Below are 55,662 nucleotides of genomic sequence, written 5' to 3'. Positions count from 1 at the left end.
ACACTAAAACAATTTTTTTTTTTTTTTGTTGTTTTTTTTGTTGGCTTGGGGGGGGGTGGGGGGGTTGGGCTTTTGGGCTTAACACCCCCCCCCCCCCCCCCACGACCCCATCGAAAACCGGTCATGCGAGCATCAAACGGACATTCGGTCGCCGACAACAGTCCCCTGTGGACGCACAAGGTGCGGCAATGCGCCGTCGGTGCCCGTGCCTCGCGCCGAAGGCCTCCTTGCTCGCGGTTTCACCATGACACGGTTGACTTTCGGCTCACGTTTGCTTCACTCCTCAAATAGAACCGTCCTTACCACTCACGAGGCGACTCACGAGGTCAGGCGGCAGCGCCCCGCACCGCTAGTTTCTGCACGTCCATGTACAGGCACCCGGCCGTCGTCGGCTGCGGCGAACAGGCCTTGTCCGGATGGAACGACAGCTGGTTGGACGAGACGGTCAGCCGCACGAACCGCACGCCGGTCGCGCTTCCCGGAGCGAGCTGGAGCGCGGTGAGCTTGTTCAGGTCGGCGGGTTTGAAGTCGCCGGTGCCCGCCTTCACCCACGTCGTGCCGTCCACCGAGGTCTCGACGCTGACGTCCTTGGCCGCGGCGGGCGGGTCGTCGCCGCAGACATTGGACGGGTCGATCTCGATGGCGCTGACGTTGATCGGCTTGCCCAGCTTGATCGTGACGAACCGCGTCTCGATCTTGCCGTCGGGGCCGACGACCTTGTCGGTCGACCAGCCGCCACCGCCGAGCACCGACGAGGCCACGAGATCGCCGGGGCCGCAGCCGTACGGGGTGAAGTCCTCACCGTTGAACGCGGTGACGCCGGCCCCCGCGTCGCCGGAAGCCCAGTTGAACCGCAGCGCCCAGTCGACCTTGGTGGTTCCCGATCGCACTGAGACCGCGCGGGTCTCGCTGTCCGCGCCGCCTCCGGAGGCGTAGACCTTCGGATAGGTACCCGGAAGCACGCCGGGGATGGTATAGGCGCCGGCCGCGTCGGTGACCGCGGACAGCGACCCGGCGAATCCGGAGTCGTGCCCGCTGAACCGGACCGCGACGCCCGCGATCGGGGTTCCGCTGTCCCGGTTGGTGACCTTGCCGGTCACCGTCCCGGTCGGGGTGCCCGCGGGCGGCGGGGTGGAGAAGTCCTCGGCTGGCGCGGTGTCGGCGCCGGTGATCGAGGCGGCGAAGTAGCCCATGCCGCGGGCGGCGAAGGCCTTCCACAGTTTGGCGTGCGCGCGGCCGCCGTTGATCACCGTGTCGGCCTGCAGGATCGCGTTCCGCATGTCCAGGAAGGACGGTGACGCGGGCGAAAGCTCCATCGCGCGGGTGACCAGCGCCCGCGTCAGCTGCACACCGAGCGCCGCGCGGACGTCCCACAGCGTGCTCGCCCAGATCTCGCCGTCGGCGTGCACCTCCGGGAAGCCGATGATCCGGCCTAGGTCGCCGTAGGTGTAGCCACCGGGACCGGCCCCGGGCGTGCCGGGGCATTGCGGCGCGCCGGCGCCGACCGGGCAGTCCAGCGGCTGGGTGCGGGCGAGGGGGACGCCGTTGCTGACGTAGTCGCCGCCGAGGAGTTCACCGGGGGCCGAGGTGTCCTTGATCGCGTTGCGCCCGACGAGGTAGTCGAAGGCGTACCAGTCGCTCCAGGCCTCGCCCATCGCGCCGGATTGGAAGGAGTTCAGTGTGGAGTTGCCCTGCGGGTCGACGACGAGCCGGTTGGACAGGCCGTGGGTGTACTCGTGGTGGATGATCGTCGCGTCGTCGGCGGAGTTGGCCGCGAGGAACGGGTCGCTCGGATCCCGGGGGTCGTGGAACAGGAACATCCCCATCGTCGGCGCGTGGCCGTCCGGCGGGGTGCCCATGAACGCGTTGTCGTAGTAGCCCGGTGTTTGCGCGCCGAGCAGGGTGTGGACCTGGACGGCGTCGCCGTCGACCTTCTCGAAGTTGCCCGCCTCGCGGGTGAAGCCGATCGGGAAGGAGGCGAGGTGGTCGTGGAAACTCCCGACGTAGGCCAGCGCCTGCACGGCGTTCTGTTCCCGGTTCTTCGCCCACGAACCCGGTGTCTTCGGGTCCCAGGAGCACGGGCGCGCCGTCGAGCACGGCGGTCCGATAGCGGCGTTGAAGTCGGTGAACGGGTACCGGAAGGTGCCGTCGGTGTTCCGGCCGATCTCTTCCTGCGGCTGGAACTTCTGGTCGCCGTTGACGTCGGCGGCGACATGCGCGACGTTGCCGTCCAGGGTCTTGGCGTCGGCGGGCAGCCAGCCCTTTTGGCTCAGGTTGACCTGTTTCTGCGGGCCTGGCTGGGCTTCCCAGGCGAGACCCTTGGCGCCATCAGCGTCGTTGGCGTGGTTCACCAGGTTCTTGCGGTAGAGCAGTTTGCCGGTGCCGGCGTCGGTCACCTCCTGGAACATCTGGTCCACGGCGGGTTTGGCCAGTGTGTACCAGGCGGGACGGATCCCGTCGCCGGTCAGGAACGCGACCTGCTTCGACTCGGGGCCGGGGGCGGCGAGCGTGGCGGCGCCCAGCGACGCGGGAAGGTCGCGCACGGGCGAGCCGTCCAGCTGGATCAGCCTGCCGTCCTTGGTGACGTGCGCCTTCAATCCGTTGCCGAACACGGGAATCCCGCCGACCGACTGGGTGAAGGACAGATGGTGCGTGCCCTCGACGTCGACATAGTCCTTGCGCAGGTTCAGTTTCGCGGTGTCACCGGCGCTGAGGCCGACGAGACCTTCCTTGTCCCGCAGGTAGTTCAGCACGATGTCGCGGGGCGACCGGCCGCTCGGTCCGGTGAGGAAACCGTCGGTGCGGGCCAGGATCCGGGGCGTTCCGGTCAGCTCGTCGAAGTCGAGCAGGGCCTGGTTGCCCAGTTCCGCCCGCGCGGTCGCGACGGAGTTCGCCCGCGCGGCTAGGACGCGCGGACCGGTTCTCGCCGTGTCACGGACATCGATGTCCTTCCCGGATCTGTCCGGTGTGGTGTGCACGGCGCCCGGTGCCGGTGCCGCGCCGGCTTGGGGCGCTGTGACCAGCGCTAATACTGTGATTGCGGTCGCGGCGCACAACGAGGCACGCGAGCGCGACGAACGTGACGTCACTCCAGACCCCTCTCTTGGTGGTGACGCAGACGTTCCATTCGTACCGATACAGTCACAGTGGACGTCAGCGCCGATCAGGTACGGAAATCCCGGTGAGCGGTACCCTCGTCGCACTGGCGTCCACAGTGGATTCAAGAGGGATTCGTAGGGGAAGATGGACAGCGCCACGGAATTCGAGCGGCTGAGGCCCGCCATGTTCGGGCTCGCATACCGGCTGCTCGGTTCGGCGGCGGAGGCCGAAGACGCCGTTCAGGACGCCTATCCGAAGTGGGCGGGCGCCGAACACGGGTCGATCGGATCGCCGCGGGCGTGGCTGGCGAAGGTGGTCACCAATCTCTGCCTGAACCGGCTGAACTCGGCGAGGGCTCAGCGCGAGCGGTATGTCGGGCCGTGGCTGCCCGAACCGGTCCTGACCTCCGACGACGTGCTCGGCCCGCTGGAGACCGCGGAGCAGCGGGAGTCAGTGTCGCTGGCGATGCTGGTGCTGCTGGAGCAGCTCAGCCCGATCGAGCGGGCGGTGTTCGTGCTGAAGGAGGCCTTCGCGTACAGCCATCGCGAGATCGCCGGGATCCTCGACGTCTCCGAGGTCAATTCGCGTCAGCTGCACAGCCGCGCGCGACGGGCGCTGGACCGATCGGAGGAACGACGGGCCTCGAACCCGCGGCATCACGAGAAGCTGGTCGAGAGCTTCCTGTCCGCGGCACGGGACGGCGATCTGCCCGCTTTGGAGAGTTTGCTCACCGCCGATGTGACGGCGTGGTCGGACGGTGGCGGCAAGGTCACCGCGGCCCGGCGGCCGGTGCACGGCGCGGCCAAGGTCGCGCGGCTGTACGCCGGGATGTTCGCCGGTGCCGACCAGGTGTCGATCGAGATCCTCGAGGTCAACGGTGGTCCGGCGGTGGTCGCGACGGTCGGAGACGTCCTGTTCGGCATCCTCGGGTTCGAGGTGGTGGACGGCCGGATCCGTGGGCTGCGCGCGGTCGCGAATCCGGACAAGCTCGCGTACCTCGCGGGGCAGCTGTCACATTCCGGATGGCTCGCCGGTTCTTGAGGGTGGAAGCTCTCAGGAACGGAGGATCAAGGTGGCGAACCCGATTTTGGTGACCGGCGGTACCGGCGACCTCGGCCGCGAGGTGGTGCGGCGGCTGGCGGCCGAAGACCGGCGGGTCCGCGTCATGAGCAGGCGGCCGCGTCCCGCGGACGAGCGGCACGAGTGGGCGCGGTGCGATCTGAAGACCGGTGATGGTCTCGCCGAGGCGGTCGACGGTGTCTCGGCGATCGTCCATTGCGCGTCGACGCTGGGCCGCGGGGACGCGCAGCTGACGCGAAACCTGGTCGAGGCGGCAAAGCGGGCGGGCAGCCCGCACGTGGTGTACATCTCGATCGTCGGCATCGACGTGATCCGGTTCTTCTATTACGACGAGAAGCTGGCCTCGGAGAAGGTGATCGAGGAGTCCGGTCTGCCGTGGACGGTGCTGCGCGCGACGCAGTTCCACGAGCTCGTCGCACGGGTGTCGTCGGCGCAGCGGCGGCTGCCGGTGACGATCATGCCGTCGGGATTCCGGTTCCAGCCGGTCAGCACCGCCGACGTCGCGGACAGGCTGGTCGCGTTGGCGACCGGTGAGCCGTCGGGGCGGGTGCCGGACATGGGCGGCCCCGAGGTGCGGAGTGCGCGTGACCTGGCGGAGGCGTACCAGCGGTCGGTGGGCCGCCGCAAGCCGATCGTGTCGCTGTGGGTGCCGGGCAAGGCGGCCAGGGCGTTCCGGGCGGGCGGCAACCTGACGCCGGAGAACGCGACCGGTGTGGGCACTTTCGAGGAGTTCCTCTCCTCACGCGTTTAGTCCTCTGGATGCGGCACACCGAGCCGGGCTCACGCGCGCGAGTTACGGTGACCGGGTGACGATCACCGGGTTCTTCTCCTCCTTCGAAACGGGTGATCCGCAGCCGCTGGATCCGGCCTTGCGCGTCGGCACCGGACCTCGTTCGTCGCCGACCGCGAAGGCCGGCGTCGGGTTCACCGGCGCGCACGCCCTCCGCTACGAGAACACGCTGCGCGCGAGGGTGTTCGAAGTGGACATCGAGGTCACCGGCCACACAGAACTGTCCTATGTGGTCTTCCCCGAAGAGGGGGCCGGCTATCGCAGTACGTTCGTGGCGCTGGACGTCGAGTTCGCCGACGGGACGTCCGCCGGGTTCAGCGCCACGAAGCAGGGCCTGGACAAGACGCTGTACGTGGACCAGTGGAACCTGGTGCGCCACCGGCTGGGCGAGTTCACCGGACGGCGGATCACCCGGATCGTGCTGGTCAGCGAACCGCCGGACGGCGAGAGCGCGGGCTGGGTGGACGACGTCCGGATCACCGAGCGTGTGGTCGAGATCCGTGAGCCGGTCGAGTGCGTCCGCACCACCCGCGGCACGCATTCCAGCGACAAGTTCTCGCGGGGCAACAACTTCCCCGCGACCGCGATCCCGCACGGCTTCAACTTCTGGACCCCGGTCACCGACGCGGGCGCGACCAACTGGATCTACAGCTACCACCGGCACAACGACGCCGCGAACCGTCCGGCGCTGCAGGCGTTCGCGCTGTCGCACCAGCCGAGTCCGTGGATGGGCGACCGGCACACCTTCCAGGTGATGCCGGGGACCGGCCCGGTGGAGACCGACCGGTCCCGCCGCGCGCTCGCCTTCTCCCACGACGACGAGATCGACCGGCCGCATCACTACGGTGTCCGGTTCGCCAAGGGCATCACCACCGACATCGCCCCGGCGGATCACGCGGCGCTGTTCCGGTTCACCTTCCCGGGGGCTCGCGGCTGGCTGCTGTTCGACAACGCCCGTAACCGCGGTGGTCTGCGGCTCGACGCGGCGAACGGCGTGGTCACCGGCCACACCTGGGTGCGCAGCAGGTTGTCGGCCGGGGCGCGGCGGATGTTCGTGTACGCCGAGTTCGACGTCCCGGCCGAACGCGGCGGGAGGATCCGGCGTCCGGTATGGCGCACGGTGACCGGGTTCCTGGAGTTCGCCGCGGGCGAGGTGACGATGCGGATCGCGACGTCGCTGATCAGCCTCGCGCAGGCGAAACGGAACCTCGACCAGGAGATCCCCGCCGGCACGAGCTTCGACCAGGTCCGCGACCAGGCCCGTGCTCGGTGGGCCGAGGTGCTGGACCGGGTGGAGATCGAGGGCGCGTCCGAGGACCAGCGCACCACGTTCTACTCCAACCTCTACCGGCTGTTCCTGTATCCGAACTCCGCGCACGAGGACACGCCGAAGGGCGTCCGTCACGCGAGCCCGGTGATCCGCCGCCCCTGGCCCAGCACGCGGACCAGGACCGGCGCGAAGGTCGTGGACGGCGAGATGTACGTCAACAACGGCTTCTGGGACACCTACCGCACCACCTGGCCCGCGTACGCCCTGCTCACCCCCGGCCGGTGCGGGCGGATGATCGACGGATTCGTCCAGCAGTACCGGGAAGGCGGCTGGATCTCGCGCTGGTCCTCCCCCGGCTACGCCAACCTCATGACCGGCACCAGTTCCGACGTGGCGTTCGCCGACGCGTACCTCAAGGGCGTGCGCGGCTTCGACGTCGAGGCCGCCTACGAAGCGGCGCTGAAGAACGCGACCGTGACACCGAGCGGGCAGAGCGTCGGCCGGAAAGGCCTGCACGAGTCGATCTTCCTCGGGTTCACGCCGACGTCGGTCCACGAAGGACTCTCGTGGGCGCTGGAGGGTTGCGTCAACGACTTCGGCCTCGCGAATTTCGCCGAAGCGCTCGGCCATCACGACGACGCCGCGTACCTCCGGCAGCGCTCGCGGCAGTACGCGAACCATTTCGACCCGCTGATCGGGTTCTTCCAGGGCCGCAACCGGGACGGGAGCCGTCATTTCCGCGCCGAGGGTTACGACCCGGAGGCGTGGGGCGGCGATTTCACCGAGACGAACTCCTGGAACACCGCGTTCTCCGTTCCTCACCACGGCGCGGGGCTCGCCGCGCTGCACGGTGGCGCCGAGGCGCTGGAGTCCAAACTGGACACTTTCTTCGCGACCCCGGAAACCGGCCGCAAACCGGGTTCCTACGGCGGGCTGATCCACGAGATGACCGAGGCCCGCGACGTCCGGATGGGACAGTACGGGCATTCCAACCAGCCGTCCCACCACATCCCGTGGATCTATCATTTCGCGGGCGTGCCTTCGAAGGCGCAGCGGATCGTGCGGGAGGTCCTGCGGCGGCTCTACGTCGGGAGCGATCTCGGCCAGGGGTATCCGGGCGACGAGGACAACGGCGAGATGTCCGCTTGGTACGTCTTCGCCGCGCTCGGGTTCTACCCGCTGGCGATGGGCAGCCCCGAGTACGTGATCGGCTCGCCGCTGTTCACTAAGGCGACCGTCCATTTGGAGAACGGGAAAGACCTGGTCATCGAGGCACCCGGCAACACCGGCGACACCGTGTACGTCCAGGGGCTGACGATCGACGGGCGTCCGCACGACAGCGGCACGCTCGCGCATTCCGTGCTGGCCGAGGGCGCCGTGCTGAAGTTCACGATGGGTGAGGAGCCGTCGGAGTGGGGCCGCTCCCCCGCCGAGCCCGCCGCCCCGCGTCCGCTCACCGACATCACGGTGGCCGACGGTCCCCTGTTCGACGACACCACCAGGACCGAGGTCACCTTCCCCGGGCGCGAACCCGTCATCGAGTTCCCCGTCGAGGACAGGTCGCGCGAGGTGGTGATGTACACGTTGACCTCGGGAAGCCGCCGGGGTGATCCGCGGTCGTGGGTGCTGGAGGGCTCCGACGACGGCGAGCGGTGGACACTGCTGGACCAGCGGGAAGGTGAGAAGTTCCGCTGGCGTCGTCAGACGCGGCCGTTCGCCCTCGCCGGGCCGGCGAGGTACGCCCGATACCGTCTTCGCGTCACCTCGTCCACCGCCCGGCGGGTCACCCTCGCCCAAGGAGAGCTGCTCGCCCGATGATCTCCCGCATCACCCAGGCCACGACCGACCGTCTGGTCGCCTCCGATCCCGGCCTGGTCCGGCTCCGGCTCGGTTTCTCGGCCGTGCTCAGCATCGTGGTCGCGGTGCTGGCCATCCTGCCGTTCCATCAGCCGCTCACGGTCATCCTCGTCGCCGCGATCGCCGCGATGACCTCAGCCTTCACGGTCAACGACGAGACCCCGGGGAAGCAGGCGGTGACGCTGATACTGGGGCTGGTGCTCGGCGCGGCGTCGCTCACCGCGGCGAGCGTGGGTTCGGCGGTGCCGCCGCTGGACAGCGTCGTGTTCGTGCTGCTGATCTTCGTCGCGGTCTACGCCCAGCGATTCGGTTCACGCGGGATCGCGCTGGGCTCGCTGTCGTTCTTCCTGTTCTTCTTCGCCATGTTCCTGCAGACACATTTGAAGCAGGTCCCGGTACTGCTGCTGGCGCTGACCATCGGGATCGCGGCCAACGCGGTGGTCCGGTTCGTCCTGTTGCGCAGGCATACCGACGCGGAGTTCCTCCGGATCCGGAGGGCGTTCCGGGCGCGGCTCGCCGCGGTGGTGCGCGCGGCCGAGGACCACCTCGCGGTGGGCGGCAGCGAGCGCACCCGCAAGCGGCTCCGCACGACGAACGCCCGCATGCACGAGTCCGTGCTGCTCATCGAGGACACCGCGCCGGAGGTGACGGGCGCGGACTCGGTGAACCGGCTGCGCCGCCGGGCGATCGAGGTCGAGCTGGCGGTGCAGTGGCTGACGATCACGGTGCAGCGCACCTGCGCCGAAGACCTCGACGAGGACGTGCGTGACGACCTGATCGCGCGGATGCGGCGCTTCCGGTCGCTGATCGAGCGCGACCCGCGGGAGCTGCCGCTGATCAGCGAGACCGAAGAGTTCAGCAAGATGCTGGTGGAAGGCAGCCGGATCGACGAGCACGCCGCGCCCGGTGACGGCGTGCGTCGCGCGCTCGCCGAACTCGCGCTGGCCGACGTCCGGGCGCAGCGGGTCGCCGAGCACGACGTCTCCGATGCCGCTGACGATCCCGAAGACCCCGATGAGGAGAAGTCGTCGGCGTTCGCCTACGACAACCAGACACGCAGCGCCATCCAGGCCGTCGTGGGCGGCGGGCTCGCCGTGCTCGGCGGCGAGCTGGTGTCAAGCCAGCGGTGGTACTGGGCGGTGCTGACCGTGTTCGTGGTGTTCATCGGCTCGTCGACCGCCGGAGCGACGTTCGTCAAGGGGGTCCGGCGGATCGGCGGCACGCTGATCGGGATCGTGGGCGGGCTGGTGCTGACGCTGCTCGTGTCGGGCAGTGTGCCGGCGACGCTGGCGCTGATCCTGGTGTGCGTGTTCGGCATGGTCTACATGGCGCGGGTGTCGCAGGTGATCATGGCGTTCTTCATCACCAGCATGCTCGGGCTGCTGTACAGCCTGCTGGGCACGTTCAGCCTCGAAGTGCTGTGGATCCGGGTCGCGGAGACCGCCGTGGGCGCGGCGGCCGGGGTGCTGGCGGCGGTGGTGATCGTGCCGGTGCGCACGCGCGCGGTGATGCTCGACGACGTCTCGGCGTTGCTGGAGGAGCTGGACGAGTTCGTGGAGAAGGCCGCGGGTCTGTTGTCCGGCGCGGAGAACGTGAGTGTCATCGAGAAGTCGCGTGATCTGGACCGGGCGGTGGACAAGGTCCGCACCACCATCGAACCGCTGACCCATCCGGTGAACCTCAGCAGCCGTCGTGACTACGGCTGGCATGTGCTCACGACGGTGGAGACGATCGCCTTCCGCGCCCGGCATGTCGCGGCGCGGTCGCAGCCGGGCCTGTTGCTCAACGAGGCGGACCGGCTTCTGCTGTACACCGGGCGGATCCGTGAGAACACGGCCGTGCTGCGGAAGGCGATCGGTGATCCCGGCGGTTCGGGCCACGGGACGCTGATCCGGGACGACGGTACGCCGGTGGCGGACCGGATCGACGATCCGCGGGCGCGTTCGGTGCTCACCAGTCTCGGGCATCTCGACGAGACGGTGATCGCGCTGGGACGGGTGTTCGACGTGGAGGCCACTGATCCTGAGCCGTCCGGGAAGCCTTGACGTCTTCCGGCTACGGTTCTTCGGTCCGTGAAGGCCTCCTTGAGGGACTCTGGGTCCCTCAAGGAGGCCTTCACGGACTAGGGGTCAGCTCTTCGGTTTGGGACAGGTCTTCCAGGAGAAGTGGTACGTGGTCTTGATGGCGCCGTCGGTCGAGTCCATGGTGACGAAGCTGGTGGTCTTCTTCGGATCGGAAGCGCCGACCGCGGCCCGCAGTTCCGTGTTGATGTTGAAGTTCCGGTCCTCACCACAGGGTTTGTAGACGATGGCCCCGACCTCGATCTCGTCGGTGAACTGCCAGTTGTCCTCGAACGGGCCCTTCAGGTTGTGCGCCACGTACGACGTCGGCGAATTGCCCTGGAAGTAGTAGTTGGCCCGTTCCAGTCCGGTGGCTCCCGCGGCCAAGGAGGCGAATCCGCGGTAATCGGTGCCCGCGATGCCGTAGGTGAATCCCTGCGGTACGTGGACATAGAGGTTGAGCTGGCAGTTCTTGCGCAGATCGGTCGGTTTCGCGCCGACGCCGACCTGCGCGGTGTATTCGCTGTAGGTGACGGTGAACGCGGTGTTGTCCGGCGAAACGGAAACGGCCGCCGTACCCGGTCTGCATCCGGTTCCGTTGACCGTCACGACGTCGATGACTATCTTGTCGGACGGCAACGGGGGCGGCACCCAGGCGTTCGGGGTGACGACCGAGGAGAACAGCGTTACGGCGGCAACCAGCACGTTGAGCATGGGATTCCTTCCCAAACGGTTTCGGTCACCGGACACAGGGGTGACCGCCGAAAATGGGGTCGTCGAGAAGACTCGTCGCCGCCGGGCAGGGCGGCGACGAGCGGTGAAGTCCTCGTTCAGAGCGGCCAAGGCCCTGAGCGGGCATGGGTGGGACGGCCTTCTTCCGGACCGGGAAGCAGGCCGTCACCCGGGAGGAGATGTCAGGAGGCCGGACAGGTCTTCCACGAGAAGTGGTAAGTGGTCCTGAACGCGCCGTCGGTCGAATCCATCGTGATGAAACTGGTGGTCTTCTTCGGATCCGATGAACCCGCGCCGACCCTCAGTTCCGTGTTCACGTTGAGATTCCGGTCTTCGCCGCACGGCTTGTAGATGATGACGCCGCCTTCGGCCTCGTCACGGAATTGCCAGTTGTCCGACAACGGCCCGTTGACCGGATGGCTCACCTGCGCGGTCGGGGAATTTCCCTGGAAGTAGTAATTGGCCCGCTGCAGTGCCTTGGCGCCGGATTCGAGCGAGGCGAAACCGCGGTAATCGGCGCTGGCGATACCGTAGGTGAATCCCTGCGGCACGTGGATGTTGAGGTTCAGCTGACAGTTCTTCCTGAAGTCGGTGGGCTTCGAGCCGACGCCGACCTGCGCGGTGTATTCGCTGTAGGTGACCGTGAAGGCGCTGTTGTCCCTGGCGACGGCCACTGCGGAGGAACCAGGAGGACAGCCGGAACCGTTGACGGTGACGACGTCGATGACGACCCGGTCGGGCGGCGGTCCCGGCGGCGGAGACATACTGTTCGGCGTTATTATCGAGGAGAAAAGGGATACGGCGGCGACCATTGCATTGAGCATGAGGTCCTTCCCAAAACTTCCACACGGTGGGGGCGGGAACTGGGCGGACTCATGTTAGCGAAATGATCATCACGACGCCGCCCGCCGATCGGACGAAGTCATCCCGGCAATCGGTTCATGAAAGAACATTATGGTCTGTAACCGTTTTCCGGAGCGAATGGGAACACCATCCGCCCCGGAAAACACCATTCGATTCGCACGATATGAAAAAAGCTTTCGCGGCTTCGCCGTTGACGATTCCGCGAAGACAGGCAGGCTCAGGCGGCGACCAGGCTCGCGGCTTCGCCGAGCACGGCGACCGCGCCGGGTTCCCAGGGGCCCGCGGTGATCACCACGACGTGGTCCAGGCCCCAGGACGCGAACTCGCCGCACCGGCGGGCGAAGTCCGCCGAAGACTCGCCCGGCGCGAGCCGGGTCGCGATGGTCTTCTCGATCTCCTCGACGGGCCGTCCGACGTCGGCGCAGTGCCGGGCGAGGACGTCCAGCTGCCCGCGGACCGTCTTGCCGCCGTCGGGGACGTCGAAGAGGTTGCACGCGTCGGCGTACTCGGCGACCAGTCGCAGAGTCCGCTTCGGGCCGGTGCCGCCGATGAGCACCTTCGGCCGCCGTACCGGCAAGGGATTGTTCACCGGCCGCTCCAGCCGGTAGTGCCGGCCCACGAACTCCGAGGTGTCGCCGTCCCACATCCGGCGGGCGATCCGGAGCGTCTCCTCCAGGCGTTCGAAGCGTTCGGGGACCGGCGGGAGCGACAGCCCCATCGCGCGTGCTTCGTCCTCCTGGTAGCCCGCACCGATCCCCAGCCACGCGCGGCCCCGTGAAAGGACGTCGAGCGTGGTGACCGCTTTCACCAGCAACGCGGGTGCACGGAACGTCGCGGCGCTGACCATGGTGCCGAGTCCGATCCGGGACGTCACCGAGGCGAGGAAGCCGAGGGTCGTGTACGCCTCCAGCATCTCCGAGTCCGGCGTGCTGCCCGGCGCCGCCTGCAGGAGATGGTCCGCGACCCACAGGGTGTCGAGGCCGGCCACGTCGGCGGTCCGGGCGACCTCGAGGAGGTTGTCGACCAGGCCGGCTTGCCCGCCCGGCCAGGAGAAGTCGGTGATACTGACGCTGATTCGCATGGTCTTCCTCATCTTCCGGAGGATTCGGGTCGCGCGAAGGGCGGCGGTCCGCCGATCGGGCTCAGGTGGATGCCGGCGATGAGCCAGCGGTCGTCGTCGCGGACGAACACATGGGTGACACGGAACCGGCCGTCGACCCGGTTCCCCTGGTGCGTGCCCTCCTGAGCGTGCACGCCGACGGATATGGCGGCCGTGCCGTGGTCGCGGACATCGACCTCGGTCCAGTCCAGTTTCTCGGCGACCAGGTCGCCGCCGCGGTAGCGCTGGAGCCACTGCGGTTTCCCGAGCACGAACCCCAGGGGCCCGACCAGGGTGAAGTCGGCGGTGGTCATCGCGTCGAGTGCTTCCGTGTCGCCGCGGACCTCGGCGTCGGCCCAGCGGGCCCCGAGGTCGCGGACCTCGCTCTCCGTACTGCGCATGGCGTCTCCTCCGTTTCGTTCGACAGCATAAACGTTAGATGTCGAACGTTTAGATGTCAAACCCTTAGATTGATGCGCTATGCTTCGGTGCGTGCAGAAACCCACCACGGCACCCATCGGCGTCGTCCTCGCCAAGACCGCCAAGACCGTCGGGCGCGCCTTCGATCAGGCACTGGCCGCCGACGGCGGCTCACAGCCGGTCTGGCAGATCCTGATCACGCTGAAGACCCGGCGCGTGGCCAACCAGCGAGAACTCGCGGCCGCGGTCGGCATCCAGGGCGCCACGCTCACCCATCACCTGAACGCCATGGAGAGCGCGGGCTTGATCACCCGGCGGCGCGATCCCGACAACCGGCGGGTCCATGTCGTCGAACTCACCGACGAGGGTGAAACCGTCTTCCACCGGCTGGCGAAGGCGGCGATCGCACACGACAAACGGATCCGAGCCGGGTTCAGCGACGAAGAGATCACCACGCTGGCCGACCTGCTCTCACGACTCGCCGCGAACGTGGCCACCGACGGCATCGATCAAGAAAACAGTGACTGGACGCACCCGAACGGCGACTCGGGACAGGACTAGCATCGCGGTACAAAGTCGATGTCGCCTCAAGCTGGAGAACCGCAATGACCCAAGCCCCTGTCAACGTCACCGTCACCGGTGCGGCCGGCCAGATCGGCTACGCGCTGCTCTTCCGCATCGCGTCCGGTCAGCTGCTCGGCCCGGACACCCCGGTGAAGCTGCGGCTCCTGGAGATCCCGCAGGCGGTCAAGGCGGCTGAGGGCACCGCGATGGAACTCGAAGACGGCGCGTTCCCGCTGCTGTCGGGCATCGACATCTTCGACGACCCGAAGCAGGCCTTCGAGGGCGCGAACGTCGCCCTGCTCGTCGGCGCCCGCCCCCGCGCGAAGGGCATGGAGCGCGGCGACCTGCTCGAGGCCAACGGTGGCATCTTCAAGCCGCAGGGTGAGGCGATCAACGCCGGCGCGGCGAGCGACATCAAGGTCCTCGTGGTCGGCAACCCGGCCAACACCAACGCCCTCATCGCCCAGGCGCACGCGCCCGACGTCCCGGCCGACCGCTTCACCGCGATGACCCGCCTCGACCACAACCGCGCCCTCGCGCAGCTGTCGAAGAAGCTGGGCGTACCGGTGACCGAGCTGAAGAAGGTCGCGATCTGGGGCAACCACTCCGCGACCCAGTACCCGTCGATCGCGCACGCCGAGGTGTCCGGCAAGCCCGCGACCGAGGTCATCACCGACCAGCAGTGGCTGGCCGACGACTTCATCCCGACCGTCGCCAAGCGCGGCGCGGCGATCATCGAAGCCCGCGGCCTCTCCTCCGCGGCGTCGGCCGCCTCCGCCGCGATCGACCACGTCTACACCTGGGTCAACGGCACCCCCGAGGGTGACTGGACCTCGGCGGCGGTCGTGTCCGACGGCTCCTACGGTGTCCCCGAGGGCCTGATCTCCTCGTTCCCGGTCACCGCCGCGAACGGCGAGTACAAGATCGTCCAGGGCCTGGAGATCGACGACTTCTCGCGCGCCCGCATCGACGCCTCGGTCAACGAGCTTGCCGAAGAGCGCGACGCGGTGAAGAAGCTCGGCCTCATCTGAGCCTGCTCGAGTCCGTGAAGGACTCCTTGAGGGACCCAGAGTTCCTCAAGGAGTCCTTCACGGCGCAGCAGACCGGAACTGCCGCGCCGTGATCCCGTACTGACTCATCTTCCGGTACAACGTCGCCCGGCCCATCCCGAGCTTCTCCGCCGCACCGACCACAGTGGACCCCGGCTCGGCGAGGCACCGCACGATCTCGTCCCGCTCCATCGCCTGCAACCGGCTCAACCGATGCCCCACCCCGGAGAACACCTCCGCCGGCAGATGCCTGCTGTCGATCACGTCCGACCGTGACGCCGCCTCACGCACCACCCGCCGCAGCTGCTTGGCGTTCTCCGGCCAGTCGCACGCGGTCAGCGCGCGCACCGCGGCCGGAGTGAACACCACCTCACGACCCCGGTCCCGGCGCGCGAAATGATGGGCCAGCGGAAGGACGTCGTCCGTCCGGAACCGCAACGCCGGAACCTCCACCACGACCTCCACCAACGGGGCCAGCGCCTCCGGGATCGCACCGGCGTCCTCCGCGGTCAGCACGAACGGCGGCGGCTCCCCCTCCCGACGGGCCTCGGCGAACAACCCCGCCAGCTCGGCGGCCGCCCACGCCGGAAGCGTGTCCACCCCCGAGACGATCACGCACGTCTCGTCCTTGACCAGCTCCGGAGTCCACAGCGTCAGCCACGTGTCGACGTCGTCCGGCGCGGGCGGACGCGCGTTGAGCACCCGGTCCCGCGGCCACGTCGCCCGCCGCGCGGCCGACGCGAGCGCCGTCTTCCCCGCCCCGGCCTCACCGACCACGGCGACCACCCGCCCCCGGCTCAACGCCGCCCCCACCTCACCGAGCGCGTCCGACCAGCCCGACGACAGACTCGGCACATCAGCCGGATCGAACCGGTCCGACTGAACCCGGAACACCTCGCCGCGCGGCGCCGGCCGCGGCGTCCGCCCCGACGCCCGCGCCAGCATCAACGCCGCCGTGTTCCCGGCAGCGGCCTGCGCCAACGCCAGCAGCAACTCCGACGACTGATCCGACCACGTCGTCAGATTCACACTCCCGGCCAGCGCGCCCGTCAGCGGATCCAGCACCGGCACCGCCGCACACGTATAGCCCCGCAACCCCGTGCAGTAGTGCTCCGCCGCCCGCACCAACGTCGGCGCCCGGTCCGCCAGCGCCAAACCCAGCCCATTGGTCCCGGCGTTGCTCTCCGCGAAGTAGAACCCCGGCGCCAGATGCACCCGATCCAACGACCGGACGATCGACGCGTCCGTGCACAACCGGCTCAGCACCAAGCCCTCGCTGTCGGTGATCATCAAGCTGACCGGCTCATTCGCCAGCGTCGCCTGCAAACCCCGCAGCACCTCGTTGCCGCACTCGTACAACAGCGAACCGGTGTCCAACGACCCGGTGAACACCGGCCGGACCTCGTCCTCGGGCGCGCCGTACCGGGCGCTGCGCTGCCAGGACGCCCGCAACCGCGGCGCGATCACCGCATTCGCGCTCTCCACATCGACCTCCCGGGACGCGACAGTGCGTTCGGACCTCCGCTCAGCGTACGTGCGCGACCCACCGCCCACAGGACGGTCGGTGTCTCAAACTGAGACACCGACCGTCTCCCTGACCTGCGCCGACGCCCCTACCGTTCACCTCCAACGTGCCAACGGCGGTCACGAACGCGGAGGAACACCCATGTACACCAAGGACGGCGAGAGCTACTTCATCGTGGACGCGCACGTCGCGCTCTGGGACGCCCGGCCGGAGAACCAGGCCAACATCCACGGCAAACAGTTCATCGACTGCTTCTACGACTACCACCGCAACCTCAGCCCGGAATCCGAACTGTGGTCCTACGAGGAATACCTCTACTACGGCGGCACACGCCTGATGAAGGACCTCTTCCAAGACGGCTACGTCGACCACGCCATCTTCCAGCCCGCCCACCTCGGCGCCTTCTACAAGAACGGCTTCGGCCAGACCGAAGAAGCCTTCGCCCTCACCCAACAACACCCGGACAAACTCACCTACAACCACTGCTTCGACCCACGCCTCGAACAAGCAGGCCTCGACCAGCTACGCCGCGACGCCGAACGCTTCGGCCTCAAAGGCGTCAAGCTCTACACCGCGGAATGGCAGGGCGACTCCCGCGGCTACAAACTCGACGACCCCTGGTGCCGCCGGTACCTGGAAGCCTGCCTCGAACTCGGCATCCGCAACATCCACATCCACAAGGGCCCGACCATCCGCCCACTCGACCGGGACGCCTTCGACGTCGCCGACGTCGACAAGGTCGCCACCGACTACACCGACCTCAACTTCGTCGTCGAACACTGCGGACTCCCCCGGCTCGAAGACTTCTGCTGGATCGCCACCCAGGAACCCAACGTCCACGCCGGTCTCGCCGTCGCGATGCCGTTCATCCACACCCGCCCGCGCTACTTCGCCCAGATCATCGGCGAACTGCTCTACTGGCTCGACGAAGACCGCATCCAGTTCTCCAGCGACTACGCGCTCTGGACCCCGAAATGGCTCGTCGAACGGTTCGTCGACTTCCAGATCCCGGAAGACATGACCGAATACGCGCCGCTGACGACCGACCAGAAACGCAAGATCCTCGGCCTCAACGCCGCCGCGATGTACGACCTCCCGGTGCCCGAAGAACTCCAGGTCCGGCGCATCGAAACCCAAGCCGTCTCGGTGGCCTGACATGCGCGAACACGACGCCTACACCGCACTCCACGCCGTCTTCGACCCCGAACTCGACGAACCGATCACCGACCTCGGCTTCGTCCGCTCCCTCGCCGTCGAAGGAACGGAGGTCACCGTCCACCTGAGGCTCCCGACGTCGTTCTGTTCACCGAACTTCGCCTACCTCATGGCCTCCGACGCCAAAGACGTCCTCACCGCGCTCGACTGGACCGAGCGGGTCCACGTCGTTCTCGACGACCACCACGACTCCGACCTGATCAACCGCGGCCTCGCCGCCGACGCCGGCTACCGCGGCACGTTCGGCGACGAAGCCGAACAGGACCTCGACGAACTCAGGCTCACCTTCCGCCGCAAAGCCCACACCGCGGCCATGGAACGCGCCCTCACCCGGCTCCTGCGCGAAAGCCGGGAACTGACCGAGGACCGGCTCCACGACATCACCCTCGCCGACCTCCCCGACCACCGCACCACCCACGCACTCCTGCGACGACGAGCAGCCCTCGGGCTCGACACCGCACCCGAGGCACCGGCGCTGGTCGACGACCACGGAAAGCCTTACCCCCGCGAAGAAGTCCCCCTACGACTGCGCTTCGCCCGATCCGTCCGCATCTCGATCGACGGCAACGCCCACTTCTGCCGCGGCCTGCTGCGCACCCGCTACCCGGAATCCGCCGCCGACCAGGCACCACGCAACCAGGAGGTCCACGCATCGTGAAAGCGATCCAGGTCATCGGTTACCACGAAAAGCTCCAGCTGACCGAGGTCGCCGAACCCGAACCCACCGGCCCCTACGACGTCATCGTCCGCATCGGCGGCGCCGGCGTCTGCCGCACCGACCTTCACATCCTCGAAGGCCAATGGGCCGGGAAATCCGGCGTCACCCTCCCGTACACGATCGGCCACGAGAACGCCGGCTGGGTACACGCCGTCGGCAGCGCGGTGACGAACGTGGCCGAAGGCGACAAGGTCATCGTCCACCCCCTCATCACCTGCGGCCTCTGCCGCGCCTGCCGCTCCGGCGACGACGTCCACTGCGCCCAGTCGCAGTTCCCCGGCATCGACACCGCGGGCGGCTACGCCGAATACCTCAAGACCTCCGCCCGCAGCGTCGTCAAGATCGACGACTCCCTCGAACCCGCCGACGTCGCCGCCCTCGCCGACGCGGGCCTCACCGCCTACCACGCCGCGGCGAAAGCCGCCCGCAGGCTCCGGCCCGGCGACCGCTGCGTCGTCATCGGCGCCGGCGGCCTCGGCCACATCGGCATCCAGGTACTCAAAGCCCTCACCGCCGCCGAACTCGTCGTCGTCGACCGCAATCCCGACGCCGTCGAACTCGCCGTCACCATCGGCGCCGACCACGGCGTCATCGCCGACGGCACCCAGATCGACCAAGTGCTCGCCCTCACCGGCGGCGAAGGCGCCGAAACCGTCATCGACTTCGTCGGCGAAGGCGGCGCCACCAAAGACGGCCTCGCCATGCTTCGCCGCGCGGGCGACTACCACGTCGTCGGCTACGGCGAAAACATCGACGTCCCCACCATCGACGTCATCTCCACCGAGATCAATCTGATCGGCAACCTCGTCGGCTCCTACACCGACCTCTGCGAACTCATGGTCCTCGCCGCCCAAGGCCGCGTGAAACTCCACACCGCGCGCTACCCGCTCGAAGAGTTCCAAACCGCGCTCGACGACCTCGACGCCGGACGCATCCGCGGACGGGCGATCCTCGTCCCCTAGGTGGGCCGAAGGCTCCCTTCACCGCATCTGATGCGGTGAAGGGAGCCTTCGCCTGGAGTCTTTGCTGAGTTTGATCATTGGCTTGAAGTTGATCTTGCTGATCGCCGGGCTGAATAGGTCGTTATACACTTTGAATTGAGCAAGTCAGTCCGACTGGGCCTGGCGACGCCGGTAGGCGCGCTGCTGACAGGCCCGCGAGCAGTAGTCCCGAGGCCTGCCCCGCCCTCCCCCGTCCAGTGCCTTGCCACAGACGACGCACTCCCCTCCCCCGGTTTCGTCACTGATTACCTCACTCCCCTGGCTTTCGATGAGCGCCTGGACACCGTCCAGGGTCCGCTGCAGCCCGAATTCGAAGGCGTCGAGCGAAGCGTCCATTCCCCCGGCCTTCCACAGCCGCTCCAGCGCCGGATAGGCATCCAGACGCTCGAAGAGCGACTCGCGTTCGCTCCACCAGCGCTCGTGGGACACCCCTGTGCTTCGCTGGAGTTCGGCGGCCTCCCCCGCCTGACGCGCGGCCGACTCGACGAATCCGCCCACCAGGTTCACCACCGCGATCACTTGCGCCGGCGCCAGACCGCTCCGCGAGGCCACCTCCAGCGCTTGGTCGTAGCCGGCCATGATGTTCGGCCCCGGCAGGCGGCGGGTCCCGGCGCTGTGGACCAGCCATGGGTGCCGGCGGTACCTCTCCCGGGCCCGCCGCGCCCAGTGTTCGAGACCCGCTCGCCAGTCGAGCCCGTCCGAGGGCCCCATCGGGAACTCGCCGTACACCGCGTCGCGCATGAGTTCCACCAGTTCCGCCTTGCCGGGGACGTACCGGTAGAGCGACATGGTGGTGGTGCCGAACCGTTCCGCGACCTTGCGCATCGACAGCGAGGCGAGCCCTTCGGCGTCCGCGACTTCGACGGCCGCCGCGACGATCCGGCCGAGGCTCAAGCCGGGCCGCTCGGGCTCGGACGTTCCCCACAGCAGCTCGATCGCGCGCTCCGGATCCGGCTGCGCGTCGTCTTCCGCCACCCGCTACTCCCTTGACGCTCTTCGCTCGTTCGTGTTTAGCTGATAAACCTCAGTATATCCCATAAACTTCTCCACAGGAGCGCTTCAGCATGCCCGAAAACGGGTTCTTCGTATCCCCCGACGGCAGAGACGACGGGCCCGGCACCGCCGACCAGCCCTTTGCCACCCCGAAAGGCGCACAAAAGGCCGCCCGCGCCGTCACCACCGGAATGACCGGAGATGTCATCGTCACCTTCACGGCAGGCGTCCACCGCCTCGAAGAACCACTCACCTTCGAGGACACCGCAGGCGATTCCGGCATGAACGGCTTCCGTGTGATCTACCAGGCGCACGGCTACGGAACAGCCAGCCAAGCGAAGGTCGAACTGAGCGGCGGCCGCGAGATCACCGGCTGGACAACCGGCGACGACGGCATCTGGACCGCGCCGATCGGCGACCTGGCGCCACGACGGCTCACCGTCGACGGCCGGGCCGTGGCGCGAGCGGCCCGCACCGTCGGACTCCCGGGGAACGTGACGAAAATAGCTACTGGTTACGTCACGGACAGCACGGAGCCTCAGTCATGGCCGGATCCGGCCGGAATGGAGTTCGTGTACCCGGGCGTCTACCCGTGGTCCGAAGCCCGGCTCGCGGTCGCGTCGATCTCCGGTGATGCCTCCTCGACCACGATCACCATCGTTCAGCCCGCCTTCGACAACGCCAAGTCCCTCTACGACGCCAAGTGGTACGGCGCCGGCGGCGACGGCACCTGGGATGGCCTCGCCGCACCGTCCGTACTCGAGAACAACGTGGCCTTCTTGACCGAGCCGGGCACCTTCGCCGTCAGCCGAACCGACACGGGCGACCACGTCCTGCACTACCGTCCACGTCCCGGCGAGGAGATCGGCAAGACCAGCGTCGTCGCTCCGGTGCTCGAAGCGCTCATCAGCGGACGGGGTGTGCACGACCTCGTGCTGCGCGGCTTCACCTTCACCGACGCGGCCTGGTCCGGACCCGCCCGCACCGGCGGTTACCTGCACTATCACGGCAACGCACGCCACGAACAGGGCGGCTTCCAGAAGATCGACCTCGGCGCGGACGTGGGCTATGTCCACGTGCCCGCGGAGCCGGTCCAGCTGCCCGCCAACGTCAGCCTTGCGTCGGTCGGCCGGGTCTCCTTGGAGGGCAACCACTTCACTCGGCTCGGTGCCGGAGGTCTCCTGATCGAGGACAGCACCGATGTGGAAGTCCGGGCGAGCGTCTTCGACGAGATCTCGGGCAGCGGGATCGCGGTCCACACGAGCACCCGGGTCTCCGTCGAGGACAACCTCGTCCACCACATCGGCACCGAGTACCGCGGCTCGCCCGCCGTCCTGGTCGTCGAGTCCGCGGAGACCGCCGTAGCGCACAACGAGATCCACGACGTCCCGCACAACGGCATCGTGATCACCGGCGGCGAGCGCGCCAAGGGCACGCAGGTGATCTCGAACCTCGTCGAGCGCAGCATGGGGAAGCTGATGGACGGCGGCGGGATCTACCTTTCGGGACCGCAGGGCTCGTCGTTCGCCGGCGGGGCGATGGTCCGCGGCAACGTCATCCGCGACGTCCTCACCTCGTACAACTTCGGCCTCTACGCCGATTACGGCGCGGCGTGGATCACCGTCCTCGGCAACATCGTCCACCGGGCCGACACCCCGATCGTGCTCCAGGTGGGTCCGCCGATGGAGAACGTCGCCTTCGTCGGCAACTTCTGGGACGCCCTGCCCGACACCTACGACACCCCGCCCGAGACGGTGACCGTGGCCGGGAACACGGTGCTGCCCAAGGAGAGTTTCGACGATGCCGTGCGAGCGGACCCGGCCGGCGCCGACATCCTCGCGCGGGCCGGACGCCGGGGTCTGGAACGATGATCACCGCTCCTGCCGGACGCGAGTCCGGCAGGAGCCGCTCCGGCCACGATTCCCGAGGAGACCACGCGCGATGCCGACCCAGTCCACGGAAGCCCCCGGGACCCGCCGACGTCTCGCGCGGATCGCGACCGAGGTGCTCGCTCCTTGGGTCTGGGTGCTCGGCCTCCCGCTGATCGTCGCCTGGAAGGTCACGGGATACCACCTCGGCGAGACGGTGCTCTGGGGTCTCGTCGTCGGCGTCACCGGCTCGCTGATCCCGATGGCCGTGATCGTGCGCGGCGCCCGGAAGGGCAAGTGGGACAGCCACCATGTCACCGATCGAGCCGGACGGCTCGTCCCGTTCGCGGTCTGCATCGGCTCGCTGACCGCCGGATTCGTCGTCCTGATCGCCGGCGGTGCCCCACACCAGATGATCGCGCTCGCGGCCGCCGAGCTCGTCTGCCTGGTCGCCGCGCTCGCGATCACCTTCGGCCTTGAGTTCAAGATCTCGATGCACGCGATGGTGGCGGCGGGCGCGGCCGTGATGCTGATCCGCGTCTACGGCCCTTGGCTCGCCCTGGTCTTCCTCGGCGTCGGATGGGTCTGCTGGTCCCGCGTGGAACTCGGTGATCACACCAAAGCCGAGGTCACGGCCGGAATGGCTGCCGGTGTCGTCCTCGGCGGTGGTGTCTATCTGTTGCTCGACGCGGTTTTGGCCTGAGCCACACCGTATAGGTCGTTATACAGTTTGCTGAGCCGCTTGATGCCTTGGGCGAGTTCGGCGACGACTCCCCGTTCCCTCGCCGTGCGGGCGACCGCGTTCGCGTCACCCCCCCGCCGGTAGTCGCACCCACAGGCGCAGCCCGCCCTCGGGAAGCAGCGCGATAGTCCACTCAGGACACTCCCCCGCCAGCGCCGCGGCCGCCTTTCCGCACGTGACGTTCCCAGGACGGCGTACTGAGCGGGTCAGGCCCCGGCGAGGCCGCGGCGCTTCAGCAACGGCTCGATCTCCGGGTCACGGCCGCGGAACGCGCGGAAGGCGCCCATCGGGTCCACGCTGCCGCCCCGCCCGAGCAGCTCGCGGCGGAAGTGGTCGCCGTTCTCCCTGGTGAGCCCACCGTTCTCGCGGAACCACTGGACGGTGTCGGCGTCGAGGACCTCGCTCCAGATGTAGGAGTAGTACCCGGCGCTGTAGCCGCCGCTGAAGATATGCGCGAAGTAGGTGGTGCGGTAGCGCGGCGGCACGGCTTCCAGCGCGACACCGGCCTTCGTCAGCGCCTCGGCCTCGAACCGCTGGACGTCGTCGACGTGGTCTTCGGTGCCGAGCGCGTGCCACGCCTGGTCGAGGAGGGACGCCGCGAGGTATTCGGTGGTGGAGAAGCCTTCGCCGTATTGCTGCGATGCCAGGAGCTTGTCGATCTGCTCCTGCGGCAGCGGCTCGCCGGTCACGTGGTGCTTGGCGTAGTTGGCCAGGACCTCGGGCCACAGCATCCACATCTCGTTGACCTGCGAGGGGTACTCGACGAAGTCCCGCGGGACATTGGTGCCGGAGAACATCGGGTACTCGACGTCGGACAGCAGCGAGTGCAGCGCGTGGCCGAACTCGTGGAACGCGGTGACGACCTCGTCGAAGGTCAGCAGGGTCGGCTCACCCGCCGGCGGTTTGGCGACGTTGAGCACGTTCACCACGACCGTCTTCGTGCCCAGGAGTTTCGTCTGGTCGACGAAGTTGTTCATCCAGGCGCCACCACGCTTCGAGTCGCGGGCGTAGTAGTCGAGCAGGAACAGGCCGAGCTCCGAGCCATCGGCGTCGAAGACCTCGAAGATCCGGACCTCGGGGTGGTACTTCGGCAGGTCTTCCCGCTCGGTGAAGCTCAGGCCGTACAGCTTCGACGCGGCGAAGAAGACGCCGTCGGTCAGCACCCGGTTCAGCTCGAAGTACGGGCGCAGTGCCGCGGTGTCGACCTCGAACCGGTCCTTGCGCACGCGCTCGGCGTAGAACGCCCAGTCCCACGGCCGGAGGACCGCGCCGGGGATGTCGGCTTCGAGGTAGCGCTGCAGCTCTTCGGCCTCCGCCTTGGCATTGGCGACCGCGACCGGCGCGAGGCGCTCCAGAAGCCCGACAGCGGCCTGAGCGGTCTTCGCGGTCTCGTCCTCGATGACGTACGACGCGTGGTCGGGGAAGCCGAGCACGGCGGCCCGCTCGGCACGCAGGCGGACCAGTTCGGCCACGACCTCGTTGTTGTCGGACTCGTTGCCCCGGTTGCCGCGGGAGACCGACGCGGTGAAGATCCGCTCACGCAAGGCGCGGTCCTCCAGCGAGGCCAACGCCGCCTGCGCCGTCGGCAAGGTCAGCTTGAGGACGTATTTGCCTTCTTCGCCGGCGGTTTCGGCGGCCGTGGCGATCTCGTCCTCGCCCAGTCCCGCGAGCTCAGCGACGTCGTCGACCACCACGGCGAGTTCGTTGGTGTCCTTGAGCAGGTTCTGCTGGAAGCGGGTCGAGAGCGTCGAAAGCTGCTCGTTCAACTCGCGCAGGCGCTTCTGGTCGGCCTCGGGCAGCCCGGCGCCCGCGCGGCGCACGTCGGTGTGGTGACGTTCCAGGAGACGGAGCGACTCGGTGTCGAGGCCGAGTTCGTCCTTGCGCTCGAACAGGGAGTTGATCCTGGCGAACAACGCCGGGTTCAGGTTGACGGCGTCGGCGTGCGCGGCCAGACGCGGCGCCATTTCGGCCTGCACGCGCTGGATCTCGTCGTTCGCGTTCGACCCGGCGAGGTTGAAGAACACGCTGGAGACGCGGGACAGCAGCCTTCCGGACTTCTCGAGCGCGACGATGGTGTTCTCGAAGGTCGGCGGCTCGGCCGAGCCGGCGATCTCCTCGATCTCGGCGGCGTGCTCGGCCAGCCCCGCTTCGAAGGCGGGAAGGAAGTGTTCGTCGGCGATCCGGTCGAACGGAGGAAGGGCGTAGGGCAGCTCACTCGGCGCGGCGAACGGGTTGTCCTGCGAAATCATCGGTGTTGCTCCCGGGTCGTCGAATCTGCTGTTCAGGCCACCTTACGGGCAGTGAGGGGCCGGTGGATGCCGTCCGTGGCGTGACACCGCGGACGAGAAGTGGTCACGCTCCGGTGGTACCGCCCACCACCGCGTCGGAGCTCTGTTTTCCCTTGCCACGCTTGGCTTTGGCCTTGGGGGGCGGTGGTGCGATCCCCGCGAGGTCGCCGCCGTTGTCGTTGACGCGCAACACGAACGGACGAGTCTCGGTGTAGCGGACGACCGAAACCGACGCCGGATCGACCACGATCCGCTGAAAGGAATCGAGATGCTGACCGAGCGCGTCGGCGAGGATCGCCTTGATCACATCGCCGTGGCTGCACAAGAGCCAGACGGCGTGTTCGCCGTACTTCTCGGTGATCCGGGCGTCGTGCGCGCGAACGGCCGCGACCGACCGGGCCTGCATTTCGGCGAGCCCTTCGCCGCCGGGGAAGACCGCGGCCGACGGATGCGCCTGCACGACCCGCCAGAGGGGTTCCTTGAAGAGATCCTTGAGCGCGCGCCCGGTCCATTCGCCGTAGTCCACTTCGGACAAACCGGGCTCTTTGACCTTGTCCAGACCGCGTGCCTCGGCCAGCTTCGCGACCGTCTGGCGGCAGCGGAGCATCGGCGAGACCACCAGCTCCGCGAGCGGGACCGGCGCCAGGCGCTCAACGAGCGCGGCGGCCTGCGCCCGGCCGGTGTCGTCCAGGCCGACCTTGGGCGTGCGCCCGGCCAGGACGCCCGAACCGTTCGCCGTGGACTTGCCGTGGCGCAGAAGGATCACAGTACTCACGTGGCCCACCCTACGTGTCGTGCTTTGCCCGGCACCCGCATTTCGTCCTCTGGATGCGGTACTTGCGCGTGCAAGGACCGCATCCAGAGGACTGAACGCGAGGGGGGTTACAGGTGCGGGCCCGCGCCGGGGTCCAGGACGCCGGCGAAGATCAGCACGAACAGCAGGACACCGAGCACGAGCCGGTAGATCACGAACGGCACGAAGCTCTTGGTCTTGATGTAGGACATCAGCCACGCGATGACGGCGTACCCGACGCCGAACGCGACCAGCGTCGCCAGGATCGTCGGCCCCCACTGCGCCGGGGCGCCGTCCTTGCCGATGTCGGTCAGCTTGTACAGGCCCGAGCCGAACACCGCGGGCAGGGCCAGCAGGAACGAATACTCCGCCGCCTCCGCGCGGGTGTAGCCGAGCAGCAGCCCGGCGCTGGTGGTGCCACCGGAGCGCGACACACCAGGGATCAGCGCCAGCGCCTGAGCGAACCCGAACCCGAGGCCGTGCGGCACGGTCAGGTGGTCGAGGGTGCGCTCCTGCTTCCCGATACGGTCGGCCACCAGCAGGATCAGGCCGAACACGATCAGCGTGGTCGCGGTGATCCGAAGGTCACGGAAGGTTTCGTCGATGGCGTCCTGCAACAGCAGGCCCAGCACCACGATCGGCAGCGAGCCGACGATGATCAGCCAGCCCAGCCGGGCGTCCGGGTCCTGCCGCCAGTCCTTCTTGTAGATCGAGAAGAACCAGGCGCGGAGGATCTTCCCGATCTTGCTCGAGAAGTACAGGATGACCGCGAGTTCCGTGCCGATCTGGGTCACCGCGGTGAACGCGGCGCCCGGGTCGTCCCAGCCGGCGAGCGCCGCGGTGATCCGCAGGTGCGCGCTGGACGAGATCGGCAGGAACTCGGTGAGGCCCTGGACGAGCCCGAGGACCAGTGCTTCGAACCATCCCATCAGGCGACACCGGCCGATTCGATCGCTTCGGCCGCGATCTCGAGGGCGTGCGCGGAGCCCTCCGGATCCGGCATGGACGGCGCGACCGTCAGCGTCGTGACGCCGGACTCGGCGAAGGCCCGCATCCGGTCGGCGATGCGCTCCTTGGGGCCCAGCAGCGACGTCGCGTCGATGAACTCCAGCGGAACCGCCGCCATGGCGCCCACGTAGTCCTTACCCAGGTACTTCTGCTGAACGTCGGCCGCTTCGCGCTCGAAACCCATCCGGCAGGCGAGCTGGTTGTAGAAGTTCTTCTCCCGGCTGCCCATCCCGCCGATGTACAGCGCCGCGTACCCGCGCACGGCGTCGGCGCAGGCCTTCCAGTCGTCACCGACCACGAGCGGGACGGCGGGGACGACGTCGAAGCCGTCGAGGGAGCGCTCGGCCTTGTCCGCCCCGGCCTGGATCAGCTTCAGCTGCTCACCGGCGTGCTCTGGCGAGTAGAACACCGGCAGCCAGCCGTTCGCGATCTCGCCGGTCAATTCGAGGTTCTTCGGGCCGATGGCGGCCAGGTACACGGGGATCTCTTCGCGCACGGGGTGCACGGTCAAGGTCAGCGCCTTGCCGGGCCCGTCGGGCAGCGGCAGCTGGAAGTGGTCGCCGTCGTACCGGACCCGGTCGCGGCTCAGCGCCTTGCGGACGATTTCGACGTATTCCCGAGTGCGGCCCAGCGGCGACGCGAACTTCACGCCGTGCCAGCCCTCGGAGACCTGCGGGCCGGAAACACCGAGGCCGAGGCGGAACCGGCCGCCGGAAAGCGTGTCCAGGGTCGCGGCGGTCATCGCGGTCATCGCCGGTGTCCGCGCGGGGATCTGGAGCACCGCGCTGCCCACGTCGATCCGTGAGGTCTGCGCCGCCACCCATGAGAGCACTGTCGGCGCGTCCGACCCGTAGGCCTCCGCGGCCCAGACGACCGCGTAGTCCAGTTCGTCCGCCTTCTTCGCCAATGCCAGGTTGGCCGCGTCGTTCCCCGCGCCCCAATAGCCCAAGTTCAGTCCGAGTCGCACGGCGTGAATGTATCCATCGGAGTGTCACTCCTCCGTTCAGGGTGTTGACACGCGATGACCCGCGCGGTGGTACTCGATCACGACACGCTCACCTGCTCCGCGTCCCGCACTTGCCTTCCGGCTAGGCTCGCCCGTCGTGGAAAAGCGACAGCTCGGCCGGTCGGGACTTCGGGTCTCGCGAATGGCCCTCGGGACCATGACGTGGGGTGGCGACACCGACTCGGAGGAGGCGGCCAGCCAGCTGGTCGCGTTCGTCGACGCCGGGGGCACCCTGGTCGACACCGCCGACATCTACGGCGAGGGAGAGAGCGAACGCGTCCTCGGCGCGCTGCTCGGTGACCTGGTCCCCCGCGACGACATCGTGCTCGCCACCAAGGCCGTCGCCCGCCGCACCGACGGCCCGTTCGGCGGCGGAGCCTCGCGCGGTGCCCTGCTCAGCGCGCTCGACGGCTCGCTGCGGCGGCTCGGCACCGACCACATCGACCTGTGGCAGCTGCACGCCTGGGACACCACCGTGCCGGTCGACGAGACCCTCGGCGCCCTCGAATACGCCGTGACCAGCGGCAAAGCCCGCTACGTCGGCGTCTCCAACTACTCGGGCTGGCAGCTGGCGACCGCCGCCGCCCGCAGTTCCGCCGTCGCTCCGCTGGTCTCGACGCAGGTCGAGTACTCGCTGCTGGAGCGCGGCATCGATCGCGAGGTCGTCCCGGCGGCGGAGCATCACGGCATCGGGCTCCTGCCCTGGGCGCCGCTCGGCCGGGGTGTGCTCACCGGCAAGTACCGCACCGGGACCCCCGCCGATTCGCGCGGCGCGTCGAGCGTTTTCGCGGGTTATGTCGAACATCACCGGACCGATCGCGCGGCCAGGATCGTGCAGGCGGTCGCGACGGCCGCGGACGGCCTCGGGACCTCGCCGCTGGCCGTCGCGCTGGCCTGGGTCCGCGACCGGCCCGGAGTGGTCGCGCCCGTGGTCGGAGCCCGTGACACCGGGCAGCTGACCGGTTCGCTCACGGCCGAGGACATCACGCTCCCGCCCGCCATCCGATCCGCGCTCGACGACGTCAGCGCGATCGAGGTCGGGTACCCGGAACGCGGCCTCTGAGCCGTCTCGAATAGTGGATTAGGTGACTGTTGGGTGACGCGGACGTGACGTGGTGGAGTTCCTGGAGGATGCTGGACAGGTCCGTCCGACGATTAGCAGGTGGAGGCACCAAGGTGGGTCGGCTGTCCGCCGTTTCCCGGATCGCGATCCCGCTCGCCGGTGTCCTGGTGCTCTCGTCCTGCAGTACGGACGACACGCCGAACGACTCCTTGCAGATCGTGCAGAACCCCGTCGCGGCGACCGCGGCGGTCTCCCCCGCGGTGACGATCAAACCCGCTGGTTCGGTGTTCGCGGTGCCGGGCGTGAAGGCTCTGGCGACCGATCAGGCGAGCAAGACGCTGGTCGTCGCCGTTTCGGAGCCGCCCTCGCTGCGTATCTACGATCTCGCTGCCCTGGACGCCCCCAAGACGACCGTGGCCTTGCCCGGTCCGGCCGAGCGGCTCACGGTCTCCGGCTCCCAGGTACTCGCCAGCGTTCCGGGCAAGAGCCTGCTGGCGAAGGTCTCCCTGCCCGGTGGCGCGCTGGAGACGGTCCCGATCGCGGGGCAGCCGTCGGCCGGTCTCGCCGACGGCGACGCGACGCTGGTCTCGGTCCGGGACCGCAAGGCTGTGGAGGTGCTGTCGAAGAACGCGGGACCGAAGACCATCACCGGCCAGATCTACAGCGCCGACGACGTGCTGAACACCGGTGACGGCGTGGTCGTGCTCGACAAGCTCCGCACCGCCCTGTTCGCCGTCGACCTCACCGAGGGCAAGATCGGTGAGGGTCTGCGCGCCGGCGACGGCGCGGCCAACGCCGTCACCGACGATCTCGGCCGCGTCTTCGTCACCGATGCGCGCGCGGGCGCGCTGCTGGCGTTCTCCACGACGCCACTGCTGCTGCGCCAGCGTTATCCCGTTCCCGGCGGGGCGTACGGCATCGCCTACGACCGCACCCGCGGCCTCGCCTGGGTCACGCTCACCGAACGCAACGAGGTCGTCGGTTTCGACGTCCGCGGTGGAGAGCCGATCGAGAAGCACCGGTTCCCCACCGTGCGGCAGCCAGATTCGGTCACCGTCGACGAGCAGGGCGGCCGCGTGGTCGTCGGCTCGGCCATCGGAGAAGGGATCCAGGTGATCACGCCATGACAGTGGTGGACGAGGCGGTGGTCGAAGGGGATTGGGAGTACCGGCGGCTGCAGCTGCCTCCCGGTGTTTCCCGGCGGGCGGCGGCGACGCAGCTGTCGATCCACGCCGAGTTCGCCGGTTGGGAGCTTTCGACCGTCCGGCTCTACTCGGACGGGACCAGGAGGGTGTGGTTGCGCCGCAAGCGCACCGCCACTCCCCTGCCCGGCCTCATCACCTGAGGGCTGAAGGGCGCTTTCAGCTCTTGAACACCCGGCCGAGCCAGTCGGCCCAGAGCCTGTCCTGTTCCGCGGGATCGACGTCGCCGAACAGGTGATGCATCGCGACCATCGGCCCGGCGAACCCTCGCACGAAGCGCAGGAACGCGTCCGCGGTCCGGATGCCGACCGTCTGCGCGTTCGCCAGATAGACCTCACCGTCCACAGTGGACACGGAGCCGGTGGAAAGCCGCACCCGGTCCCCCGTTCCCGGCCGCCCGGCGAGGCCGAGCTCCCGGCCCAGCGTCAGCCAGGCGCTGTCCCAGTCCCCGATCATCGGCCCGAACACCGTCACCGGCACGGCCTTCCGGCCGGCGAAACGGTTGAGGTATTCGACGAGGGTGCGGAAGAACAGCTCGCCACCGGCGGTCATCGCCTCGAACTCGTCTTCCCAGTCGTCGCCGGGCAGGAAGCCGCTCGTCACGGTCCGCAGCACGGTGCTGCCGCCGGAGCGGCCTTCGATGAGGAACTCGTAGGCGACGAACCGGCCGTCCGGAGCGGGTTCCGTGCCGTAGACGAGCCGCTCCAGCGGATCCCACGAGGTGATCGCCGACGTGGGTTCGTAGCCGCCGAACGCGGTCTTCACGGTTCCGCCGACGCCTCCGTCGACCTCGTTGCGTCCCATGAACCACGACGTGATCCCCGGACCGGTCGCGATGGCGTCCCAGACCTGTTCGGGCGTCGCGTCGACCTCGAGGCGGTCGGTGATCTCGAATTCGTGGCCCACTCAGCGCTCCTCGGGCTCGGTTTTGACGCTCGGATGGACGGCGACGACGATCCGGTGGTCGCGGCCCTGTTCGGCGCCCTCATCGTGGTATTTGCTCACCAGATTCGTGATCGCGACGGTGAGTTCTTCGGCGAAGGCGGCCCTGTCCGCGGCGGACGAGAACCGCACCTCGCCGTCGATCGCGAAGGTCGCGACCCGTTTGCGCGCCTTGGTCGCACCGGTGATCAGCAGGCCGACGTCGCGCACCAGCCTGCCGGCCACGGCGAGCAGCCAGCGCGCGGACAGGCGGTCCGGCGACTGCGCCGGATCGGGCTGCACGGCCGAGAGTGCCGTCGGCGAGATGACGTATGAGGACGCCGTCGCGCGCATCATGCGCTCGGTGACGTTGCCCTTCCGCCGCTCCTCGACGAGCTCGACCAGCCCGTGCTTCTCCAGCGCGCGAAGATGGTAGTTCACCTTCTGTCTCGGCAGATCCACCCGCGCGGCCAGCATCGTGGCCGACGCCGGCTCGGCGAGTTCGGCGAGCAGCCTGGCCCGGACCGGATCCAGCGACACTTCGGCCGCTTCCGCGTCCTCGATCACCGCAACGGAGAACATGCCAAGAAGGTGTCACCGAAAAGAGTTTTTGTCAAGGATGTCAGTCTTGTCGGTGGGCCCGGTTCGCCAGGGCCAGCAAGCGGGGCACCACCTGCGGGGCCGCCTCGAGCGGGACGACGTGCCCGACCCCCGGCAGCACCACGGACGTCCCGTTCCGCACCGCGCCCGCCAGTTCCTCGACGTCCGCCGTGGGTACGAGCCGATCGCGCTCCCCCACGATCGCGATCACCGGCACGGCGCCGACCTGCGACAACGCGGATTCCCGGGTGTAGGCGTCCAGTGCGGGCCGGAACGCGGACACCGTCTGCGGCCAGTTGCCGCGGATCATCCGCACAGTCAGTTCGACGTCGGCGGGCACCGGGTCGTCCCCGAAGAGCCACCACCGCAGCCCGGCGGTCACCGCCTTGCTCGTATGCTCCCGCACCAGGCCGATCAGCTTGGTCCCGAAGACCATCTCCAGGTCGCGGCCTAGTTTGCCGAGCGCGTTCGGCCAGATCGCGTCCGGGGTGACACCGCCCGCCGACATGGCGAGCAACCCGATGCCCGCCACCCTCGCCGCGAAGACGTCGGGGTGACGCTGGGCGAGCGACAGGATCGCGAGGCCGCCCATGTCATGACCGACCAGCACGACCTTGCCGCCGGGGACCACCTTCTCCAGCACCTCGGCCAGATCGTCGGCGAGCTGTCCCATGGTCGCCGACGCGGCCCGGACCTCACCGGATTCGCCGTGCCCGCGCTGGTCGTAGGCCAGCACCGAGAGCGATTCCTCCGCGGCTTCCGTCAGCACCGGCGCGATGGCGCGCCAGCTCCGCCTGTCGAGGGCGTACCCGTGGAGGAGCACCACGGTCACCGGCGCCGACGGATCACCCCAGCGCTCGAAGTGCAGGGGTGTCCCGTCGGCGGCCAGCAGACCGGGCATCAGGCCGAACGGAGGAAGCGGTCGAGCACGCGCACGCCGAACTTCAGCGCGTCGACCGGGACGCGCTCGTCGACTCCGTGGAACAGCGCCGAGAAATCGAGGTCCGCCGGCAGCTGCAGCGGGGCGAACCCGAAGTTGCGGATTCCGAGCGACTGGAAGGACTTCGCGTCGGTGCCGCCGGAGAGCATGTACGGGAGCGTGCGGGCGCCCGGGTCCTCGGCGAGGACCGCGTTGGTCATGGCGTCGACCAGGGCACCGTCGAAGGTCGTCTCGACCGGCGGCAGCTCCATCCACTCCTTCTCGATGTCCGGGCCGAGGATCTCCTCCAGTTCGGCGTTGAACGCCTCGAGACGGCCGGGAAGGATCCGGCAGTCGACCGACGCCTCCGCGACCGAGGGGATGACGTTCGACTTGTAGCCCGCGGTGAGCATCGTCGGGTTCGCCGTGTCGCGCAGGGTCGCGCCGATCATCCGGGAGATGTTCCCGAGTTTCGCGACGGAACCCTCGATGTCGTCCTCGGGGAAGTCCCAGCCGGTGATCTCGGTGACGCCGTCCAGGAACTCGCGGACGGAGTCGGTCATGACCAGGGGGAAGCGGTGGTTGCCGAGCCTGGCGACGGCCTCGGACAGCTTGGTGACGGCGTTGTCGCGGTGGATCATCGAGCCGTGACCGGCGGTGCCGCGCACCCGCAGCTTCATCCAGCGGATGCCCTTTTCGGCCGTCTCGATGAGATAGGCGCGGACGTTGTCCTTCAGCGTGATCGAGAAACCGCCGACCTCGCTGATCGCCTCGGTGACACCCTCGAAAAGCTCCGGCCGGTTCTCGACCAGCCACTGCGCGCCGTACTTGCCGCCCGCCTCCTCGTCGGCCAGGAACGCGAAGACCAGGTCACGCGGCGGGACGATCCCGTTGATCTTGTAGTGCCGGGCCAGCGCGAGCGCCATCCCAACCATGTCTTTCATATCGACAGCGCCACGGCCCCAGACGTAGTCGTCCTGGATCGCGCCGGAGAACGGGTGGACCGACCACTCCGAGGCGTCTGCGGGGACGGCGTCGAGATGACCGTGGATCAGGAGCGCGCCACGCGAGGGGTCGGCGCCCGGCAGCCGGACGATCACGTTGTGGCGGTTCTTGCCGCCCGACTCGACATAGGTGATCTCGTAGCCCGCGTCGGTGAGCTTCTCCGCGACGTACTCCGCCGCGGCGCGTTCACCGACCAGCGTGTCGGGGTCCCCCGTGTTGGTGGTGTCGATGCGGATCAGTTCACTGGTGAGGGTGACTGCCTCTTCGGCGGCTGCTTCGATCAAATTCGGTTCGGTCACCAGGCATTCCTACCATTGGTGGAGCCCGCCGACCCGCTGCCACCGTGTGATGGACTGCGTGTGAAGACCCACGTCGGGGCCGGCCCTCAGAATCGGTAGCGGAGTATGCGGGTTCCTTGACGGGAAAGGCCTGTGTTCAGGCTCATGAGACGGGTGAGCGCGCGGAGGGGTTGGGGGAAGTCGGTGACTTCCGGGGCGCGCGTGAGGAGTTGTTCCTCGGTCAGGGTGAGGGCGGCGTCCCAGGTTTCGGGTTCGTGTGGGTCGTCGAAGCCTTGGGCGGCGGTGATGCCGAGGGTTTTGATGGTCGGGTGGTATTTCATCGCCCACGCGGCGAAGCGGGTGTAGCCGTTGAGGGCGAGTTCGCCGGTGGGGAAATGTGTGGTCAAGGCGCGCGTCATCCGCTGAAAGGTGTCGCCGGGCATGAAGGGCAGCAGGCCCTCGGCGACGATCATGGCGGGCCGGTCCCTGGGCAGCTCATCGAGCCAGCCGGGTGTGGTGAGGTCGGCACCGAGGAGCCGGGATCGTTCCGGGAGGAATTGAGGGCGCAGGCTGACAATCTCGGGAAAGTCGATGTCGTACCAGTCGACGCCGGCGGGCGGGTCGCAGCGGAACACCCGTGTGTCGAGTCCGCAGCCGAGGTCGAGCACGATGGCGTCGGGATGCTCGGCGAGGAAGCCGATGACAGCCTGGTCCAGTTTCTTCGCGCGGAGCGCGGTGCTGCAGACGAGGCTGGGTTTGACTTTGAGTTCGGCGAAGTCGTAGTCGATCTTCTCGGCCAGGTCGGCGGAGCGGGTGTCGCCGAGGATCGGATGGGGCAGTTCGCTGTCCAGGGCCCTGGCGTAAAGGGTCAGCAGGAGGGTCTCCTGGATCGGGTCCAGGGCGAGGCGCTGGCGTTGCATAGCGGATGCGTCCTTCAGGTCTTCAGTGGGTTTTGGGCGGCGATGTCGCGCAGCCAGGTCAGGGACCGCTGGGCGGTGCGGATGCGTTCGGCGCGGGGCCCTTCGCCGCCGGCGAGGGCGAGGCCTTGTTCGGCGATGTCGCCGAACGCGGCGAGGCTGTCGAGTTTGCGTTGGATCACCTTGTGCCACGCGTCGTCTTCGATGCGGTAGTACGCGGTGCGGTCACCGGGAACGCGGACCTTGCGGATGAGCCCGATGACGGTGAGGAAACGCATGTTCGAAGTCAGCGACGCGCGGCTTGCCTGGATCGTCTCGGCGATCTCGCCGGCGGAGCGCTGGGGCGGGTCGCAGATCATCAGCAGGCCGAGGATCCGGCCGGTTATCGGCGGGAGCCCCCACTCTTCCACGCAGAAGGTGGCTACCTGCTCCACCCACTTCAGCACCTCGTCCTGGTTGTCCTGACCTGGCATGGCGCCCTCCTCGGCTGCTCGTCGGCCGTCACTGTGTCATGGCGGCCACCGACTCACGGGCAGGCGGCGGAGTGACGGCGGCCGGGCGGGCCTGGCGGGGTATCCACCTCCGGCAGGTACAGGTCACCGGCACACCGGGTACCCAGGCTGTTGAACATCACCGGCTCGGGCCGCAGGACCATCTCCGTCACCTCTCAGCCAGACTGTTGCTAGCTATTTCAGTCTCGACTGAAATAGCTGACATGTCAACCCGGTCTCTGGAGCCACGCGCCGAACCGAGTTCGCCGAACCGCGCTGACAGACGAAAGCCTCCGGTCGGTGAAGCCGTCTGGGAACCGCTTCATCGACCGGAGGCCTTCGTGCCCCACGGACCCGGCTGGGCCGAGGAGTCAGGTGAAGATCACGTCCGAGCAGGAGTAGAAGGCCTCGCCGGAGTCGGGCCAGTGGCGTTGCCAGATCGAGTAGATCAAGTGCCTGCCGGTGCGCCCGCCGGGCAGGTTCGCCTTGAGCTGGTAGGCGTTGCCGGCGATCGGCGGGTTGTCCTGCTTGTAGAACGGCGTGGCTTCCAGATCGGACCACTTGAGCGGTTTCGTCGGGTCGTAGCCCGGCTTGGTGACGTACAGCTCGAAGGTGCCCTCGTGCGCGGCGGTCAGCTGGTACCGGAAGGTGTACGGGCCACTGCCCGGCAACGTGGTCGCCGGCCAGTCGGCGCGGGCCAGGTCGAGCCCCTTGTACTTGTCCCGGCCGGCGCTGCACAGCTTGCCGTCCGGGATGATCTCGCGGCTGCGGCCGTCGGCGTCGCCGATGTTGACCTCGTCCCAGTCGTAGATCGGCCAGCTGTCGCCCACCGCGATGGCGGCCTTGCACGCGGCGGACTGCGGGTTCTCCGGATCCTCCTGGAAACATTGCATGATCCGGCTGATCGGGTCGCCCATCGAGCCGTGCGCGAGGGCGGGGACCGCGGTGAACACCGAGACCGTGCCGAGCACGGCGGTCATTATCGCGACTTTGACAACGGAGCGGGAAAACTTCATCGCAACGTTCCTCTCATGAGAGGTCTAGACCACACCACGGTAGAGGTCCCGGCGCACCGGCCTGTAGGCCCGAAAGTCGGGCGCGGCGAATTCGCGCATGACCGGCAAAGCGGCAGTTTTGACGCACAGGGGTCACAATCGCACCGCATTCTGTGACACTTTGACGGGCTGTGTCCCGCAGCGATAGCGCGAGAAGGGAATCTGCTTTGTCCGGAATGCTCAACAGACGCAAGGCGCTCGCTCTCGGTGGTGGTGCCGCACTCGGCGTCATGGCCGCCGGTACCGGCACGGCTTCCGCCGCGACGGGATGGATCCGGCTGCCGATCGTCACCGCCAACATCGGCCGCGACAACCTCGGGGCGCGCGAAGCCGCGATCGACGCCGTCCGCAACTGCGACTCCCAAGTGCGACCCCTGGTCGGCTGGCAGGAGATCAACGAGGGCGACACCGGTGAACCCGCGATGATCGACCACTACTTCGGGCCCCTGTACAACAACGCGTTCCTGCGGCACGAATCGTCGTTCCGGGTCCCGATCTCGATCCCGCAGCCGTGGGAGGTGGCGAGCGCGAAGACCACGTATGTGCACGGCGGCATCACCGGGGTGACCCCGCCGCGCTGGATCAACGAGGTCGTGGTGCGGCACCAGAGCTATCCGACGCTCCAGTTCGCGCTGATCAACTCGCACTACATCGCGAACGCGTACAACGGCGACCAGCGCGCCGACCTGCGCGACGAGTGGAACGAGCACAAGAGGATCCACGCCAGTCGCGTGCTCGCGCACCACAACGTCGGGCGCCTGGTCTTCTGGACCGCGGACACCAACAACCCGAACTACTACAAGGCCACCGGCCTGGACGCGGAGCGCCGGTGCTTCGGCACCGGGATCGACCGCATCAACTGGCTGGCGGGCAACGGCGTCGTCCAGGAGCAGTTCATCGACACCAAGACCGTGGACATGCGCGTGGACGGGCACGACGCCCGGGTCGCCGTCTTCCAGGTCCGCCTGGCCTGACGGCACGCACGGGCCGGGCGCCGCACCGCCCGGCCCGTGCACCTGACGCGTCAGCTCGTGGCGTCGATGAGGTTCCGGATTTCGGCGATGCCCCTGGCCACCCGGTACGGCGACTCCGTGCCCACGGAGACGCGGATGTGCCGGTCGCACGACTCACCGTAGGCGATGCCCGCCACCACGCTGACCGCGCTTTCCCGCAGCAGCCGGGTGGCGAACTCCATCGAGTCCAAAGTGGACCTTCCGAGCGAGGCGAAGAGGTAGAAGGTCGCCGAGCCGGGCAGGGTCTCGATGCCGATGTCCGCGAGCTGGCCCGCGACCTCGCGGCGCAGGTCCACGACGCGCCGGATCTGCGGGCGGGTGATGGCCAGGATGTCGTCGAAGTGCTCGGCGAGATACCAGGACAGGATCGTCGGCGCGCAGGTGATCAGATGCTGGTTGATCTTCAGCACCTGATCGATCAGCGTGCGATGCGCGATGAGGTAGCCGACCCGCCAGCCGGAGACGCCGTAGTTCTTGGACATCGAGTTGACCGTGACGGTGTGCCGCAGCTCCGGGTCGAACGAGCCACAAGCCCGGAACGGGGTCTCCGGCGGCACGAACTCGTGGTACGCCTCGTCCGCGATCACCACCAGGCCCCGCGCGTCCGCCAGGTCGTGCACGAACTCCAGTTCCGCGTCGGTGTGCACTCGGCCGGACGGGTTGTTCGGGTTGTTGATCACGATGGCCCTGGTACGCGGCGTGACGTAGCGGGCGAAGTCGAACACGCTCACGTCGTGCGGCACCAGCACCGGAACGCCGCGGCAGAGTCGCACCTGTTCCGGATAGCTCAGCCAGAACGGCTCCGGGATGATCACCTCGTCCCCCGGCTCGAGCAGCGCCAGCAACACCATGTAGATCGCCACCTTCGAACCGGCGGTGACGACGATCTCGGTGTCCGGGTCGACCGGGACGTCGAAATCGGCCCAGTACTCGGCCAGCCGCTGCCGCAGCTCGGGCAGCCCCCGGGAGTGCGAGTAGTGATGGAGGCCGTGCCCGGCCAGGTCGTCGAACCGGGGCAGCGGCAGGTCGAAGAACGCCTCGCCGAGCGAAAGCGTGATGATGTCCTGCCCGGCCGCGCTCAGCTCGTAGACCAGGTTGTTGTACTGAATGGACAGTGCCTGCGCCGCGTTGTCCACAAGGGACGACGGGCGGATCGGCGACGCGGTTCGGACGATGGACACTGGACTCGCTCCCCTACACGATCCTGGTCTGGCCGGTACCCCAGACGACGTTCTTCACGGTGGTCAGCGCGGTCAGCCCGATCGGACCGCGGATGTGCAGTTTCTGGGTGGACACGCCGATCTCGACGCCGTAGCCGAACTCGCCGCCGTCGGAGTAGCGGGTCGAGGTGTTGACGAACACGCTGCCGGAGTCCACTTCGCGGGCGAACCGGCGGGCCACGTCGATGTCCCGTGCGACGATCGCCTCGGCGTTGGACGTGCCCCACCGGTCGATATGCGCGATCGCCGCACCCACGTCCGGCACCACCCGGACGGCCAGCACCAGGTCGAGGTATTCGGTACCCCAGTCCTCCTCGCTCGCGGCGACCGCCTTGGGCCAGACCTCGCGGACGGTCGCGTCACCGCGGATCTCCACCCCCGCGGCCGACAGTTCGTCGAGCACTTCGGGCAGCCAGTCCCGGGCGAGTTCCTCGTGCACCAGCAGGGTTTCCATGGCGTTGCACACACTGGGCCGGGAGGTCTTGGCGTTGACCGTGACCGCCGTGGCCATCTCCAGGTCCGCCGAGTGGTCGATGTAGACGTGGCAGTTGCCGGCGCCGTCGATCACCGTGGGCATGGTGGCGGTTCGCTCGACGGACTCGATGAGCTCCGGCCCGCCGCGTGGTACCAGCAGGTCGACGAACTCCTTGGCGCGCATCAGTTCCCGAGCGGCGTCATGAGACGGGTCGGTGAGCAGCTGGACCGCGCCGGCGGGCACCTCGTCGTGCCGGGCGATCGCACTGTCCAGCGCCGCCATGATCGCCGTGTTCGTCGCCATGGCCATCGAGGAGCCGCGCAGCACCGCGCAGTTGCCCGACTTCAGGCAGAGCGCGGCGACCTCGGCGGTGACGTTGGGCCGTGCCTCGTAGATCACCGCGACCACGCCGATCGGCTCGCGGACCCGCTCGATCAGCAGGCCGTTGGGCCTCGTCCAGCCCTCGACCACCTGGCCGACGGGATCGGGCAGGTCGGCGATGGTCCGGATGGCCGAGACCAGGCCCGCCATCCGCCGCTCGGTCAGGGTCAGCCGATCGACCAGTGTGGCCGAAACGCCGTTGTCACGGGCGGCGGCGACGTCCGTCTCGTTGGCCGCGACGATCCGCTCCCGGTGCTCCTCGATCGCGACGGCCATGTCCAGCAGCAGCGCGTTCTTGCGCGCGGTGGTCAGTCCTTTGAGCTCGGTCCACGCCTCGGCCGCGGCGCGGCAGACGTCGGTCACTGACATGGCGGATCCTCCATGATCGGTACGTAGTCGCCACCGTCGACGACGGGTGCGGTCGGCGGGCGGCCGGGCTCGACGGCGCGGCTCAGCGGGCCACGGGCGAGCGGTCGCCCGTGCTGGTCACAGATGTCGACCACGTCGCCGGGCGCGACGGTGCCGTGGACGGCGGCGATGTGGTGGTGGCACACGGTTTCACCGCGGATGACGACCTCGGTGCCCGCCGGGGTGCAGTGCAGCGCCCCGACCGGCGGGGTCCGGAAGGCGCGCCAGAGCGTTCCGATGCCGGGAGTCGCGCCGGTGACCGCGCGCGGGTGGAACACCGTGCCCGCCGGACGGCCACCGTGCGCGGCGACGAGCACGCCGGGGTCCGCGCTCTCCGCGATGACCGTGCGCACCCCGCTGATCGTGGCGATCCAGCACGCGCCGAGCTTCGTCACCATGCCGCCGGTGCCGCCGTCGCCGATCGCGCCGCCCGCCTGCCGTTCGGTCTCGGCCGTCAGCACCGGCACCTCCTCGATGCGCCGGGCGCCGGGGGCCAGCTTCGGATTGCGGTCGTAGAGACCGGGCACGTCGGTCAGCAACAGCAGCAATTCGGCCTGGAGATAGCCGCTGAGCAGCGCGGCGAGCACGTCGTTGTTGCGCACGCCGAGCGCGTCGTTCTCGTTGACCACCGGCACCATGCCCAGCGCCAGCATGGTGTGCAGGGTGTGCCCGACGCCTCCGCCCCGCTCGTCCTCGACCAGGTCGGGCGGGGTGAGCAGCAGCTGGCCGGTCTGCACGCCGCGTTCGGCGAACGCGGCCTGGACGGCCGAGTACAGCGGAGACTGGCCGAGCGCGGCGGACACCTGCAACGCCGCCGGATCGTCCACGGCCAGTGCGGGATGCCTGCCGCGCCCGATCGCGATGGCACCGGACGCGAGCAGCACCGGACGCAGACCCGCGATGAGTCCTCTGTGGACGATCTCGCACAGCCGGTCGAGCTTGACCGCGTCCAGCCTGCCGTCCGTGAGCAGCGAGGACGTGCCTATCTTGAGCACCACCCGGCCCCCCTGCGGCGCCAGATCCTCGGTCGGCGGCGCGGTGGCGGGCAAGCTGTTGGTCGACATGGGGCAGATGCTCACCGCCGTCGATGTACCGCCGATGTGCTCGCGATACTCCGCCGGTGTTCCGCCGGGGCCGGACGAGGCGCCACAGCACACCTGCATCGCCGGAACATCGGCCGTACATCGGATCCGGCGACGCTCTCGGCATGACAGCAGAACTCCAGCTGGCCGACACGGCGACCCTCCCCCTCACCGAGTCCCAGAAGGGACTGCTGGTGGTGGACAGCCTGGTGCCGACGAAGCAGATCTACAACCAGGTCATCCAATTCGACCTCGACCCGGCCAAATGCGCCGGTCCGCTGGCCGAGACGGTGACCCGGGCGCTGGTCGCCCTGGTCACCGTCCAGCCGGCGCTGCGCCAGGTGTTCCGGCTGCATCCGGACATGCACGCCGTACTGCGGCCCCCGCCCACCCCGGACGAGCTGCCACTGGAGTCGATCTCCGTGCCGCCGTCCGAATACGCCGCCACCCTCGCCACGCTGGGCAGGGAAATCGGCCGCGCGCCGTTCGATCTGACGACCGGACCGGTGCACCGCTTCGGTTTCGTGCGCGCCACCGACGACAGTGCCGCGGCGATCCTGATCTGCGGGCACCATCTGGTCGGCGACGGGGTTTCCATGGGCCCGATCGTGCGAGACCTCGACCGCGCCCTGGCCGGCCCGATCGATGTGGAAACGCTGCGGGTGAGCCGGGAAACCGCGCTGGTGAAAGAACTCAACGCCCAGAACCGGGCCGCGGGCTCGGCGCGGACGGCCGAACAGGTGACCACCTGGGCCGAGCGCCTGCGCGAAGTCCCGCCGCTCGTGCTGTACCCGCGTCCCGACCGTCCACAACGGACGGAGTTCGCCGGGCAGCGGATCTCGTGGACCCTCGGCGAAACCGATTCCGAGCGATTCCAGGCCACCTGTAAACGGCTCGGCGTCAGCCCGTTCGCGGTGTTGTCCGCGGTGTACGGCACGGTGTTGGCGCGGCACGGCGGCGTGAACCGGGTGCTGATCGGCAGCCCGTTCACCGCGCGACGCACGATCGGCTCGTACGACCTGTGCGGATTCTTCGTCAACACGTTGCCGGTCACCGTCGACGTGGACTGGACGCGCACCGTCGACGAACACCTCGACAAGACCGTCCGTGCCGCGGTGGACCACTGCCGCGGCGCGGTGGACGTCCCGTTCAACCAGCTGGTCGCGCAGGTGCGGCCGGACCGGCAGAGCGACCGCAATCCCCTGTTCTCCTGCATGCTCGCCATGCAGGACACGTTCGACCCGGCGACCGGGACCGGCGCGGTGGTCGGCGCGTACGAGCCGGGCAACGGCACCGCCAAATTCGACCTGTGGCTGGGTGCCACCCTGGTCGACGGCCGGTGGCTGCTCGAACTGGAGTACGACAGCGCGCTGATCCCGCCCGCGGTCGCCGACGGGCTGTTGAACTCGATGCGGACCGCCCTGCGCCGGACGGTGTCCGACGGCACGCTCACCCTCGCCGAACTGTTCGACGACGCCTCGGCCGTGCGAAGCCGGCGCCACGACGGGTATCCGGCGGAGGTGCCGGCGCCGACCCTGTACGAGTGGTTCGCCGAGACCGCACGCCGGACTCCGGACGCGGTCGCGGTCACCGAACCCGGCCGCACGCTCACCTACAGCGAACTTTCCCGTACCGCCGAGCGCATCGCCTCCGGGCTCGCCGGCCGCGGGGTCGGCCCGGGCGACGTCGTCGGGCTACGGCTTGATTCCCTCAGCGAGACCGTCACGTCGATACTGGCGATCCTGCGGCGTGGCGCGACCTACCTGCCGCTGGAGTCCAGCTTGCCCGCCGACCGGTTGTCGTACATGGTGCGGCAGTCCCACTGCCGGGTGGTGATCGGCTCCGGTGTCACGTTGCATGGGGTCGAGGTCGCTCCGCACGCCGCTTTCGAGTCCGATGTGGACAGTGCGAACGCCGCGACGGCGGAGTCCCCGGTGTACGTGATGTTCACGTCCGGCTCGACCGGCCTGCCCAAGGGCGTGCTCATGGGGCACCGGCCGCTGCTCAATCTCGCCGCCTGGCAGATCTCCGCGCTGGACATGACCGCGGACAGCCGATTCCTGCAATACGCGCCCGCCGGTTTCGACGTGTCGTTCCAGGAGATCCTGCCCACGCTGCTGGCCGGGGCGACCGTGGTGTCGCGTGAACCCGCCGACCGGCGCGACTTCCCCGAGCTGGTGCGCCGGGTCGCCGACACCGAGGTGACCCACCTCTACCTTCCGGTGGCGGCGCTGCGCCCGTTCGTGCAGTCCGTGCGAGTGCACCTCCCGGCACTGCGATACCTGTGCGTGTCGGGCGAGCAGTTGCTGGTCGACGACGAGATCCGCGCGTTCTTCACCGACCATCCACAGTGCACACTGGTCAACCATTACGGGCCGACCGAGACCAACGCCGCGACCACATGGCGGCTGACCGCGGCCGACCCGCCGTGGTCACGCCACGTCCCGATCGGCTTGCCGCTGCCGAACGTGACCGCGCACGTCGTCGACGAGACCGGTCATCTCGCGCCGGCGGGTGTCGCCGGCGAGCTGCTGCTCGGTGGCCACGCGCCTGCCGAGGGGTACGTCAACGACCCGGAGCGCACCGCCGAGCGGTTCCTGCCCGACGGTTTCACCCCGGGCGAAACGCTCTACCACACCGGTGATCACGTGGTGCGCGACGAAGCCGGTGCGCTGATCTTCCTCGGCCGGAACGACACCCAGGTGAAGATCCGCGGTTATCGGGTGGAACTCGGCGAGCTGGAAGCCGTGGCGACCGGATTGCCGGACGTACGTCAGGCGGTGGCCGCGGTGCGCGGTGACGGGATCGATCGACGGCCGTTGCTCTTCCTGCTGCCCGAACCCGGCGCCGCGCCGGACCACGAGCGGGTCCGGGCCGCGCTCACCGAGCGGCTGCCGTCGTACATGGCACCGGCGGAGATCGTCGACATCGAGTCCGTGCCGACCTCCCTCAGCGGCAAGACCGACCGGGCGGCGCTGGTGGCGCTGGCCGAACGGCTGAGCGCGCAGCGGGCGGTGGAACCCGCACCCGCCGCCGAGTACGCCGACGACCTCGAGCGGGAGCTGGCGGGCATCTGGGCCGAGGTGCTCGGCGTACCCCGGATCGAACGGGACCGTCCGGTGCTGGAGTACGGCGCGCACTCGCTGAACATCTTCACCGTCGTGGGCCAGGTGCAGGAGCGGTACGGCGTGGCCGTGCAGCTGGTCGAGTTCTTCCGCTCGCCGACCGTGGCGACGCTGGCAGCGCTGGTCCGGCAATGACCGAGCCCGTACGCGAAGAGCCGCCGAGCAGGCTGGTCACCCTGGTACGCCGCAAGGATCGGCCGGTCTGCGTGATGCTGCCCGGCGCGGGCGGCGGGCTGAACCCGTATTTGCGGCTGGCTTCCCACCTCGGCAGTCGCTACAGCGTCTACGCCGTGCGGGCGGCCGGGCTGGTACCGGGGGAACCGCCGGAGGACAGCATCGCGGCGATGGCCGAGTCCGCCCTGTCCGCGCTCGGCGACCGCACCCCCGCGCTGGTGTTCGGCTGGTCGCTGGGCGGCACCGTCGCCTGGGAGATGTGCGTACGGCTGGCCGACAAGGGGCCGCGGCCGGATCTGGTGATCGTGGACAGTTCGCCGCTGCCCCGGCACGCTTCCGCCGAGGACGACGAACGGATCAGGAAGCTCATCGTGGCCGGCCTCGGCCCCCGGCCGGACGAACACACCGTCGCCAGGGTGGAGCGCACCTTCCGAGCACAGGTGCACGCGCTCGCCGGGTACGCCACGGAGCGCGAGTATCCCGGGCGGGCGCTGCTGCTGATGTGCACGGAGGCCGACGACGGCATCTCCGGCCGGACCGTGGCGCTGCGACGGTGGTGTGAGCTCGCGCCGGACCTGCGGACGGCGACCCTGGACGCGGGCCACTACGAAGTGTTCGAACCGCGGCACCTGGACCGGCTCACCGGTGAGGTCGACGCCTTTCTCGGACTGGAGCGGGAATCGTGACCTCCTTGGCCGAGACGTACGACCGGCTCTGGTCGCCGCTGCTGGAGACGTTGCGGGCGGACGCGCTGGATTGCCTGCAGGCCAACCTCGCCGTGCTGGCCGACCGGCACGGCGGGGCGGGCGCGCATCTGTCGCTCGGTGCCCCGCTGCGATTCGATCTCGAGCCGGGGCCGAGGGTGGCCGCCTCCCTGCCCTACCGGCTGGCCGCCGCGCACGAGACGCTGGGCCTGCGAGTGGAGCGACGCTGGGACGGCATCGACGGGGCGCGGCTGCGGGCGCTGGCCGACGAAACCGGTCCGCTGTACGTGATCGCCGACGCGCACGGCCTGACGTGGACGCCATATGCCGGCCGCCGCCACACCGAGCACACGTTCCTGCTGTCCACATCGGACACGGTGGTCGACGCCTACCACGACGAGACCCCGTGGGGCCCGTGCCGTCCGGGCGTGTGGCGGCTCTCCCCCGGCGAACTGGACGCCATGCTGCCCGCCGCGACCGCCTTGCAGTTCGCCGTCGAACCGGTCGCCGAGCGTCCGGACATCCTCGCCGCCAACGCCAAGGCGATGGCCGACGCCGTCCCCGCCATCGAGGCCTATCTCGCGGCGGACCACGGCGAGGGCCTGGTGCTCGACATCTGGCTGCTGGGCCGCTCGCGCCTGCTGCACGGTGCCTGGCTCGCCCGGCACGACCGGCCGAGCCCCGAGGTCGACCAGCAGGCCCAGGCCTGGCTCACCCTCGCCTCGAAAAGCTATGTGGCCTCGCGCCGGTCCCGTACCGGCGCCCCGGGCACTGCCGTGCTCGACGACCTCGGGCGCCTTCTCCACGAGGACGTCGCCATCGCGGCCCGGCTCGCCGCCCGGCACACCGCCCGCGCCGCGGTGATCGCCGCAATCCAGGACGTGCTGCGGATCGACGAGCCCACCGTGCGCGCCGCCACCACCCTGCGCGAACTGCCCAACTACAACTCGTTCGGGCTGGTCGAGATCATCGAACGCGTCGAGTCGCGGCTGGCGGTGGTACTCGGCGACGAAGACCTGACCCCTCAGGTTTTGCAGGACATCGATTCGCTGTGCGCGACCTTCGCGCGGCTGGCCGCGGGCTGACCCGCCGGCGACGATCCGGGTGGTCCGTGCCGAGCCATGGTGCGAAGAAGACGTAACTCGCGTGATCGAGCACGTGACTCGCGTGCTTGGGGACGTAACTCGCGTGCGGGGAGGCGGTCCGTCTCTGATCACGCGAGTTACGTGCACGATCACGCGAGTTACGTCTCTGGTCACGCGAGTTACGTCTCTGATCACAGGGGACGGCGTCACCGCGCGGCGTCGGTCACCTCGGCGGCAAGGCGGCGCCGGTCGATCTTCCCGCTCGCGTTGACGGGCAGGACATCGACGTGGTGCACCGCGGCCGGGACCATGTACTCGGGGAGGCGGCGAGCGACGGCGGCGGTCAGCTCGCCCGCGTCGACCGGCTCCCCGGTGTGCAGAGCGTGCAGCACGGTCTGGCCACGCGCCGGCACGGCGATCACCACGGCGTCCCGCACTCCCGGATGCTTCCGCAGCACGGCCTCGATCTCGCCCAGTTCGATGCGATAACCGCGGATCTTGACCTGATCGTCCAACCGTCCGATGTGGACGAGTTCGCCGTGTTCCCGCCGGACGCGGTCTCCAGTGCGGTACCAATCACCGTCCCGCGGCGTGCCGTCGGCCACGACGAACGACGTTTCGCCGCGGAAGAACCGGCCCTGGTCGTCGGCGGGGTCGAGGTAGCCGTCGAAGCGCTGTCCGCCGCGAACGCACAACTCGCCGTCCTCGCCGGCGCGGCCGTCTTCAGTGACCAGCACCGCGTCGAGCGCGTCGTGCACCCGGCCGATCGGCACGGTTCCGTTGGACGTGTCCGGCCACGCTCCGGGATCGACGGGTAGCCGGTACGCGGTGACCGTGACGGTGAGTTCGGTGGGACCGTAGGCGTTCTCCAGCACGCTGTTCGGTGCCGCGGCGGCCCAGGCCCTGGCCTGCTCCATGGTCAGCTGCTCGCCGGCGAAAACGCTCCAGCGCAGATCCGGCATCGCGCCGGGGCGCAGCCCGCGCAGCCGGCCGGCGAGCGAAACCACCGACGGCACCGAGTACCAGTGGGTGATCCGCTTGCCGGTGACGAACCGGGCCGGGGTGAGCACCTCCGCGTCGGAGGGCACCACCAGGGTCGCGCCGGTGCTCCACGAGACGAACAGGTCGAACACCGAGGGGTCGAAGGTCAGGTCGAAGGTCTGGGAGAGCCGGCAACCGGGCGCGACCGCGTACCGCTCGACGCAGTGCGCGAGATACCCGGCCACGTTGCGGTGCCGGATCGGCACGCCCTTGGGCGTTCCGGTCGAGCCGGAGGTGAACAGGAGATACGCCACGGCGTCGGGATCGCCGTCGTAGGGCGGGTTCCACGGTTCGGGCAGCCGCTCGGGCCAGTCGCCGAGCAGGGGCAGCGCGACGGCGCCCGTGCCGTCCACCACCTCCGCGGCGTCCGCGTCGTCGACCACGACCACGTCCACCCCGGCCGCCGCGCAGATCGTGCGGTTGCGGTCGGCCGGGAACTTCGGGTTGAGCGGGACGACGACCGAACCGAGCCGTAGCGCCGCGAGATAACCGGCGTAGGTGGCGAGGCTGCGCGCGGCCAGCAGCCCGACCGCGCGCGGACGCCTGCCCGCCGCCCGCACCAGCCCGGCCGCCAACCTGTCGGCCAGCAGCCGGAGCTCGCGGTAACTCAGCGCGTCCTCACCGACCTCGATGGCCGTCGCACCAGGGCATCTCCGGACGGTGTCGAGGAACCAGCCGTACAGCGTCCCTTGTGGATCGATCACTTCTCGCCGCTTTCCCCGGCCGGGGCGTCGGCCTCGGCGATCGCGGCGGCCGTGATCACCCGCAGGAAGGGGTAGATCATCAGCAGGCAGACCACCGCGAAGACACCGAACGCGACCTGAAAGCCGAACAGCTCCGCCAGACCGCCCGCGATCGCCGCCGACACCGGGAGCATGCCCCAGGACAGCAGCCTGCTCGCCGCGCTGAACCGGCCCAGCAGCTCGTTGGGCACCAGCGATTGACTGATCACCCGGGAGTTCACCGTCCACATCGTCCCGCCGACGCCCGCGAAGAACGCGGCGACACCGACCGGCCAGACACTGGCGGGCGTACCGGGCACCACCGCGGGCACCCCGACCATCAGCACCGTGCCGACGATGTCGGCGAACATCGCCCAGCGCCGGCCGATCAACCGGTTGACCGGGCCGACCAGGACCGTGCCGAGCACGCCGCCGGCGCCGAGGCTGGTCAGCAGGAATCCGTACTGCGCGGGTGTGAGACCGAGCGGCCCGCCGACGGCGTACGCCGGGATGAGCGCGTACCAGGCCGCCCAGCAACCCGCCATGCCGGTGATCAGCGCGGCCATCGTCCGCAGCAACCGGTGCCGCCACAGGAACGACAGCCCCTCGCGGATCTCCTCCCTTGCCGGACGGCGCTCCTTGGCCTGCTTCACCGCGAAGTCGCCGACCAACATGGTCAGCAGCACCGCGCCGAGCAGGTACACCGCGCCGCTCGCGCCCAGCGCCACGGCGAATCCGGCGGCGACGAGGAAGCCGCCGATCGGCGCGCCCACGAAACTGAACGTGACGTATTCGGTCGCGGTGAGCCGCGCGTTCAGCGATTGCCATCGGCTTTTCGGCGTCACCGACGGGATGATCGACATCGCGGACAGCTGCGCGACCACCTCGGAGACACCCAGTACCAGTGCCACGGCGAGGATCAGCGGCAGGTTGACGACCCCTGCCGCGACCGCGATGAGCATCACCGCCATCGCGGCCATCCTGGCGAACTCGGCCCCGACCATCAGCGAGCGCCGGTTCTTGCGGTCCACCAGGACACCGATGTGCAGGGCGGTGATCAGCCACGGCAGCGTCAGCATGATCGCCACCGCGGCGATCAACGCCGGTGAATCGGTGACCGTGGTGGCCAGCAACGGAAGCGCCACCCGCATCACGGCGTCCGCGGTGTTGGTCGTCCCGGTGAACGAGATCAGCAGCCACTCGTTGCGCCGCGGCGACGATCGGGGCTCGGTCGCGACGGCGGGCACGGTCGAGGGTCGCTCGGACACAGCTCCTCCAAGTTCACACTGATTGCGTTGCGGTGGCGCGGAGTCGCACGATCTCGCCGGCGATCTCCGCGATCACCGGGGGCCGGAGGATGCCGTAGTGGTCGGCCTCGACCCGGATCAGGTGCGGCGAGGCGGTGAACTGGCTGGTCCACTGGTCCACCTGGTGATCGGTCAGCTCCGCCCGGACGAGCAGCGCGGGAACCGCGAGCGGCCGTTCGTTGAAGTACGAGCCGACGGCGTCGGTGTGCCGGTTGAACGTCGTCCAGCGCTCGAGGAGCATCGGCACCGACACCGGTTGCCCGCTCGCCGTGGCCAGCCGGGCGGCCAGCACCCGCATCGCCAGCTCGGGATCCCCCGGCGTGGTCCGGGCGGGCGTGCCGTCGAGGGTCGCGCCGAACGTCGCCGCCATGTTCTCGGCGAAGACCTCGTACACCACGGCGTCTCGCACGTCGGTGGGGATGTCGTGCCGGACCGGTGGTGTCGAATCGAGCAGCACCACCGGTGCCGGGGCGCCTGGACCGGTCGCAGACATCTCGAACGCGATCTGCCCGCCCATCGACCAGCCGCCGAGCACATCGGGGCGCAGGTCCTCGGCGTCGAGATCGGCGCGGAACCTCGCCGCCATCGCCGGTATCGAGTCCAGCGGCGTGCGTTCCTGCGATGCCGTGACCCGCCAGTCGGACGGAAGTTCGGCCACCAGCTCGTGGTAGTCCCGCACAGTGCCGCCCGCGCCGGGCAGCAGATGCAGATGCGGGCCGTCGCCGTCCCGCAGGACGACCAGAGTGCTGCCGTCGTCGGCGTGGGCGCCGCCATCGAGTTGCTCGGCCGCCCGCCTCGGGGTCGGCTCGGTGAGCCACCCGGTGATGTCCAGCGTCACGCCGCTTTCCGACTCGAGGGCCGACGCGAACTGGACGACCTTGAGCGACCGGCCGCCGGTCGCGAAGAAGTCTTCGTCCGCTCCGGTCGGCGGAGTGCCGAGCACCTCCGTCCAGACCCCGCGGACCTGGTCGAGCGCCGCGGACTCCGGCATCTCCGTGGTGTCCAGATCGGCCGTCGTGATGGTGTGTTCCAGATAGGCGGGCGCGGTCCTGGAGCCGACTTCGATGGTGCCCACCGGCAACTCCGGATCGAGGCCGCCCTCCGCGAGGACCCGGTCGATGTCCTGGAACAGGCGTCGCGCCGTCGAATGGTCGAACCGGCCGACGTTGTACTCGGACTCGACGATGTACTCGCCGTCGAAGTCGAACACCCCGAACCCGAGGTCCGTACGAGCCGCCCGGTTCGGCGCGCGCTGCAGCTTCAGCTCAACGTCGCCGAGGCGCAGCCCGACGCCGATCGATCCGTACCAGGTGACCAGGAGCGGGATCGCGTCCCGCAGCCGGGCCTGCGCCGATTCGGTGAGCGCGCCGTACACCACGGAGAACGGCACGGTCTGATGGGCGAGGCTGTCCCACATCCCGTCGCGGACCCGCTCGACCACCGCGCCGAACGAGTCGCCGTCCTCGACGACGGTCCTGGTCACCAGGACATTGGCCAGATACCCGACCAGCGCTTGGTCCTGTGGCGTCATGCGGTTGGCGCTGACCAGGCCCGTGCACACCTCCGATCCGGCGCCGCCACGGGCGAGCACCGTCTGGAACGCGGCGAACAGCACGCTGAACGGTGTGGTGAAGTACCGCTTCGCGAGCTCGCCGATGCCGTCGACGGCCTCCTTGCTGAAGACGTACCGGACCATCCCGCCCTTGTTGCCGGTGCCGGTGTAGGTGTGCCGGTCGGCGACCAGGGTCGTGGTCACCGCGCCGTCGAGCTTCTCGCGCCAGTACTTCAGGCTCGCGTCCCAGCGGCCGTCGGCGCGGGCGGCGTTCGAGGCGAGGATGTGCTCCCGGAACGACACCGGGGGCTCGGCGCCGAAATCCGGCTCCTCACCGGCGACGGCCGCCGCGTACGCCGTGGCGAAATCGTCCATCAGCAGCTGCATCCCCCATCCGTCGATGAGGGCGTGGTGGACGGTCACCAACAACTCGTGCTGATCGCCGACGGTCACCGCCACCAGCCGTGCCGCCGGCGCGACGTCCAGCGCGAGCGGGCGCTCCTGGATCTCCCCCGCGATCGACCTGAGCAGGGATTCCACCGGCACGGAGCCGGGATCCTCGATCACGATGCGCTGCGGTTCGACGTCCACATGGTCCACAATGGACACCATGATCGCGCCGTCACGGTGGTGCAGGCTCGCGCGCATCGCCTCGTAGCGGTCCACCACGGCCTGCCAGGCGACCCGCAGGGCGTCGAAGTCCAGCGGCCGGTCGGCCTTCAGCGGCCAGGTCTGGTTGTAGACGGACTTGTTCTTGGCCCTCTGATGGATCCACCACAGCATCTCCATGAGGGCACTGGCCGGGAACATGCCGGTGTCCGTCGCGACGGGAGCGTTCAACGGGAAGTCCTTTCCGGTGTTCAGCGGACGATCGGCTGGATCTCTTCGGTCAACCCTTTGCGATCGACCTTTCCGTTGGCGGCCAACGGGATGCTGTCGCGCTGGTGGTATCCCCTCGGTCGCATGTAGACCGGGAGGTCCTCTAGCAGGCGGACGAACTCGCGCTCGTCCACGGGATCGCCCGCGTAGACGGCGTGCAGGTCCACTTCGCCGTCGGCGGCGGTGAGCGCCACCACGACCACCTCGGCGATCGACGGATGCCGCCGCAGCGCCGACTCGATCTCGCCCAGCTCGACCCGGTTGCCCCGGACCTTGATCTGGTCGTCGACGCGGCCGAGATGGACCAGCTCGCCGCTCTCGCGGCGCACCCGGTCACCGGTGCGATACCAGTGCCCGTCGGTCAACGGCTCGGCACCGTCGTAGACCGTGCCCTGCTCGCCGTCGAAGGCCAGGAAGCGCCCGGCGTTCTCATCGGGGTCCAGGTAGCCGGGGAAACGCTGCGGGCCGCGTACGCACAGCTCGCCGTCCTCGGTCTCCCGGAGCTCCTCGTCGAGCAGGACGTAGTCCAGATGCGGGAAGAGCTCACCGATCGGCATGGACCGGTTCGAGGTGACCGGCCAGTCGGCGCGTGCGGCCGGCACTTCGTATCCGGTGCAGATGACGGTCAGTTCCGTTGGGCCGTAACAGTTGTGGATGGTCGCGTTGGGTGCGGCGGCCCGCCATACCTCGACCTGTTCGAGGTTCAGCGGTTCGCCGCCGAACATTCCCCGGCGCAGGTTGGGCATACTGCCCGGCGCGAGCGCCCGCAGTCTGCGCGCGAACGAGATGATCGACGGCACCGAAAGCCAGTGCGTGAGCCGCTTCTCGTTGACGAAACGCACAGGCGCGAACACTTCGCTGTGCTGCGGGACGCACAACGTCGCACCGGTCCCCCAGGTGGCGAAGAGCTCCACGATCGAACCGTCGAAGAAGAGCTCGAAAGTCTGCGAAACCCGGCAGTCGTCTGTGAAGCCGAACCGGCGGATGTTGTCCTCCAGCAACGAGGACACACATCCGTGTGTCACCGGGACACCTTTCGGGCTCCCCGTCGAGCCGGACGTGTAGATGATGTAGGCGACGTCCCCGTCGCCGGAACCGATCTCGGGCAGCGGCTCGCCGCCTTCCAGCAGGCCACGCCACCGGTCACCGGTCAGGTCGACGATCGGGATACCCGACTGCCGCGGATACTCCGGCAACTGCTTGGCGGACGTGTCGTCGACGATCGTCACGTCCAGGCCCGCGTCCTTGGTGATCGCCAGGTTCCGCGCGACCGGCGCGCCCTGGTTGAGCGGCACCACGGCCGCGCCGACCCGCTGGATCGCCAGGTAGCCCACGTAGCTCGCGAGGCTGCGCGAGGTCAGCAGGCCGACCCGCTCCGGTCGTCTGCCCGCGGCCGACACCAGGCGCACCGCCATCCGCTCGACGGCGGCTCGCAGTTCGTCGTAGGTCAACGTGAGCCCGGCGACCTCGATCGCCGTCGAGGAACCGTGAATCGCCACCGAATCGTCGAACCAGTCGAAGAGTCTGCGGGTCGTCATCGCGTGCCCCCGTCCTGACCGGCGGCGGCCAGATCGGCCAGCCAGTGCTTCAGATCGGCGACCGTGTGCAGATCGACCAGCCGGGTGGCGTCGATCTCGGCGTCGTCGTCACCCGCCACATCGACCGCGAGACGCAGCAGGGCCAGCGATTCCAGCCCCGCGTCGAGCAAGGGCGTCGAGTCGTCGAAGGTGAAGGTCGCGTACCGCGTGATGATGGCGTCGAAATCGACAATCGTGTCACTCATGGGCATTTCTCCATGGAGCCGGGGCTTCGTCACCGAGACCATCGCCGCCGCGGCTGTTCTCTCGATGTACTCGGGTTCTACGGCCGTTGTTGCCGTCACTTCACCTGGCGGCCGGACTTCCAGACGTCGGTCACGTGCGCGGGATCGGCGAGGACATCGATGTCCAGCACCGGATCCGCGTCCAGCAGGAGTACGTCCGCGTCGTAGCCGGCCAGCAGCTGCCCGGAGCGCGGTGCCTGCGGTCCGAGGGTGGCGGGCGCGGTGGCCGTGGCCATCTCGATCGCCTCCAGCGGCGCGGCTCCGCCCTTGACCATCAGCGAGAGCTCGATTCCGCCTCTTCCCCATTGGGTCGGCCGATCGGGGCCGGTCATGGCGAGGTCGGTACCCAGCGCGATGGTCACGCCCGCCTCGCGGGCCAGCGCGATCGCGTCGAGATGCCGTCCGGCCACCTCTTCCAGCTTTCGCTTGGCATAGGGCGGAACCAGATCGCTGGTGAGCAGGAGGTGCATGATCGCGCGGGTGGGCACCAGGATCGCGCCCGTCTCGCGCATCGCCGCGGCGGCTTCGTCGTCGAGATAGGTGCCGTGCTCGATGGTGCGCACCCCCGCCTTCAACGCGGCCATGATGCCCGCCTTGCCGTGGCAGTGCGCCGCGACCACGCGCTCGGCCTGCCCCGCCACCTCGACGATCGCGGCCAGCTCGGCATCGGTGAACTGCTGATGGTGCGGATGGTCCACTTCGGACAGAACACCGCCGGAGGCGAAGACCTTGATCAGCTTCGCGTTGTTGCGCAACTGCTCGCGGGCGGCCCGCGCGCATTCGGCCGGTCCGTCGGCAAGCCGCAACTCCCCGCCGAGATGGCCGAAGTCGTTGATCCACGGAACGGGGAAGCCGTGAATGTCGCCGTGCCCACCGGTGGTCGACAAGGCCGTACCCGCGCTGTAGATCGTCGGCCCCTCGATGGTGCCCTCGGCGACCGCGCGGGCCAAATGGATGCCGAGACCGCCGACCTCGCGGATGGAGGTGAAGCCCGAGTCGAGGCAGGCCCGCAGGTCCGACACGCACCGAGCCGACCGCAAGGCGATCGGCTCGTGCATCAGATCGTGCAGGTCCGCACTGCGCAGGCCCATGAAATGCCCGTGACAGTCCCACATTCCGGGCATCACGGTATGCCCGCGGGTGACGTCGGCGCCGGGTGTCGCCGGCGCCCCGTCACGCGGACCGGCGTAGCGGATCCTGTCGCCGTCGACGATCACGACACCGTCCATGATCGGCGTGCCGCGTCCGGGAATCAGTTGGGTGGCTTCGATGCGTTGCTGCATGCGGGCCAGAGAAGCAGACCGCGAGCGGTTCGGTCACGCGGCGACGATTGCGCACCGCGGATCGCCGCTCGCGGAAATATGATCGTCAGGCACGGGTGAAGGTCATGACCCAGTTGACCTCCCAGCTCTCCCCGCCGTCGACCGAGAAGGCCTGCTCCCAGCGGGCCGAATCCTCGGTGATGTCCGACCAGACGAACCGCACCCGTACCGGCGTGTCACCCTCGGTGTCCTCGCCGTAGAAGACGCCGTGTCCGTCAGTGAAACTGCCGAAGACGGGCGGGAAGAGGCGCCCGGTGTCGCTGCTCGACCAGTTCAGCGACCATTTGCGGGCGACCGGGTCGAACAACCGCAGGGTCAGTCCCCGCACACCGTCGGGGAAAATGATTTCATCGACGTTCGCCTTTCCTTCGAAAAGGCTCCAACTCTTCGCGGGCGCGGTGAACTCCACCCAATCGTCGCTACCGGCGAGCCGCTTTGTCAGACGGCGGTTGAGGACCGTCCACGAGCCTACGAGGAAATCGAAATCACCCATGCCGCAACGGTATCACGCCATCAAGAGGCGTCCGTGCCCGTCGAAGACGCCGATGCCCCGCGGCGAAGGCCTGTCGGGCCTTCGCCGCGGGCGGGGCGGCTAGGGGGTCATCGAGGGGCTAGGCAAGGTTGCGTGATGACCGGATAACAGGAGCGACCTTGCCGAAGAGGGCCGGCGCGGGCCGAGCGTCCATAAAGGACGCTTTCGCAGCCTGAAGTGACCGATTTGGGAACTCTACGTATCTTCGCGCGGGTCGTGAGTGGCAAGTGGGGTTCTATTGAGCCGACGGTCAAACGTGGCGTGTTCTCGGGCGGCCCGATGATGGGATGAAGGCTCCCTTCGCCGCGTCTAATGCGGTGAAAGGA

The 55,662-nt window shown here is 68.8% G+C and carries 47 protein-coding genes; 18 read left to right on the top strand and 29 right to left on the bottom strand.

What is annotated here, in order from left to right; translation table 11 throughout:
• Positions 1–326: 326 nt before the first annotated feature.
• Positions 327–2,978, bottom strand: a complete 2,652-nt coding sequence (locus ACIRGA_RS32400; RefSeq protein WP_400948291.1) for a M36 family metallopeptidase — start codon at positions 2,976–2,978, stop codon at positions 327–329.
• 265 nt (positions 2,979–3,243) lie between these two features.
• Between ACIRGA_RS32400 and ACIRGA_RS32395 the strand changes: the two genes are divergently transcribed.
• From ACIRGA_RS32395 to ACIRGA_RS32380, 4 genes are read left to right on the top strand one after another with little or no spacing between them, the layout of a single operon-like run.
• A complete protein-coding gene (locus ACIRGA_RS32395; RefSeq protein WP_400948288.1) occupies positions 3,244–4,140 on the top strand; it encodes an RNA polymerase sigma-70 factor in 897 nt (298 codons plus the stop codon).
• A 31-nt stretch (positions 4,141–4,171) separates the two neighbouring features.
• The gene (locus tag ACIRGA_RS32390) at positions 4,172–4,930 is read left to right on the top strand and encodes an SDR family oxidoreductase (protein ID WP_400948286.1); all 759 of its coding nucleotides are present in this window, start codon (positions 4,172–4,174) and stop codon (positions 4,928–4,930) included.
• Positions 4,931–4,985: 55 nt separating this feature from the next.
• Positions 4,986–8,057 (top strand): GH92 family glycosyl hydrolase, encoded by a 3,072-nt coding sequence (locus tag ACIRGA_RS32385; protein ID WP_400948284.1) that lies wholly within the window; start codon positions 4,986–4,988, stop codon positions 8,055–8,057.
• Positions 8,054–10,141 carry an FUSC family protein gene (locus ACIRGA_RS32380; protein WP_400948281.1) on the top strand — a complete coding sequence of 696 codons (2,088 nt, stop codon included), beginning with the start codon at positions 8,054–8,056 and terminating at the stop codon, positions 10,139–10,141. Before ACIRGA_RS32385 ends, ACIRGA_RS32380 begins: the two co-directional genes overlap by 4 nt.
• Before the next feature lie 84 nt (positions 10,142–10,225).
• On the opposite strand, the gene ACIRGA_RS32375 is transcribed toward ACIRGA_RS32380, so the two are convergent.
• From ACIRGA_RS32375 to ACIRGA_RS32360, 4 genes are all read right to left on the bottom strand, one after another.
• Complete coding sequence (locus ACIRGA_RS32375; protein ID WP_400948279.1) at positions 10,226–10,870, bottom strand: DUF4360 domain-containing protein; 645 nt, start codon at positions 10,868–10,870, stop codon at positions 10,226–10,228.
• 200 nt (positions 10,871–11,070) lie between these two features.
• Entirely contained in the window at positions 11,071–11,712 is a 642-nt protein-coding gene (locus ACIRGA_RS32370; RefSeq protein ID WP_400948276.1) for a DUF4360 domain-containing protein, read from the bottom strand.
• Between the two features lie 257 nt (positions 11,713–11,969).
• Positions 11,970–12,833, bottom strand: a complete 864-nt coding sequence (locus ACIRGA_RS32365) for an LLM class F420-dependent oxidoreductase (protein WP_400948273.1) — start codon at positions 12,831–12,833, stop codon at positions 11,970–11,972.
• 8 nt (positions 12,834–12,841) lie between these two features.
• Positions 12,842–13,252: a nuclear transport factor 2 family protein gene (locus ACIRGA_RS32360; protein WP_400948270.1), complete on the bottom strand. Its 411-nt coding sequence runs from the start codon at positions 13,250–13,252 to the stop codon at positions 12,842–12,844.
• A 91-nt stretch (positions 13,253–13,343) separates the two neighbouring features.
• Between ACIRGA_RS32360 and ACIRGA_RS32355 the strand changes: the two genes are divergently transcribed.
• Together ACIRGA_RS32355 and ACIRGA_RS32350 are read left to right on the top strand one after the other, a co-directional pair.
• Positions 13,344–13,832, top strand: a complete 489-nt coding sequence (locus tag ACIRGA_RS32355) for a MarR family winged helix-turn-helix transcriptional regulator (RefSeq protein ID WP_400948266.1) — start codon at positions 13,344–13,346, stop codon at positions 13,830–13,832.
• A gap of 44 nt (positions 13,833–13,876) precedes the next feature.
• The gene (locus tag ACIRGA_RS32350; RefSeq protein ID WP_125787678.1) at positions 13,877–14,866 is read left to right on the top strand and encodes a malate dehydrogenase; all 990 of its coding nucleotides are present in this window, start codon (positions 13,877–13,879) and stop codon (positions 14,864–14,866) included.
• A gap of 57 nt (positions 14,867–14,923) precedes the next feature.
• On the opposite strand, the gene ACIRGA_RS32345 is transcribed toward ACIRGA_RS32350, so the two are convergent.
• Positions 14,924–16,369 carry a helix-turn-helix domain-containing protein gene (locus ACIRGA_RS32345; protein ID WP_400948262.1) on the bottom strand — a complete coding sequence of 482 codons (1,446 nt, stop codon included), beginning with the start codon at positions 16,367–16,369 and terminating at the stop codon, positions 14,924–14,926.
• Between the two features lie 181 nt (positions 16,370–16,550).
• On the opposite strand from ACIRGA_RS32345, the gene ACIRGA_RS32340 reads away from it, so the two are divergent.
• Genes ACIRGA_RS32340 through ACIRGA_RS32330 form a run of 3 tightly spaced genes read left to right on the top strand, consistent with a single transcriptional unit; the run spans position 16,551 to position 19,304 of the window.
• Positions 16,551–17,564: an amidohydrolase family protein gene (locus ACIRGA_RS32340; protein ID WP_400948259.1), complete on the top strand. Its 1,014-nt coding sequence runs from the start codon at positions 16,551–16,553 to the stop codon at positions 17,562–17,564.
• 1 nt (position 17,565) lies between these two features.
• Positions 17,566–18,282: an iron-sulfur cluster assembly protein gene (locus ACIRGA_RS32335; RefSeq protein WP_400948256.1), complete on the top strand. Its 717-nt coding sequence runs from the start codon at positions 17,566–17,568 to the stop codon at positions 18,280–18,282.
• Positions 18,279–19,304, top strand: coding sequence for an NAD(P)-dependent alcohol dehydrogenase (locus tag ACIRGA_RS32330; protein ID WP_400948252.1), 1,026 nt, complete (start codon positions 18,279–18,281; stop codon positions 19,302–19,304). The genes ACIRGA_RS32335 and ACIRGA_RS32330 overlap by 4 nt, the downstream gene beginning before the upstream one ends.
• A 144-nt stretch (positions 19,305–19,448) precedes the next feature.
• Here ACIRGA_RS32330 and ACIRGA_RS32325 read toward each other — a convergent pair whose 3' ends face one another.
• A complete protein-coding gene (locus tag ACIRGA_RS32325) occupies positions 19,449–20,318 on the bottom strand; it encodes a TetR/AcrR family transcriptional regulator C-terminal domain-containing protein (RefSeq protein ID WP_400948249.1) in 870 nt (289 codons plus the stop codon).
• Positions 20,319–20,407: 89 nt separating this feature from the next.
• On the opposite strand from ACIRGA_RS32325, the gene ACIRGA_RS32320 reads away from it, so the two are divergent.
• Both ACIRGA_RS32320 and ACIRGA_RS32315 read left to right on the top strand, forming a co-directional pair.
• Positions 20,408–22,207 (top strand): right-handed parallel beta-helix repeat-containing protein, encoded by a 1,800-nt coding sequence (locus tag ACIRGA_RS32320; protein WP_400948246.1) that lies wholly within the window; start codon positions 20,408–20,410, stop codon positions 22,205–22,207.
• Between the two features lie 70 nt (positions 22,208–22,277).
• Positions 22,278–22,907: a hypothetical protein gene (locus ACIRGA_RS32315; RefSeq protein WP_400948243.1), complete on the top strand. Its 630-nt coding sequence runs from the start codon at positions 22,278–22,280 to the stop codon at positions 22,905–22,907.
• Between the two features lie 245 nt (positions 22,908–23,152).
• On the opposite strand, the gene ACIRGA_RS32310 is transcribed toward ACIRGA_RS32315, so the two are convergent.
• From ACIRGA_RS32310 to ACIRGA_RS32295, 4 genes are all read right to left on the bottom strand, one after another.
• On the bottom strand, positions 23,153–25,195 hold the full coding sequence (locus tag ACIRGA_RS32310; protein WP_400948239.1) for a M3 family metallopeptidase: 2,043 nt from the start codon (positions 25,193–25,195) through the stop codon (positions 23,153–23,155).
• 103 nt (positions 25,196–25,298) lie between these two features.
• Positions 25,299–26,009 carry a histidine phosphatase family protein gene (locus ACIRGA_RS32305; protein ID WP_400948236.1) on the bottom strand — a complete coding sequence of 237 codons (711 nt, stop codon included), beginning with the start codon at positions 26,007–26,009 and terminating at the stop codon, positions 25,299–25,301.
• 107 nt (positions 26,010–26,116) lie between these two features.
• Positions 26,117–26,956: an undecaprenyl-diphosphate phosphatase gene (locus ACIRGA_RS32300; RefSeq protein WP_400948234.1), complete on the bottom strand. Its 840-nt coding sequence runs from the start codon at positions 26,954–26,956 to the stop codon at positions 26,117–26,119.
• The gene (locus ACIRGA_RS32295) at positions 26,956–28,002 is read right to left on the bottom strand and encodes an LLM class F420-dependent oxidoreductase (protein WP_400948232.1); all 1,047 of its coding nucleotides are present in this window, start codon (positions 28,000–28,002) and stop codon (positions 26,956–26,958) included. The genes ACIRGA_RS32300 and ACIRGA_RS32295 overlap by 1 nt, the downstream gene beginning before the upstream one ends.
• 136 nt (positions 28,003–28,138) lie before the next feature.
• Between ACIRGA_RS32295 and ACIRGA_RS32290 the strand changes: the two genes are divergently transcribed.
• From ACIRGA_RS32290 to ACIRGA_RS32280, 3 genes are all read left to right on the top strand, one after another.
• A complete protein-coding gene (locus ACIRGA_RS32290) occupies positions 28,139–29,104 on the top strand; it encodes an aldo/keto reductase (RefSeq protein WP_400948229.1) in 966 nt (321 codons plus the stop codon).
• Between the two features lie 113 nt (positions 29,105–29,217).
• Positions 29,218–30,231, top strand: a complete 1,014-nt coding sequence (locus ACIRGA_RS32285; protein WP_400948226.1) for a YncE family protein — start codon at positions 29,218–29,220, stop codon at positions 30,229–30,231.
• Complete coding sequence (locus ACIRGA_RS32280; protein WP_016334446.1) at positions 30,228–30,449, top strand: DUF5703 family protein; 222 nt, start codon at positions 30,228–30,230, stop codon at positions 30,447–30,449. The genes ACIRGA_RS32285 and ACIRGA_RS32280 overlap by 4 nt, the downstream gene beginning before the upstream one ends.
• A 16-nt stretch (positions 30,450–30,465) precedes the next feature.
• Here ACIRGA_RS32280 and ACIRGA_RS32275 read toward each other — a convergent pair whose 3' ends face one another.
• From ACIRGA_RS32275 to ACIRGA_RS32240, 8 genes are all read right to left on the bottom strand, one after another.
• Positions 30,466–31,212 (bottom strand): SRPBCC domain-containing protein, encoded by a 747-nt coding sequence (locus ACIRGA_RS32275; protein ID WP_400948223.1) that lies wholly within the window; start codon positions 31,210–31,212, stop codon positions 30,466–30,468.
• Positions 31,213–31,809, bottom strand: a complete 597-nt coding sequence (locus ACIRGA_RS32270; protein ID WP_037338277.1) for a helix-turn-helix domain-containing protein — start codon at positions 31,807–31,809, stop codon at positions 31,213–31,215.
• 40 nt (positions 31,810–31,849) lie between these two features.
• Positions 31,850–32,728: an alpha/beta fold hydrolase gene (locus ACIRGA_RS32265; RefSeq protein ID WP_400948220.1), complete on the bottom strand. Its 879-nt coding sequence runs from the start codon at positions 32,726–32,728 to the stop codon at positions 31,850–31,852.
• Positions 32,728–34,050, bottom strand: coding sequence for a M20/M25/M40 family metallo-hydrolase (locus tag ACIRGA_RS32260; protein WP_400948217.1), 1,323 nt, complete (start codon positions 34,048–34,050; stop codon positions 32,728–32,730). Before ACIRGA_RS32260 ends, ACIRGA_RS32265 begins: the two co-directional genes overlap by 1 nt.
• An 86-nt stretch (positions 34,051–34,136) precedes the next feature.
• Positions 34,137–34,949: a class I SAM-dependent methyltransferase gene (locus tag ACIRGA_RS32255; RefSeq protein WP_400948215.1), complete on the bottom strand. Its 813-nt coding sequence runs from the start codon at positions 34,947–34,949 to the stop codon at positions 34,137–34,139.
• Between the two features lie 14 nt (positions 34,950–34,963).
• A complete protein-coding gene (locus ACIRGA_RS32250) occupies positions 34,964–35,419 on the bottom strand; it encodes a GbsR/MarR family transcriptional regulator (RefSeq protein ID WP_400948212.1) in 456 nt (151 codons plus the stop codon).
• 53 nt (positions 35,420–35,472) lie between these two features.
• Complete coding sequence (locus ACIRGA_RS32245) at positions 35,473–35,601, bottom strand: hypothetical protein (protein WP_400948209.1); 129 nt, start codon at positions 35,599–35,601, stop codon at positions 35,473–35,475.
• Between the two features lie 207 nt (positions 35,602–35,808).
• Complete coding sequence (locus ACIRGA_RS32240; RefSeq protein WP_400948206.1) at positions 35,809–36,453, bottom strand: lytic polysaccharide monooxygenase; 645 nt, start codon at positions 36,451–36,453, stop codon at positions 35,809–35,811.
• Between the two features lie 215 nt (positions 36,454–36,668).
• On the opposite strand from ACIRGA_RS32240, the gene ACIRGA_RS32235 reads away from it, so the two are divergent.
• The gene (locus ACIRGA_RS32235; RefSeq protein ID WP_400948203.1) at positions 36,669–37,466 is read left to right on the top strand and encodes a hypothetical protein; all 798 of its coding nucleotides are present in this window, start codon (positions 36,669–36,671) and stop codon (positions 37,464–37,466) included.
• Positions 37,467–37,516: 50 nt separating this feature from the next.
• Here the strand turns inward: ACIRGA_RS32235 and ACIRGA_RS32230 are convergent, their stop codons facing one another.
• The 3 genes from ACIRGA_RS32230 to proB are packed head-to-tail and all read right to left on the bottom strand — an operon-like array spanning position 37,517 to position 41,053.
• Positions 37,517–38,686, bottom strand: coding sequence for a pyridoxal phosphate-dependent aminotransferase (locus tag ACIRGA_RS32230; RefSeq protein WP_400948198.1), 1,170 nt, complete (start codon positions 38,684–38,686; stop codon positions 37,517–37,519).
• 13 nt (positions 38,687–38,699) lie between these two features.
• Positions 38,700–39,950, bottom strand: coding sequence for a glutamate-5-semialdehyde dehydrogenase (locus ACIRGA_RS32225; protein ID WP_400948194.1), 1,251 nt, complete (start codon positions 39,948–39,950; stop codon positions 38,700–38,702).
• Complete coding sequence (gene proB / locus ACIRGA_RS32220; protein WP_400948191.1) at positions 39,941–41,053, bottom strand: glutamate 5-kinase; 1,113 nt, start codon at positions 41,051–41,053, stop codon at positions 39,941–39,943. The genes ACIRGA_RS32225 and proB overlap by 10 nt, the downstream gene beginning before the upstream one ends.
• A 143-nt stretch (positions 41,054–41,196) precedes the next feature.
• Here proB and ACIRGA_RS32215 point away from each other — a divergent pair, with 143 nt between their 5' ends.
• From ACIRGA_RS32215 to ACIRGA_RS32205, 3 genes are read left to right on the top strand one after another with little or no spacing between them, the layout of a single operon-like run.
• Complete coding sequence (locus ACIRGA_RS32215; protein WP_400948188.1) at positions 41,197–44,331, top strand: amino acid adenylation domain-containing protein; 3,135 nt, start codon at positions 41,197–41,199, stop codon at positions 44,329–44,331.
• Positions 44,328–45,056, top strand: coding sequence for an alpha/beta fold hydrolase (locus ACIRGA_RS32210; protein WP_400948184.1), 729 nt, complete (start codon positions 44,328–44,330; stop codon positions 45,054–45,056). Before ACIRGA_RS32215 ends, ACIRGA_RS32210 begins: the two co-directional genes overlap by 4 nt.
• Positions 45,053–46,159 carry an acyl carrier protein gene (locus ACIRGA_RS32205; RefSeq protein ID WP_400948181.1) on the top strand — a complete coding sequence of 369 codons (1,107 nt, stop codon included), beginning with the start codon at positions 45,053–45,055 and terminating at the stop codon, positions 46,157–46,159. Before ACIRGA_RS32210 ends, ACIRGA_RS32205 begins: the two co-directional genes overlap by 4 nt.
• Positions 46,160–46,365: 206 nt before the next feature.
• On the opposite strand, the gene ACIRGA_RS32200 is transcribed toward ACIRGA_RS32205, so the two are convergent.
• From ACIRGA_RS32200 to ACIRGA_RS32170, 7 genes are all read right to left on the bottom strand, one after another.
• The gene (locus tag ACIRGA_RS32200) at positions 46,366–47,904 is read right to left on the bottom strand and encodes an amino acid adenylation domain-containing protein (protein ID WP_400948179.1); all 1,539 of its coding nucleotides are present in this window, start codon (positions 47,902–47,904) and stop codon (positions 46,366–46,368) included.
• A complete protein-coding gene (locus ACIRGA_RS32195) occupies positions 47,901–49,190 on the bottom strand; it encodes an MFS transporter (protein ID WP_400948176.1) in 1,290 nt (429 codons plus the stop codon). The genes ACIRGA_RS32200 and ACIRGA_RS32195 overlap by 4 nt, the downstream gene beginning before the upstream one ends.
• A gap of 13 nt (positions 49,191–49,203) precedes the next feature.
• Positions 49,204–51,621, bottom strand: a complete 2,418-nt coding sequence (locus tag ACIRGA_RS32190; RefSeq protein WP_400948174.1) for a condensation domain-containing protein — start codon at positions 51,619–51,621, stop codon at positions 49,204–49,206.
• 20 nt (positions 51,622–51,641) lie between these two features.
• Positions 51,642–53,198 carry an amino acid adenylation domain-containing protein gene (locus tag ACIRGA_RS32185; RefSeq protein ID WP_400948172.1) on the bottom strand — a complete coding sequence of 519 codons (1,557 nt, stop codon included), beginning with the start codon at positions 53,196–53,198 and terminating at the stop codon, positions 51,642–51,644.
• The gene (locus ACIRGA_RS32180) at positions 53,195–53,443 is read right to left on the bottom strand and encodes a phosphopantetheine-binding protein (protein WP_400948169.1); all 249 of its coding nucleotides are present in this window, start codon (positions 53,441–53,443) and stop codon (positions 53,195–53,197) included. The genes ACIRGA_RS32185 and ACIRGA_RS32180 overlap by 4 nt, the downstream gene beginning before the upstream one ends.
• Before the next feature lie 95 nt (positions 53,444–53,538).
• Complete coding sequence (locus ACIRGA_RS32175) at positions 53,539–54,765, bottom strand: amidohydrolase family protein (protein WP_400948167.1); 1,227 nt, start codon at positions 54,763–54,765, stop codon at positions 53,539–53,541.
• 85 nt (positions 54,766–54,850) lie between these two features.
• Complete coding sequence (locus ACIRGA_RS32170; protein ID WP_400948164.1) at positions 54,851–55,297, bottom strand: hypothetical protein; 447 nt, start codon at positions 55,295–55,297, stop codon at positions 54,851–54,853.
• Positions 55,298–55,662 lie beyond the last annotated feature (365 nt).

The organism is Amycolatopsis sp. NPDC102389 (genome assembly GCF_044765885.1).
Classification (GTDB): domain Bacteria; phylum Actinomycetota; class Actinomycetes; order Mycobacteriales; family Pseudonocardiaceae; genus Amycolatopsis.
Note: the sequence above shows the minus strand (reverse complement) of the source record. Positions and strands in the feature narration are given on the sequence as shown.

Bases quoted from the DNA above. Each gene is read 5' to 3' on its own strand.
- ACIRGA_RS32225 (WP_400948194.1), bottom strand. From the start codon at position 39,950: ATGTCAGTGACCGACGTCTGCCGCGCCGCGGCCGAGGCGTGGACCGAG.
- ACIRGA_RS32255 (WP_400948215.1), bottom strand. From the start codon at position 34,949: ATGCAACGCCAGCGCCTCGCCCTGGACCCGATCCAGGAGACCCTCCTG.
- ACIRGA_RS32365 (WP_400948273.1), bottom strand. From the start codon at position 12,833: ATGCGAATCAGCGTCAGTATCACCGACTTCTCCTGGCCGGGCGGGCAA.
- ACIRGA_RS32370 (WP_400948276.1), bottom strand. From the start codon at position 11,712: ATGCTCAATGCAATGGTCGCCGCCGTATCCCTTTTCTCCTCGATAATA.
- ACIRGA_RS32235 (WP_400948203.1), top strand. From the start codon at position 36,669: ATGCTCAACAGACGCAAGGCGCTCGCTCTCGGTGGTGGTGCCGCACTC.
- ACIRGA_RS32340 (WP_400948259.1), top strand. From the start codon at position 16,551: ATGTACACCAAGGACGGCGAGAGCTACTTCATCGTGGACGCGCACGTC.
- ACIRGA_RS32185 (WP_400948172.1), bottom strand. From the start codon at position 53,198: ATGACGACCCGCAGACTCTTCGACTGGTTCGACGATTCGGTGGCGATT.
- ACIRGA_RS32270 (WP_037338277.1), bottom strand. From the start codon at position 31,809: ATGTTCTCCGTTGCGGTGATCGAGGACGCGGAAGCGGCCGAAGTGTCG.
- ACIRGA_RS32210 (WP_400948184.1), top strand. From the start codon at position 44,328: ATGACCGAGCCCGTACGCGAAGAGCCGCCGAGCAGGCTGGTCACCCTG.
- ACIRGA_RS32175 (WP_400948167.1), bottom strand. From the start codon at position 54,765: ATGCAGCAACGCATCGAAGCCACCCAACTGATTCCCGGACGCGGCACG.
- ACIRGA_RS32315 (WP_400948243.1), top strand. From the start codon at position 22,278: ATGCCGACCCAGTCCACGGAAGCCCCCGGGACCCGCCGACGTCTCGCG.
- proB (WP_400948191.1), bottom strand. From the start codon at position 41,053: ATGTCGACCAACAGCTTGCCCGCCACCGCGCCGCCGACCGAGGATCTG.
- ACIRGA_RS32320 (WP_400948246.1), top strand. From the start codon at position 20,408: ATGCCCGAAAACGGGTTCTTCGTATCCCCCGACGGCAGAGACGACGGG.
- ACIRGA_RS32395 (WP_400948288.1), top strand. From the start codon at position 3,244: ATGGACAGCGCCACGGAATTCGAGCGGCTGAGGCCCGCCATGTTCGGG.
- ACIRGA_RS32245 (WP_400948209.1), bottom strand. From the start codon at position 35,601: ATGGTCCTGCGGCCCGAGCCGGTGATGTTCAACAGCCTGGGTACCCGG.
- ACIRGA_RS32280 (WP_016334446.1), top strand. From the start codon at position 30,228: ATGACAGTGGTGGACGAGGCGGTGGTCGAAGGGGATTGGGAGTACCGG.
- ACIRGA_RS32250 (WP_400948212.1), bottom strand. From the start codon at position 35,419: ATGCCAGGTCAGGACAACCAGGACGAGGTGCTGAAGTGGGTGGAGCAG.
- ACIRGA_RS32380 (WP_400948281.1), top strand. From the start codon at position 8,054: ATGATCTCCCGCATCACCCAGGCCACGACCGACCGTCTGGTCGCCTCC.
- ACIRGA_RS32300 (WP_400948234.1), bottom strand. From the start codon at position 26,956: ATGGGATGGTTCGAAGCACTGGTCCTCGGGCTCGTCCAGGGCCTCACC.
- ACIRGA_RS32240 (WP_400948206.1), bottom strand. From the start codon at position 36,453: ATGAAGTTTTCCCGCTCCGTTGTCAAAGTCGCGATAATGACCGCCGTG.
- ACIRGA_RS32375 (WP_400948279.1), bottom strand. From the start codon at position 10,870: ATGCTCAACGTGCTGGTTGCCGCCGTAACGCTGTTCTCCTCGGTCGTC.
- ACIRGA_RS32170 (WP_400948164.1), bottom strand. From the start codon at position 55,297: ATGGGTGATTTCGATTTCCTCGTAGGCTCGTGGACGGTCCTCAACCGC.
- ACIRGA_RS32265 (WP_400948220.1), bottom strand. From the start codon at position 32,728: ATGCCCGGTCTGCTGGCCGCCGACGGGACACCCCTGCACTTCGAGCGC.
- ACIRGA_RS32215 (WP_400948188.1), top strand. From the start codon at position 41,197: ATGACAGCAGAACTCCAGCTGGCCGACACGGCGACCCTCCCCCTCACC.
- ACIRGA_RS32350 (WP_125787678.1), top strand. From the start codon at position 13,877: ATGACCCAAGCCCCTGTCAACGTCACCGTCACCGGTGCGGCCGGCCAG.
- ACIRGA_RS32310 (WP_400948239.1), bottom strand. From the start codon at position 25,195: ATGATTTCGCAGGACAACCCGTTCGCCGCGCCGAGTGAGCTGCCCTAC.
- ACIRGA_RS32335 (WP_400948256.1), top strand. From the start codon at position 17,566: ATGCGCGAACACGACGCCTACACCGCACTCCACGCCGTCTTCGACCCC.
- ACIRGA_RS32180 (WP_400948169.1), bottom strand. From the start codon at position 53,443: ATGAGTGACACGATTGTCGATTTCGACGCCATCATCACGCGGTACGCG.
- ACIRGA_RS32360 (WP_400948270.1), bottom strand. From the start codon at position 13,252: ATGCGCAGTACGGAGAGCGAGGTCCGCGACCTCGGGGCCCGCTGGGCC.